At 53.8% G+C, this 57,671-nt stretch carries 48 protein-coding genes (1 of these 48 running past the window's edge); 15 read left to right on the forward strand and 33 right to left on the reverse strand.

Going from position 1 to position 57,671, the window contains the following annotated elements:
• The first annotated feature begins 115 nt into the window (after positions 1-115).
• The gene (locus tag ACUHMQ_RS06555) at positions 116-358 is read left to right on the forward strand and encodes a hypothetical protein (RefSeq protein WP_445294651.1); all 243 of its coding nucleotides are present in this window, start codon (positions 116-118) and stop codon (positions 356-358) included.
• 255 nt (positions 359-613) lie between these two features.
• Here the strand turns inward: ACUHMQ_RS06555 and ACUHMQ_RS06560 are convergent, their stop codons facing one another.
• Complete coding sequence (locus tag ACUHMQ_RS06560; protein ID WP_445294652.1) at positions 614-13,489, reverse strand: PLxRFG domain-containing protein; 12,876 nt, start codon at positions 13,487-13,489, stop codon at positions 614-616.
• A 423-nt stretch (positions 13,490-13,912) separates the two neighbouring features.
• On the opposite strand from ACUHMQ_RS06560, the gene ACUHMQ_RS06565 reads away from it, so the two are divergent.
• Together ACUHMQ_RS06565 and ACUHMQ_RS06570 are read left to right on the forward strand one after the other, a co-directional pair.
• The gene (locus tag ACUHMQ_RS06565) at positions 13,913-14,764 is read left to right on the forward strand and encodes a hypothetical protein (RefSeq protein ID WP_445294653.1); all 852 of its coding nucleotides are present in this window, start codon (positions 13,913-13,915) and stop codon (positions 14,762-14,764) included.
• A 2-nt stretch (positions 14,765-14,766) separates the two neighbouring features.
• Positions 14,767-21,594 carry a calcium-binding protein gene (locus ACUHMQ_RS06570; RefSeq protein WP_445294654.1) on the forward strand — a complete coding sequence of 2,276 codons (6,828 nt, stop codon included), beginning with the start codon at positions 14,767-14,769 and terminating at the stop codon, positions 21,592-21,594.
• A gap of 43 nt (positions 21,595-21,637) precedes the next feature.
• On the opposite strand, the gene ACUHMQ_RS06575 is transcribed toward ACUHMQ_RS06570, so the two are convergent.
• The 17 genes from ACUHMQ_RS06575 to ACUHMQ_RS06655 form a co-directional block, all read right to left on the reverse strand.
• On the reverse strand, positions 21,638-22,072 hold the full coding sequence (locus tag ACUHMQ_RS06575) for a hypothetical protein (protein WP_445294655.1): 435 nt from the start codon (positions 22,070-22,072) through the stop codon (positions 21,638-21,640).
• Positions 22,073-22,140: 68 nt separating this feature from the next.
• Positions 22,141-23,511, reverse strand: a complete 1,371-nt coding sequence (locus tag ACUHMQ_RS06580; protein WP_445294656.1) for a hypothetical protein — start codon at positions 23,509-23,511, stop codon at positions 22,141-22,143.
• A 14-nt stretch (positions 23,512-23,525) separates the two neighbouring features.
• Positions 23,526-24,113 carry a hypothetical protein gene (locus tag ACUHMQ_RS06585; RefSeq protein ID WP_445294657.1) on the reverse strand — a complete coding sequence of 196 codons (588 nt, stop codon included), beginning with the start codon at positions 24,111-24,113 and terminating at the stop codon, positions 23,526-23,528.
• Entirely contained in the window at positions 24,113-25,036 is a 924-nt protein-coding gene (locus ACUHMQ_RS06590; RefSeq protein WP_445294658.1) for a hypothetical protein, read from the reverse strand. The genes ACUHMQ_RS06585 and ACUHMQ_RS06590 overlap by 1 nt, the downstream gene beginning before the upstream one ends.
• Positions 25,012-25,461: a GNAT family protein gene (locus ACUHMQ_RS06595; RefSeq protein ID WP_445294659.1), complete on the reverse strand. Its 450-nt coding sequence runs from the start codon at positions 25,459-25,461 to the stop codon at positions 25,012-25,014. Before ACUHMQ_RS06595 ends, ACUHMQ_RS06590 begins: the two co-directional genes overlap by 25 nt.
• Positions 25,462-25,606: 145 nt before the next feature.
• Positions 25,607-26,347 carry a DUF4376 domain-containing protein gene (locus ACUHMQ_RS06600; protein WP_445294660.1) on the reverse strand — a complete coding sequence of 247 codons (741 nt, stop codon included), beginning with the start codon at positions 26,345-26,347 and terminating at the stop codon, positions 25,607-25,609.
• 2 nt (positions 26,348-26,349) lie between these two features.
• Positions 26,350-29,793 (reverse strand): phage tail protein, encoded by a 3,444-nt coding sequence (locus ACUHMQ_RS06605; protein ID WP_445294661.1) that lies wholly within the window; start codon positions 29,791-29,793, stop codon positions 26,350-26,352.
• Positions 29,783-31,396, reverse strand: a complete 1,614-nt coding sequence (locus ACUHMQ_RS06610) for a hypothetical protein (protein ID WP_445294662.1) — start codon at positions 31,394-31,396, stop codon at positions 29,783-29,785. The genes ACUHMQ_RS06605 and ACUHMQ_RS06610 overlap by 11 nt, the downstream gene beginning before the upstream one ends.
• Complete coding sequence (locus ACUHMQ_RS06615; protein WP_445294663.1) at positions 31,396-32,016, reverse strand: phage adaptor protein; 621 nt, start codon at positions 32,014-32,016, stop codon at positions 31,396-31,398. The genes ACUHMQ_RS06610 and ACUHMQ_RS06615 overlap by 1 nt, the downstream gene beginning before the upstream one ends.
• Positions 32,003-32,665, reverse strand: coding sequence for a phage adaptor protein (locus ACUHMQ_RS06620; RefSeq protein WP_445294664.1), 663 nt, complete (start codon positions 32,663-32,665; stop codon positions 32,003-32,005). Before ACUHMQ_RS06620 ends, ACUHMQ_RS06615 begins: the two co-directional genes overlap by 14 nt.
• A 2-nt stretch (positions 32,666-32,667) precedes the next feature.
• Positions 32,668-33,036, reverse strand: coding sequence for a hypothetical protein (locus tag ACUHMQ_RS06625; protein WP_445294665.1), 369 nt, complete (start codon positions 33,034-33,036; stop codon positions 32,668-32,670).
• 12 nt (positions 33,037-33,048) lie between these two features.
• The gene (locus tag ACUHMQ_RS06630; RefSeq protein ID WP_445294666.1) at positions 33,049-33,501 is read right to left on the reverse strand and encodes a hypothetical protein; all 453 of its coding nucleotides are present in this window, start codon (positions 33,499-33,501) and stop codon (positions 33,049-33,051) included.
• 55 nt (positions 33,502-33,556) lie between these two features.
• On the reverse strand, positions 33,557-34,660 hold the full coding sequence (locus ACUHMQ_RS06635) for a N4-gp56 family major capsid protein (protein WP_445294667.1): 1,104 nt from the start codon (positions 34,658-34,660) through the stop codon (positions 33,557-33,559).
• 56 nt (positions 34,661-34,716) lie between these two features.
• Complete coding sequence (locus ACUHMQ_RS06640) at positions 34,717-34,884, reverse strand: hypothetical protein (protein WP_445294668.1); 168 nt, start codon at positions 34,882-34,884, stop codon at positions 34,717-34,719.
• A gap of 2 nt (positions 34,885-34,886) precedes the next feature.
• Positions 34,887-35,882 (reverse strand): hypothetical protein, encoded by a 996-nt coding sequence (locus ACUHMQ_RS06645; protein WP_445294669.1) that lies wholly within the window; start codon positions 35,880-35,882, stop codon positions 34,887-34,889.
• A complete protein-coding gene (locus tag ACUHMQ_RS06650; protein ID WP_445294670.1) occupies positions 35,879-38,041 on the reverse strand; it encodes a portal protein in 2,163 nt (720 codons plus the stop codon). Before ACUHMQ_RS06650 ends, ACUHMQ_RS06645 begins: the two co-directional genes overlap by 4 nt.
• Positions 38,038-38,439 (reverse strand): hypothetical protein, encoded by a 402-nt coding sequence (locus tag ACUHMQ_RS06655; RefSeq protein WP_445294671.1) that lies wholly within the window; start codon positions 38,437-38,439, stop codon positions 38,038-38,040. The genes ACUHMQ_RS06650 and ACUHMQ_RS06655 overlap by 4 nt, the downstream gene beginning before the upstream one ends.
• Before the next feature lie 138 nt (positions 38,440-38,577).
• Between ACUHMQ_RS06655 and ACUHMQ_RS06660 the strand changes: the two genes are divergently transcribed.
• The 5 genes from ACUHMQ_RS06660 to ACUHMQ_RS06680 all read left to right on the forward strand — a co-directional run bounded on the left by ACUHMQ_RS06660 (position 38,578) and on the right by ACUHMQ_RS06680 (position 41,373).
• Complete coding sequence (locus ACUHMQ_RS06660) at positions 38,578-39,192, forward strand: SOS response-associated peptidase (protein ID WP_510182273.1); 615 nt, start codon at positions 38,578-38,580, stop codon at positions 39,190-39,192.
• A gap of 165 nt (positions 39,193-39,357) precedes the next feature.
• A complete protein-coding gene (locus tag ACUHMQ_RS06665) occupies positions 39,358-39,735 on the forward strand; it encodes a PAAR domain-containing protein (protein ID WP_445294672.1) in 378 nt (125 codons plus the stop codon).
• The gene (locus ACUHMQ_RS06670; protein ID WP_445294673.1) at positions 39,720-40,286 is read left to right on the forward strand and encodes a PAAR domain-containing protein; all 567 of its coding nucleotides are present in this window, start codon (positions 39,720-39,722) and stop codon (positions 40,284-40,286) included. Before ACUHMQ_RS06665 ends, ACUHMQ_RS06670 begins: the two co-directional genes overlap by 16 nt.
• A 2-nt stretch (positions 40,287-40,288) precedes the next feature.
• Positions 40,289-40,981, forward strand: coding sequence for an alpha/beta hydrolase (locus ACUHMQ_RS06675; protein WP_445294674.1), 693 nt, complete (start codon positions 40,289-40,291; stop codon positions 40,979-40,981).
• Positions 40,982-41,004: 23 nt separating this feature from the next.
• Positions 41,005-41,373, forward strand: coding sequence for a hypothetical protein (locus ACUHMQ_RS06680; RefSeq protein WP_445294675.1), 369 nt, complete (start codon positions 41,005-41,007; stop codon positions 41,371-41,373).
• A gap of 50 nt (positions 41,374-41,423) precedes the next feature.
• On the opposite strand, the gene ACUHMQ_RS06685 is transcribed toward ACUHMQ_RS06680, so the two are convergent.
• The 8 genes from ACUHMQ_RS06685 to ACUHMQ_RS06720 form a co-directional block, all read right to left on the reverse strand.
• Positions 41,424-42,014, reverse strand: a complete 591-nt coding sequence (locus ACUHMQ_RS06685) for a hypothetical protein (protein WP_445294676.1) — start codon at positions 42,012-42,014, stop codon at positions 41,424-41,426.
• A 533-nt stretch (positions 42,015-42,547) separates the two neighbouring features.
• Complete coding sequence (locus tag ACUHMQ_RS06690; protein WP_445294677.1) at positions 42,548-44,068, reverse strand: terminase large subunit domain-containing protein; 1,521 nt, start codon at positions 44,066-44,068, stop codon at positions 42,548-42,550.
• Positions 44,065-44,739, reverse strand: coding sequence for a hypothetical protein (locus ACUHMQ_RS06695; RefSeq protein ID WP_445294678.1), 675 nt, complete (start codon positions 44,737-44,739; stop codon positions 44,065-44,067). The genes ACUHMQ_RS06690 and ACUHMQ_RS06695 overlap by 4 nt, the downstream gene beginning before the upstream one ends.
• Entirely contained in the window at positions 44,740-45,351 is a 612-nt protein-coding gene (locus ACUHMQ_RS06700; RefSeq protein ID WP_445294679.1) for a hypothetical protein, read from the reverse strand. It abuts the gene before it with no gap.
• Positions 45,351-45,866, reverse strand: a complete 516-nt coding sequence (locus tag ACUHMQ_RS06705; protein ID WP_445294680.1) for a lysozyme — start codon at positions 45,864-45,866, stop codon at positions 45,351-45,353. The genes ACUHMQ_RS06700 and ACUHMQ_RS06705 overlap by 1 nt, the downstream gene beginning before the upstream one ends.
• Positions 45,863-46,075 carry a phage holin family protein gene (locus ACUHMQ_RS06710; RefSeq protein ID WP_445294681.1) on the reverse strand — a complete coding sequence of 71 codons (213 nt, stop codon included), beginning with the start codon at positions 46,073-46,075 and terminating at the stop codon, positions 45,863-45,865. The genes ACUHMQ_RS06705 and ACUHMQ_RS06710 overlap by 4 nt, the downstream gene beginning before the upstream one ends.
• Positions 46,076-46,271: 196 nt before the next feature.
• The gene (locus tag ACUHMQ_RS06715; protein WP_445294682.1) at positions 46,272-46,736 is read right to left on the reverse strand and encodes a hypothetical protein; all 465 of its coding nucleotides are present in this window, start codon (positions 46,734-46,736) and stop codon (positions 46,272-46,274) included.
• Positions 46,737-46,779: 43 nt separating this feature from the next.
• Positions 46,780-47,238, reverse strand: coding sequence for a hypothetical protein (locus tag ACUHMQ_RS06720; RefSeq protein ID WP_445294683.1), 459 nt, complete (start codon positions 47,236-47,238; stop codon positions 46,780-46,782).
• A 52-nt stretch (positions 47,239-47,290) separates the two neighbouring features.
• Here ACUHMQ_RS06720 and ACUHMQ_RS06725 point away from each other — a divergent pair, with 52 nt between their 5' ends.
• A complete protein-coding gene (locus tag ACUHMQ_RS06725; RefSeq protein WP_445294684.1) occupies positions 47,291-47,998 on the forward strand; it encodes an AbiV family abortive infection protein in 708 nt (235 codons plus the stop codon).
• Between the two features lie 79 nt (positions 47,999-48,077).
• Here the strand turns inward: ACUHMQ_RS06725 and ACUHMQ_RS06730 are convergent, their stop codons facing one another.
• From ACUHMQ_RS06730 to ACUHMQ_RS06760, 7 genes are read right to left on the reverse strand one after another with little or no spacing between them, the layout of a single operon-like run.
• Positions 48,078-48,494, reverse strand: coding sequence for a hypothetical protein (locus ACUHMQ_RS06730; protein WP_445294685.1), 417 nt, complete (start codon positions 48,492-48,494; stop codon positions 48,078-48,080).
• On the reverse strand, positions 48,491-48,904 hold the full coding sequence (locus ACUHMQ_RS06735; protein ID WP_445294686.1) for a hypothetical protein: 414 nt from the start codon (positions 48,902-48,904) through the stop codon (positions 48,491-48,493). The genes ACUHMQ_RS06730 and ACUHMQ_RS06735 overlap by 4 nt, the downstream gene beginning before the upstream one ends.
• A complete protein-coding gene (locus ACUHMQ_RS06740; RefSeq protein WP_445294687.1) occupies positions 48,905-49,345 on the reverse strand; it encodes a recombination protein NinB in 441 nt (146 codons plus the stop codon).
• Positions 49,346-49,359: 14 nt separating this feature from the next.
• The gene (locus ACUHMQ_RS06745) at positions 49,360-50,784 is read right to left on the reverse strand and encodes a replicative DNA helicase (RefSeq protein WP_445294688.1); all 1,425 of its coding nucleotides are present in this window, start codon (positions 50,782-50,784) and stop codon (positions 49,360-49,362) included.
• Entirely contained in the window at positions 50,781-51,722 is a 942-nt protein-coding gene (locus ACUHMQ_RS06750; protein ID WP_445294689.1) for a replication protein, read from the reverse strand. The genes ACUHMQ_RS06745 and ACUHMQ_RS06750 overlap by 4 nt, the downstream gene beginning before the upstream one ends.
• Entirely contained in the window at positions 51,719-51,994 is a 276-nt protein-coding gene (locus ACUHMQ_RS06755; RefSeq protein WP_445294690.1) for a hypothetical protein, read from the reverse strand. Before ACUHMQ_RS06755 ends, ACUHMQ_RS06750 begins: the two co-directional genes overlap by 4 nt.
• Before the next feature lie 42 nt (positions 51,995-52,036).
• Positions 52,037-52,414 (reverse strand): YlcI/YnfO family protein, encoded by a 378-nt coding sequence (locus tag ACUHMQ_RS06760; RefSeq protein ID WP_445294691.1) that lies wholly within the window; start codon positions 52,412-52,414, stop codon positions 52,037-52,039.
• A gap of 377 nt (positions 52,415-52,791) precedes the next feature.
• Between ACUHMQ_RS06760 and ACUHMQ_RS06765 the strand changes: the two genes are divergently transcribed.
• The 6 genes from ACUHMQ_RS06765 to ACUHMQ_RS06790 all read left to right on the forward strand — a co-directional run.
• Entirely contained in the window at positions 52,792-53,544 is a 753-nt protein-coding gene (locus ACUHMQ_RS06765; protein ID WP_445294692.1) for a S24 family peptidase, read from the forward strand.
• Between the two features lie 705 nt (positions 53,545-54,249).
• Positions 54,250-54,624, forward strand: a complete 375-nt coding sequence (locus tag ACUHMQ_RS06770; RefSeq protein ID WP_445294693.1) for a Gp49 family protein — start codon at positions 54,250-54,252, stop codon at positions 54,622-54,624.
• 331 nt (positions 54,625-54,955) lie between these two features.
• Positions 54,956-55,303 (forward strand): hypothetical protein, encoded by a 348-nt coding sequence (locus ACUHMQ_RS06775; RefSeq protein WP_445294694.1) that lies wholly within the window; start codon positions 54,956-54,958, stop codon positions 55,301-55,303.
• A gap of 319 nt (positions 55,304-55,622) precedes the next feature.
• Entirely contained in the window at positions 55,623-56,291 is a 669-nt protein-coding gene (locus ACUHMQ_RS06780) for a P-loop NTPase family protein (RefSeq protein WP_445294695.1), read from the forward strand.
• Positions 56,292-56,307: 16 nt separating this feature from the next.
• A complete protein-coding gene (locus tag ACUHMQ_RS06785; protein ID WP_445294696.1) occupies positions 56,308-56,964 on the forward strand; it encodes a hypothetical protein in 657 nt (218 codons plus the stop codon).
• A 73-nt stretch (positions 56,965-57,037) separates the two neighbouring features.
• A protein-coding gene (locus ACUHMQ_RS06790) for a 3'-5' exonuclease family protein (RefSeq protein WP_445294697.1) crosses the window boundary here: on the forward strand, positions 57,038-57,671 show its 5' portion. It continues 59 nt past the right edge of the window; 634 of the gene's 693 nt are visible here — the first part of the coding sequence; the start codon lies at positions 57,038-57,040; the stop codon falls past the right edge of the window.

A 57,671-nucleotide genomic window follows, 5' to 3' on the forward strand; every position in this document is an offset into this window, starting at 1 on the left:
TCTGGCTGGCGCTGCGCAATATCACCGCTGATTGGGGCTATGCCGCCAAGGATTGGAAGACGGCCATGAACCAATTCGCTATTCTTTACGCGGATCGGTTTATTCGATCATCCGTGTGAATCTCAAACCCGCCTTGAACACGGAAATCCTGACACCCCCGTCATTTATTACTCAACGCGATCAACGTCCAACCTTCGACTTATGGGGTGTACGCTATTCCGCCACAGCAGCAACCCAGGTAGCAAGCTTCGGTTTTGCTGTGGAGCCCGCACTGTTCTACGCCAATAGCGTTACCAATCGGCACAGCTCCGTTAAGAAGATTGATATGAACGTAACGAATCCGGCTTGGCCGCTCTAGTAATTATCAAAAAGCCGTAACTCAACAAAAAAATTAGCCCGCAATTAAAGCGGGCTAATTTTTTGGGTTCATCGATGCCAAGCGACAACGTCGAACCTACAACCTTCGCATTACGAATGCGGGACTCTGGAACCTAACTTGTTGATTCACATGTAAATCCAACGTTTGCCGCGTTCCCATTTACAGCCTAAACCAGCCATAATCATGTACACAGGAAACAGTGTTGGTCATAGTTTGGCCATACTTGCAGAGTAGTTACCGCAGTTCTTTAGGAACTCGCTTGGATAAGCGCTCCTGCTTACTCATCCGAATCTCTTTCACTCTTCTGTCGATGGCAGTTCGGGTTATCTGGACTCTTGTGTCTGGATTGCGCGCATTCCAAGCCCTTAGCCGTCGCATTGCAGCTTCTCTTCCTTCACGGTCCCCCAGCGCAATAGCTTGTGCCAATTGATCGGCAATCGACTGTTTGACGCTTCTATGCAGCTCGATGCGGCGCATTTCCTGCCCCATATCCTGCTGTGTCTCCGCTACTTCCCTAGGCTGAAAGCCAATTCCCTTAATGAAGGCTTGTGACAAGTTCGTATCGATCACCTTACGGCCCTTGGTATCACGGTACATACCTGTCATGGCCATATCTGCACCCTTGGCGATGTTTTGGATCGCTACCGGTGCTATTGCGCCGAACGCTGCCTTTACATCGCCACTCGCCAGATTCCCAAACGCTTTACCTGCTTGACCAATCAAACCACCTACAGGCCCTGCAAACTGGGTGATATCGTCCGTCTTGTTGTTTTCGAATGGCGTCAACAGGCGAGTACCGGGTAACAAGTTGCCCAGTCCTAAACGGCCTTGCACATCCAATGGCATACCCGGCATAGCACTGGCACCATCCAGCGCAATACCGCCTATGGTCTTGCCAAAGGTACCGATCACCGCACGCCGCAGCGTCGTTTCACTGTCGGTGTTGTATCCCATGAAGCGGCCAAGCGTATCGATCAAGTCCTGGATATCTTCGGCAAAGGGCAGTCCTTCCAGACCGGCAGCTAACAGCAGCACCGCCAAGGCGATGGCCTGCCCCCGTCTATCCATGCGCTTGAACATTTCCAGGTAGCTGATGCTGTACTGCTTGAAAGTGAATACCGTCGCGCCAATGGCACCGCGTGCCCAGTTGGGACGGTTGCCTCGGTTGTAGAGACCCTGCGTTTCTTGTACTGCACGCTCGGCGAACCCGTAGGGATCTGTGATTTTCTCTTCCGTCGCCGTTTCGAACGCAGCAATAAAGGTCATGCGGCGATTGACCGACTCGGCCAAGGCGAACATGGAACCCCAAATCGCTTTGAACGCGCGTAGTCCCGGCTGGCGGTCCAACATCGTGCCGCCGGCTTCCGCCATCAACTGGTGAATTTCATGTGGCGCCACAATGCCATCCGCTTCAGCCTGCTTCAGTGCCTTGGCCAAGTCAGGGGCATGTCGTTTGGCGTAGATTCGGCTGGCCGCACTGGAAAGTCGTTTTGCTGCCTTGGCTGGGCCACCGAACTGCGACAGATACGGAAAGGTCATGATGGCAGGCTGCGTCAGGTTGACGGCTGCACTGGCTACTGAACCACCCAGGAAGTGCAGGAACATGTAGCCACGCAATGCGGCTGCCTCTTCCTTAGGTTCAGTCAGGTACTGCACTAGGCTGACCGCTTCGTCCTTCACGTCACCCTTGCAGACTTCTGCCGCTTCCAGCATCTCAACCCGATTGAAGTTACCAGAAGCTTGGCGGGCATTGGAGACAATGAAGCTGGCCACCACACGGCTAAGGTCGTCGCTATAACCTTCGACTCCCTTACGATGGATCATGCGCTTCAGGGCGCTGCGATTCGACACAGCAAGCTGCAGGTACTCTTGTGTCGCTTCATCCTTGTCGATACCCAGTTCCTTGGCGAACAAGGCGACGGTTTCGGGCGTCATGCCCTTGAACAGCTTGTAACCCGACTCGGACAGGATGGACTGACGCACTTGGGCTTGCGGGTAAGCCTTGGCCAACTTGAAGGCTGCCCTGTTTGCTTCCAGCTGGCTTTCAAACAGCTGGAAGGCGATACGGTCCCCCTTGCTGTCGGTCACATCGACGGCGTAGTTACCGAACCGCATTAATGGTGCGTAGCCCCGAGCCTTCAGGCTCTCTGCCTTGTCGATTACATCATCCGCCAGCTTGGCCACCTTCAAAATCCGTGCAGCTTGACTGGTATTGCCGCTGCGTTCCTGGTCCTGCGCCGCACGGGTTAGCGCTGCGCCGATGGTCTGTTTCAGGCTCGTGAGACTGGCATCAGTCTCGCGCAGACTTTCCACCAGTAGTGGATTCAGTGCGGATTTGCGCAATAGCTTGAACAGCGTTGAGCGGGTGACATCATCCAGGCTGGTATCAATCGCGGCGCGGCTTTCGCGGTAGATGTCGATGGCTTGCTGGTCGAGCTTGAATAGCTTGCGTAGCTCGTCATCGGTGAATACCACACCCTCAGCAACACCGCCCTCTATCTGATGCAGGTTGCCGTCTTTATCGCGGGTGTATTGCAGCGTACCGGCGAAGACCGCCTGAGAAGCTACCTTGACGGCTTGGCGTCTGGCTTTGGAAAACGCATTCTTGCCGTTCTGGATCAACTCACGAAGATCGCCCACTTTGGGCAATAATCTCGGCGCAGCAGCCTCGGCCCGCATGGACAGGCGGGAAACATCGTGCAGATAGGATTGACCCGCGTCAAAAACACGTTTGAATGCCGGGCTGATTGTAGCTTTGTGGTATTGCGTACCTACGCTGCGGTGCCACCAGCGATTAAAGGTACGGTCTGATTGGAACGCTTTACCAAGCGCATCGGTGATTTCCCGTTGCTTAGCACGGGAGTACAGCAGGTCATCCAGGCCGCCTAGTTGCTGCCCTGATAGGTGCTCGCCAAGTCGAGCCAGTATTGTTCCCCACGCGCTGCCGCCCGCTTCGCGTAGAAGGGAACGCGTGATAACCGTTCTTTTAAGCGTTGCGCTTCCAATAACCGACCGGTCCTGCGTGCGTCCGCTATCTCCTGCGCTTCGCGTGATAAGTTCAGCGAAACCGTTCCGTCGGAGTTCTCGCGCACTGTCAGCGGCGAGGTCGTTGAAGTATTCGTCGTCAACGGGCGTGCCGTCGCGTTCGAATCGACCTTGCGTAAAGTTGAAGCTGACATGGTTTAACTCCTTGGCAACATCCGGGACCAACTGACGAACATTATGATAGGAAGTCTTCAACAGCTCTAGCAGATTATGCGCATCATCACCCGGAACCCAGGTTATCGGCCGAATGGCGTCGTTGATTTTGGCATTCGGCTGGTAACCATCCGGGTCCATCTGTCGGGCATGGGGCATCAGGTGCTGCGTCATACCTTCCTTCAAGGCGGAAGACAGCATCTGTTCAGTACGGCGTACCAAGGCCGCTTCTGACAATCCTGCCGGGTCGCCAATGAAAACCTTGCCGCTTGCAGCGGCATAAGAGGCGACCGCTGCATAAAGCTTGCTGCCCGCACTGACTCCTTTAGCCAGGCTGGATGCGTCAATCCACACTTCACCGCTTTGGTTCTCGATAATCCAAGCTTCACGTTTGTCGGCCATGGTCATTTTCCAGACCTGGGCTATTTTCTGTTCCTCGCGCTCTGCCTTGGAATAGGTTTTGTTGTCTTCCACTACCGATAGGGCTGGATCAATTTCGGTGGCGATGTCAGCCAGTGCAAAGCCTTCGGGGCGTGGATAGCGGAACAACTCATCTGCTTGAGCCAGCAACTTCCAAGCCTTCGCCATGCGCTGGGTAGGGCCGTCCTGCCTGCTGGTAGCGACATGGTTGGAGCCGGTGTTGTTTGCACCCTTGCTAACGGGTGAATCCATCACATAACGACGAGCGCTACCTAACATCGACACAATGTCGTTGTCCGTCCACTGCCTTAAAAAGCCGTACCGGCGCAGCAGGTTGCGGATGATCGTCACCACGCGTGGCCAGAATGCCTGTTTGGTCAGGCTGGCTTTCAACGCCATATCGGCCAGCACTTCCTCTACGGCCAGTAGTTGGCTGTATCCGTAACGCTGCATCAGTCCATCTGCTGCCTCACGTACATTGGCATGACCACGGTAGATGCTCGCCAGCAGGGGATTCAGTTGCTTGCCGAACAGTCCACGCAGGCCAGCATGGCCCAAGACTTCATGGACGAGCACATGTAGCGCACGTCGGTTGTCGGTCAAACGATCCGCCACCAGGTAGACTGCGTTGGCCTTCTGGTCAAAGAAACCTTCGACATCCCCTTCGGCATTCTGTGAACGTAACTTGTCGAGATAGTGAACCGGCAGGTCGGTAACAGACTGGACGATGTTGATCTGTGGTGCGTTATGCCACCGGGCAATCAGCGGGCCAAACTGTTTGCGTAATAGGGCTGCATCGCTGCCTTTACCGTCTTGCAGGACCGCATCACGACGTGAAAAGACAATCGGGCCAGCTTCCGTTGACTGTTCGGTTGTAGCTTCGGGCGCTGTTGGCTGCTTGTCTGTTGTATCTGCCTTGCTGGATAACTGGCTTTCCACTTCGTTCAAGCGGTCTTTTTTCTGCGTCAACTCGTCCATCTTGGCGAAAGGCTTATCCAACTGGCCAGCCAATTGCGTCAGGGTGTCTTGTGCGAGCCTTGCCTCGTCGTCAACTTTTTGAACATTGCTTCCAGTATCCGTCTCCAGTAATTGTTTGGTGACAGCAGAAATCAGGTTTCTGACATAGCTGGTACCGAATTCCGTCCGGCGTTCAAAATCCCCGTTTTTCAGGGCCAGGGTACGGCCATCCACTCCCACAACGGCCAAGGACATCCGAACATGGTTTTCTTCCCATGCACTGCGCAGGAGGTCCAATTCCAATGGAAGCCCCAGCACCTTGCCAATGACTTTGGTGGCACTCGCCCTTAACTCGGGCAGCAAATCATTAGCCGTCTTGGCAAGGTGGCGCGCCGCCTCACCCCGAGCGTGGTAGGTTTGGCCGGCTATTTCCATAACGACCGGGCCATTGTCGCCAATCCACTTATCCAGCAGTTCTTCAAACTTGGCGCGGTTGGTGACCTTCTCACCAGCTACCCTGACCGAGTACCGGGCATTCTCGTCGCCAGCCTGTTGTTTGTTGACGGCCTGCTGAAACGCCTTATCCGCTGCAAATCGGTCGGTATACGACGTCCCTTCCAGGGAAATAGCGCGTTCTGAGGCCCACTTGTCCGCCACTTGCTTCGCTGCTGCATAGCTTTTGCCATCTTCACGGATCTGTGCAATTTTCTGCGGCGCTTGGTCAATGGTGCGCTTGGCTGCATCGCGACTATCTCGCAAGCCGGATTGACGCCGGTTATGCGCTTTGCGCAGGCGTTCCAGCTTGTCGATTTCCGAACTGAGCTGCACCCGTTCGAGCAACATCGGATCACCAGAGGCCACGGCGGCAATTTCAGCCATCCCCAAGGCGTCCGAATCATCGAAATCCATCGAGAAACTACCGTCGTACTTCCGAATACCGTTGATGGCCTTGAGCTTGGTCGCGTTCAATGCCCACATCTTGGCGTCCATGGTCCGCTCGGTCACATAGGCAAGAATCTCCACGGCAAAGTCAGGACCATGCTTGTCATACAGCTTGTTACCCTGCCGGATGATGCGGCCTTCACGTTGTTCGATGTCCGATGGCTTCCACGTCACATCGACATGGTGCAGCGCTACCAGACGATCTTGTACGTTGGTACCGGCACCCATACGCGGGGTAGAACCCAAAAGAACCCGTACTCTGCCAACCTTTACCTCATCAAACAGCGCTTGTTTGTCAGCATCATTGTTGGCTTCCTGGATAAAACGGATTTCCCGTGCAGGCACGCCCAAAGCAACCAGGTTGTCCTTGATTTGCTGGTAAGCATTCCAGCCGCCAGTTTGCGCCCGCCGAATTTCCTCCATTTCTGCTGGGTCATACTTCTCCAGTGCATCGTTGACGGACTGATACGCGCTTTCATCACCCGCAGCGATAGCCCGCTCGCGTCTCGCCACCAGCTCGTCGTATTCCTTGATGTACGCCCCGTCTCCTTTGCCTTTGGGAATGGAACGATCCAGGAATATCAGCTGTGTGCCTTTGTCCTGATTGGAAGCCTGATAGATTCGGTAGGCTTCTTCGCTGACACGCTGCAGCTTGCCGCCTTCCTCCTTGCTTTGAAGGCCGGCATTAACCACCCGTGCATCGAGCGACAGCTTGCGGGCGCGGTCCATCAAGCGCAGACGGTCTGTATTACGCCTGATCGGGTCGGCAATGCGCGATAGCCCATTGAAACCGCTCAACACCTCATTGAGGATGTCCACTTGTGCTGCTGACGGTTGAACCACGATACTTTGGCGTTCTCCGCCTTTCACTTTCGGAACAGGAAAGGCTTGGCCTTTGTTGTCCTCGCTGTACCATTTTTGTACGTCTTCCAGGCTGACGGCATCGGTAAAGCTGTAATACAGCTCCATCAAGCCGCGCATATTGGACCAGCTACGGCCTAGGCGATTGACCTCGACCAACCGGCCAGCTTCATCCGGCTCAAAGGCGCTTGCCGTTTCTACGAACTGATTTCGCCAGGCGTCGAAGTGGGCAATGCCAAACTCATTCAACGCCTGCTCAGCCAGATAACGCATCACGGTATACATCTCGACGACGCTGTTACTGATAGGCGTACCCGTCATAAAGGTAACAGTACCGGTCGGACTTTCGCGCAAGACGCGAACCTTGTTGTACAGGTCGGAAGCCTTACCGCTCCCCGCCTTATTGCCCATGCCCTTCACACCCGTCATACGTGATGAATAAAACAGGTTCTTGAATTCGTGGGCTTCGTCCACGGTCAAATCGTCAATGCCAAGCTGTTCGAACGTCAGCAACTTATCGCGCCGACGATGCATGATGCCTTCCATGCGTGTGGTCAACTTGTCGCGGAGCCGTTCAGCCTCCTTCACGTTGAATGGCTTGCGGTAACCCGTGTAGCCATCTTCCTCGGCTTGAGCCTCTGCCTCCTTAATAGCGGCTTCAGCGTCCTTGAGTTCAGCCTCCAGGTAGCGCTGCTCGGTGTCGGGATCAATGCCGATAAAACCAAACGAACTATGCGCCACAATCACAATGTCCCAGTCGCCGGTTGCAATCTTGGCGAACAAACGGCGTCGGCGTTTTGATTCGAAATCCTTCTTGCTGGCCGCCAGCACCTTGGCGCCCGGATAGAGCCGATAGGTATCGGCAGCGAACTGCTCAATCATGTGGTTAGGCACCACGATCATGGGCTTATTCGACAAGCCCATGCGGCGTCGCTCCATGGCGCGCGCAATCGCGGTGAAGGTCTTGCCTGCACCCACGCAATGGTCCAGCAACATGAAACGCTCGGAAATCCCGCGCCATACCGCATTTTTCTGGTGGCGGCGAAGGGTAATGATGCTGTCCGGTACCTTACCCGGCAGTATCAAGTGGCTACCATCGTGTTGCTTGGCAACGCGGGTGTTGAAGCGCTCATTGAATAGATTCACCAAGCTGCGACGACGCTCAGCATCATGGAAAATCCATTCTTCAAACTCGGCCTTGATTTCATTCGCCTTCGCAATTGCCGCATCAGTCTTTTCCTGATTCAGCTTGCGCCGTTCTTTCTTGTTAATGGGCGGGTCGTAGACCTTGATACTGTTGCCATTCAGCAGCTCGCTGATAATCTGGGGTGCAGATAGACCGTCCGTATTCCACTCACTGGCGGGGTTGATGGATGCGTCCACGCTGAAACTGTTGGTCAACTTGGAATAGCGGACTTTTGCGGCTTGACCGGACAAGTGGGAGACAAACTCACCATAGATATCCGTCGGTACCCAGGTGGAGCCGATGAATGCCACGACGTTTTCAGAACCCCAGGGGTCAGGCTGAACAGCTTCCAGTGCCTTGACGTTAGTCTGCATCCCCACCGCTTGGGCGGCACGCAGCTTGCGTTTCACTTCGCCGGTCAGGTAGGCATCGCGGGTTTCCCATCGCCGCGTTTCCGGGTCCATAAAGACCAACGGGGTCGTGCCTTCCTGTAGCTTTGCAATTGCAGCCTCTTCCGATATCCCAAGCAAAGCTGCTACCCGTGCCATGTCTACCTTGCCCGACTCGGCAAGTGAGACAACCAGGGCATCTGCTGGCGTATCCGCAGATTTGACCGGCTCGTACTTGGGAATAGCCCGTTGCTTGAGAATAGGTGCAGGCTGGGCACTGGCCGCGCGGGGCGATTCCCCCAGTTTTTCTGCGCGGCCTTTGCTCAACGGGGGCTGGTAATGGTGTTCCAACGCCAGTACCAATGCCCCATCGGGCATATCATTGAGGTACTTGGCATTGCTGGGGAGATTGACTAAGCCATGTTGTGCCACGTAGTCGCGATATATCGCGGCCAGTTTCTTGCGGTTGCTTTCCAGTTGCTTGCTGGGTTCATCCTTGGCTTCCATCGACAACTGCTGCTTAAGCGCATCGCGTAAGCCCACGAGCATCTTCAGCCGTTCAATGCCGGTTTCGCCAAGGCGCAACCCGGCGGGAATATCCGCCTCATTGTCGAATACTTCACGGTCATAGACATTGCGCTTGGTGGGCTTACCATCCTTCACTTCCTTGACGGGTTTGCCTGCTTCATCCAACTTGGGCACCGTGCGATACCATTTGCCTTGCTCGTTCATCAGCAATTGTTCGGACCAAGGGGTATCGGCATTCAATGCCAGCTTGGCCAGCTCCCAATCACCACTTGGGGTCTCACGCTCAATGATCCGCTCTAGTTTTCCGTCCAGGTTCATCTCGACATGGCCATACTCATGTCCGGCCAGCGCGATCACCAAGGCATCGGTCATGGTCTTGTGGCGTGCCAGGCTGTTTGCGATGGCATCCGGCTTATGCGCCATCACATCACGCGGCAGTTTGGCTATCCGCTCCTGCAAGAGAGCAGCCATATCCGCCCCCTTGTCTAGCCGCACCGTCACATCGTTTCGGAAGTTTTGTGTGCCAGAGCGGTCCAGTGTGCCGACGATCATGTCGGGACGCTGAGCAAAGTAGCGGTTAACGGTGATGGGTTCGCCACCCAATGGATCGGCAACGGTGGCAGTGTCCACCCACTCCGGTACCAGACCCGCCAACCGTAGCCGTGCATCTTCGGGCGCTTCGCCAGGTAAGCTATTGCCCTGCCATTTACCAGTACGGGTATTACGCGCGGCAAACGCATCGACCATGTCTGTCGCTTCATCCTTGCTCAAGCGCTGCAAGAAAATGATGTCGGTCACAACATCCGTGCGGGCATTCTCTTTGAAGGCGGTTTGCGGCAGACGGATAGCACCCAGCAAGCGCGCCTGCTGTGCCAATGCAGCGCGGGAACTGCCGTCCTGCGCATCCATCAGGTAGCGGGACACCACCATGATTTGCAGGCCGCCAGGGCGAACGGCAGCCATGCTGCCCCTGAAGAACTGATTGTGAATGGTGGCGCCGTTCAAATCAGGACGGAATCGGAAGTTCAGCTTGTCTTTGCCAAAGGGAGGATTGCCAATGGCAAGATCGAACTCGCCATCGGTGAACGGCACCTTCTGAAAACCAGTATGCAGGATGGTTTCGTGCGGATAGAGCGCCTGTGCGATTCGTGCGGTCAGGCTATCAAACTCAACGCCGATAAACTGGGTTGTACCGGCAAGGGCTTCTGGCATTAGGCCGAGAAAGTTACCCGTGCCTACACTTGGCTCCAAAGCCAAGCCGCCCTTGAACCCTAGCTGCTCCGCCGCAGCCCACATAGCACTGACGATGGTTTCCGACGTGTAATGAGCATTCCGGGTAGACGAACGCGCAGCCGCCAATTCATCCTTGGTCAGCAACCCAGCCAGTTCAGCGCCTTTTTGTTCCCATCCGGCTTTGAAGTTACCGTCAGGATCGGCAAAGGCATTGGCTAAACCACCCCAGCCCACGTAACGGGCTAAGGTATGCTGCTCGTCTGGCGTGGCACGGCGTCGATCCTGCTCCAAGGCCCTAACAACGCGGATAGCAGCAAGGTTGTCTCTAAACTTTTCCGCTTCCCCGCCTTTGCCCAGCTTCACCTCATCGGTGATACGGAAATTGCCTAGCGGGATCTGCGGCGCTTCAACGGAAACGGCTAATCGTGATTGCGCATCATGTACTGATACTCGCGCTCTTTTTCCGCCAGTTCGATTTCCTCCCAGTCCAGCAGGTCCGCCCCCGGCTCCGGCGTCAACAGGATGTATTGGGGAAGTGCGACTTCTTCGGCTTCGTGCTTCTGATAGCCTTGTTCCATCAGACTCACGACTTCCTGATGCGCTCGGACTGCTGCGATCTGCAACGACTCCGAGAGCATCCCCTCGGCTCTCAATGTCGCGACTTTCGATGGTAGAAACGCTTCCCAGTGCTCCCTTGCCATCTGCTGGTACTTCATTCGACTCATTGCTGTCCTCCTGCTGTTTTGGCTGTTGCGATTGCTTACGAGCCCGCGTAGTAGGCGCATCTACGGCCTTGGTGGCTGGCTTTTCGGCGGTTTCTGGCAGTGTATCCAGCTGTGCAGCAGGTTCGCTAGCCTCTAACGCTGGCGTTTCTGCCACTTCTGCCTTGGTGGGAGTGGATTCAGCGGTTTTTTTTACTGACTCAGCGGCCTTTGGATGAATCTCATGGACAGTAACGTGCATGCCATTGGGCGCCAGCCGTTCAACGGCTACTGCTTCATGGGTATCCGTCAGCTTCTTCTTGTCGATGTAGGCAGAAGCACGCTCTGCCGTGGTGAACCATTTGACCGTCTTCTCAATTGGCTTTGCCTGTTCAGCTCGTTCAGGCTCAACTTCTGCCACCTTGTCGGCAGCCTTGAACAAGTCATCTTGCCGCGCCGCTTTGGCTCGTTTCGTCTGCTCGTTACGTACTTCACGCATACCAGCGGCAAGCATGGTGTTCCACCCGCCATTTCGCTTGGCTTGATCTGCGATGTAGCCCTCGCGCTCACTCAATGCCTCATCAGATAGTGAGGCAGCTTGTTGAGCTTGCTTACTTGCAGCAGGACTAGGCATTTGCTTTGGTGATGCAAGCTTGGCGGCTTCAGATACTTTGGCTTTAGCCTTTAGTGGGTCGGGCCGAACAGATTGATTATTCGTTAAAGCGGCTGGTACCGGCTTAGAGTCAACGCTTCGCGTAGCGGAGCGACTGCTATCGGTAAGGTGCGCTAAGGCAGCAGCACTTTCTTGCCAGACCTTCTGTGCGCGAGCTAGCGCTGGCGCAGACTTTGTTTGGAATTCAACCAACGCTTTGCCTTGCAGACTGCTTTCACGTGCCTGAATTTTGCCGATTTCACGTAAAGCGCCGTCACGCCTTGCTGTCAGCGTCGCCTTATCAAGGGTACGTTGTTCCTTTGGTGCGACGGCTGCCAGCTGCTCACTAACTTGACCGGTCGGGTTGGTGTAGAGCGTGCCTGATTTATTAGGTAGTGCTAGCATCCCCTCTGTAGCAGCGTCAGTTTTCAAAGGTTGAACAGGATCACTGGCAGGCGAGGCTTGGGATAGTTGTGCTATTGCCGCTTCGCTCTCCTGCCAAGCTTGCTGTGCACGCGCCAGTGCCGGGGCGCTGTTGGTTTGGTATTGGGCTAATGCCTCGCCATCCAACTCACTGGCTCGTTGTTGAATCTTGCCAATGACACGAAGTGCACCGTCACGCCGTCTTGTATGTGCATCTCGTTCTTTGGCCAATTGCTCATTTGGTGCGACATCAGCCAGCTGTTCACTGGCAACACCATACTGATTGGCGTAAAGGGTGCCGGACTTGTCTTGCAGTGCACGGACTTCTGGTGCTACCGGAATGGCAACACCATCGGGTGTCACGTTGTACTTTGCCGCACGGGGTCTGCTGGCTTTTTCTGGTGCAGGTATTGCCTCATCGGCGCTGACGTATTCTCCACTGGGACGATAGATTGCGGGCAGGTTCGTGGTGCCCGTAACGGGTGGTGAGGTAGGAACAGCAGCACGACCCGATTCAAAAGGCTTACCCAAGACATGGGTACCTCCACCCAGCAAGCCACCAACGGCTGCACCAGATAATGCAGCAGGGCCGACACCGCGCCATGCATCCTTACTTGGGTCTAGATGATCGCGTTCCGCTGCATTCTGGATGTACTGTTCAGCTCCGGACTGTAGGAACTCCTGTCCAGCCTCCTTGCCGACATCCTTCGCCGCAGACTTTGCCATGCCAACAAGGCCATCGCCGGCAAGCGAGGCGCCTGCACGGCCTGTTACACGATTGAACACCGAGCCCAGTGCACCGCCACCAGTAAGGACACCGATACCGCCCGTGGAGATCATGGTGTTTCGTAACACTTGGCTGGCGGTCTCATCCGCAACAGCCTTACGCGCCGCCAATGGGTCACGCGTTTGCTGTAGTGTGGCCCGATAGGTCGGGTTTTGCAGCAGAACATCTTCAGGCGTCGCTGCAAGGTCCATCACCTTGGCGTGGGTCTGCTCTGCATTAACCAAGGCAGCTTGCCCGCCTTCTGCGACGCCCATACCAATTGCACCCGGCGCAGCCATCAAGGCTTTTTGTGCAAGCGTCGCCGTGCCTGCTTCGGCTGCTGCTTGTGCACCCTTGGCTACAGCAAACCTGCCCAAGCCAGACTTGGCAGCCAAACCGATCACGCCGCCAACGGGCGCAGTCGCCACCATGCCGGGCACGCTGCGCGATGCAGCCATTAATGTGGATTGCAGTGGGGTATCACCCAGACTGTAGTCATCAGTGACGATGGGGTTGTTGGCGACGGATCGACCACCACCAGACATATCATCCACCCAGTAGCGTTGTGCGGTCTGGCCAGCATCCCGTATTGCGCCACCGACGCGGTCAGCTCCAAGCTTTTCCAAACCGTAACCCGCAGCGGCAACCAGGTCGCCTGCACCGGCAGCGGCCGACTTGACGTAGTCCATGGTAGTTGCCGAAGGCTTATAGCCGGTGGCTTCCATGTACTGCTGGGGTGTCATCTTGTCCGCGAAATCGCGGTTGTAGATACCAACCATGATGGTGTGGTCATCAAGTTGGTCGAGTTGGGGGTTTTGGGTGCGGATTTGGTCGAGGGTGCGGGGCAGCGCCATGAGCGGGTAACCAGTGACAATCAAAGCATCGATTGTCTAGGTCGTTCCCGGTGCCAAGTCGCAGTGAAACAAGCTATTCCAACGACTGGGAGCAGATAGTCTTGGAACTTTGATACAAACTGACAGGAAAAACTATCAAGAAAATGCGAACGTGCCTGAACTACTCGAAATTTGAAGATTTTCGGCGTTATGCAATTGGCAATTTGGTGAGTGAACGTATGCTCTGCGCGGGCATACAACAAACTCAGCCAATAGTTCAGAACAGAAACGCAAAATCAAGTACTTCCGTCTAATTGCCACAAGAAAATATTCCCACTGGCGAAACTCTTGTACGTAAAAGCACAACTAAAATACAATAGTTGGCCCATTTTCTATTAATTCGGCAAACACTGATAGAAGCAGCGAAAATATAGAGGGAATTAAATGCTAACAATAGTGACAGTTCTGTCAATTGTCATAGCGCTTTTTTGCTGGCCATATGCGCTTAATTTTGCCAAATCATTTTCTAAGCAAAGATTTACACCAGCTGGTCCATATTTAATTGCCGCTGGCTTAGTTAGCTTACCGTTCCTGTTGATTGCCACACTTGTTTTTTCTGTAAACAAGATGCTGTTTGCAAGCGTTACGGCTAATTCAAGATATATAGAGTGTGACTATCCCAACATTGGTAGCGAAGGACTTATTCTTCCAACCGCAGACGGCAAGGGGGTATTGCATTTGCCGAGAGCAGCCAATGTAACATTAACCCCATATCCTGAATGCAATAAAGTACACAGTTTCACCCAAACGATTGGGTGGTACAAAGGCAAATTATTAACCAGTAGCGCAGGTGGTATTAATGTTCCCAATACCGAAGTGTCAAAAGTAGAAATTTTCTATGCCGGGCTTGATTCAATATCGAGTCGCAGACGGATGGAAGACTGGCGTTATGAATCGCCAATTCGACATAAAACTTACCCTTTAGAATACTATCCTCGCTTCTCATGGGAGACAGAAGTAGGCCCAGCGTATCCATACCAAAAATATGGAGCATGGGGAATTATAGGCACACGTAATCCACTAAATGGTAAGCCTATTGTAGTGAGTTGTACTATTAGACGTACAGACGCTATCGAGAATAGTGAAGTATCCGGGGATTGCAGAGGTCATGCTTACGGCACAAAGAATGGGAAAGTCTTATCTGCTAGGTTTATTGTCTTCCCTCCAGACATAACAGAAATAGACGCCATAGTTAACTCACTAAATCCACTACTTGAATCATATATTGAAGGTTAGTCATGCCCTACCGGTTTAATGAAGAAGAAATTGCTCTCATTCGTCAAGCTCGTGCCTTATGTCCAGCGGGAGATCAGGATGCAACAGGTACGGGTAATTGGGTTCCATTCTATACAAAGCTTTCTCTTATATTTACTGTTAGGATTGCTGAGGCAACATTGAATAAATCAATGCCGCCTAAAGACTTGCAAGACATGAAGGATGTCAAGTTATGGTTGGACGTTGCTATTAGCGCAAATGGCAATAGCGGCTCTCATGGTGCATTTATTCGTACATATACCGAACGCGAAGGTTTGTTAAGGCGAGGGCAAGGGTTTACTGCCTTTGAAATGCAAAAATCATCGAATGGTGTAGCTCTCAACTTTTTTAATGACTTGATTGGTAAAAATGACATTGAGAAAGCATGGACAGTACCAAGTATTGATATTTTAGCAGAGGCAGATGCCAGTTCAATTGGTAGAAATTTGTATGGCTTGGGACTCGATGATGCCAGCAAGCGACTGGAACTTAATGATACGGCGGTTACAGCCAATACTGGCTGGACAGGTACATTCGGATTTAGCCTGCTAGGAGGTAAACAGCCCTACGAGAGTTGGCGTCTTTTAACAGGTGGAGATCCTGAATATTCTAAAGTTGATAAAGCAAGATATCAACTCAACTCGTTAGATGATTTAAAGAACATTCTATTTGCTGTAGATTCGTATGAATTGGCGCTTAAATCATCACTAGGTGTTGGTGCATTAGACTGGATCACTGGCTCTGATGCATTTCTTGCACAACTCAATATTATGGTCGCAAGTGGTCAATGGAATCCCTTTATTAAAGCGGTTGCCAGTCGGACGCCTGCCATTTCAGGCGCTGTAAATCTCATTGCAGGAAATCAGTATAAATTCCTTGACTCACTGCGACGTGCCTATACCGGAGCCCCTGTATCGAAAACTACTAAAGACAACTTTGTTGAGAATGCATATGCATTCTTCAGTCAGATGAGCGCATCTGAACAGCAGAATCTCATTGTCTTGCCATTTACAAGCGCTGAAGACTGGGCAAACAAAGCGAAAGAAGATACGCCAGATGGTTGGGCAATTCGAAATGCATTGATGAACTTTAGCCCTTATGCGTTAAAGCTCAATTTGGACACGTTGAAAACTAGAGGTCTGTCACTCTATGACGAGTCAACGGGTACTGGTGAAATCACGGAACAATTCCTTAAAGACCGTGCAGCTTTCTTAACCTGGGTCAATAAGTCAAATCAATACGGGTCAGACTACTTCCCAAGTCCTGATGGTCGTCTTTGGATATTCGACGACAAATATACCAACACAAGTATTGGTGCCACGCCCGCAGATGGATCAACACCGACACCTAATCATGTAACGTTTGGTTCTGCACTGGGTGAAGAAATCGTTGGTGAAGGAGAAACGGACTACCTCTACGGCATGGGCGGTAATGACACGTTGAAGGGGGAAGCAGGTGCGGATTATCTGGAAGGCGGGCTAGGTAACGACGACCTTCAGGGCGGTGCTGGCAATGACACCCTTATGGGCATGGCGGACAACGACACGTTGAACGGCGGCGCTGGTAATGACCTGCTTGAAGGTGGTCAGGGTGTCGATACCTACATTTACAAGTCCGGCGAAGGCAATGACATCATTGTTGACCTGGACGGCCAAGGTCAGATTCAGTTTGATGGTGCCCTCCTTACCTCTGGTACCGAGAAATTTAAAGGTTTTTATACAGATGATTCCAAGAATCTGGTGTTCATCTGGTCTCCCGTTAATGGAGTCGGTGATCTTCATATCTCCAAAAAAGGCACTGCGGGTGGCATTACTGTCAGGAATTTCCGCGAAGGTCAGTTGGGTATTACCTGGAAGCAGGGTGAACAACCGACAACTCAGGACGGGACTATCGTTGGCGATAAGAATCCCTTACTGGAGAACGACAACTACAAGCTGGATGGATTAGGCAACCTGGTAACAAATGGCGCTAAGGCCGGCTTCGAAGATGTGCTTCACGGCAGTAGTGGTCAGGACTTCATATATGGTCTAGGCGGAAATGACTATCTCGCTGGAATGAACGGCAATGATGTCATAGACGGCGGAGACGGTCGGGATGTTATAGCCGGTGGCATGGGCTCAGACACGCTCTATGGTGGTGATGGCGGCGATTATCTCTTTGGGGCAACAGGCGGCGTGCTTCGTCAAACTAAGGAAGGCGAGCCCGTCCCCCTCAAAGATGGCTTCGTGCGTGATTTTGGCGGCCGTGGCTGGGAGGTACAAACCAAGGGAGCGGTCCTGTACTTCCAAGGCACACGTACCGCAGAACTGGATAAGCTTACAGCCGATGAAGGTAATCTAATCTTCGGCGGTAATGGTGATGATACTGTCTATGCCGGTGGAGGAAATGACACCGTTTACGGCGAGCGTGACGACGACAAGCTTATCGGCATGGATGGTGATGACATTATTTCCGGTGGACTTGGAAACGATGCTATTTACGGGGATGGTATCGTCTCTATCAACACTGATAGTGAAGCTGAAAGTATCTATTGGGGCCGTGCACTTGCTAGCGCCGGTGGCTCAGATTTGTTATCTGGCGATGAAGGCAACGACACCTTGGTCGGCGGTAGCCTCAACGATACCTTGATCGGTGGTGAGGGCAATGACCTGCTTATTGGCGGGGCAAAGGGATTCACACCGGACGCAGTAGAGAAAGTAGCGCTGAATGATGGCAACGACCTGCTTGATGGTGGAGTAGGCAACGATCAACTTATTGGTGGCTTTGGCTCGGATACGCTATTTGGCGGCGCAGGCGATGACATACTCTATGGTGATCAATTCCACGGCTCGATAGATGAGCAATTCACTTCCTATGCTCATCTGCAAGGCGCTGACTCGCTGTATGGCGGCGATGGTAACGACAAGATGGCAGGTGATCTTGGAAACGACTATCTGCAAGGTGATGATGGCAACGATACGCTGTGGGGTGATATTGGCTCCGAGCAAGAAAATCCCTTGGGCGGTAATGACACGTTGCTTGGTGGGAAGGGTAACGACTTCCTTGCGGGTGATGCAGGAAATGACCTGCTAGATGGTGGAGCCGACAATGATCACCTGCGCGGAGGGAGCGGCAATGACACGCTGAAGGGCGGAAGCGGCGCTGACACCTTACTGGGCGACGATGGTGACGACTATCTGGATGGCGGTGAGGGCGAAAACCTCCTGGAAGGCGGGAACGGCAATGACACGCTGGTTGGAAATGGCTTGAGCGTTCTGAAAGGTGGTGCCGGTGACGATACCTACCTACTGGCTTCTGAAAACATTGGTCCTGCACCGACAATCGTACCTACGATCCTCGATATCGACGGGAACAATACGATCCGAATTAATACTGCCCTGTCAGACCTTTCAGTTCACCAAGTGAAGAAAGACCTCGTCATCGCCAGAAACGGAAGAGCCATCTTTGCACTTAACAATGCACGAGGTCTTGCGAATCTTAAGCTGGAACAAGTAGACAGGAATGGGGACGGCCCGAAAGATGCTGGCAAGGTACTTGATACCTTGACCGTAAAACAGTTGATGGCGTCTAACTGCAATGATCGCCTTAGCCTGGACTATTCAACCGAAACAGTAGGTGTAGTTGCCTTTGGCGGTAACAAGAACGACGAAATCATTGGCTCTTACCAGAATGACCAACTGGAAGGGAACGCCTCGAACGACAAACTGTTCGGGGGTTTGGGTAACGATACCCTCCTCGGTGGTACAGGCCACGACACCTTAAATGGAGGTGACGGTGACGACGAACTGGTTGGAGGCGAAGGAAACGATTGGTTAGAGGGCGGCAAAGGTAACAACAGGTACGTGTTTGAGGGTAACTGGGGTAAGGACATTGTAGAAATTGACCCCCACGGCAAACATGTTCTGGCATTCGCAGGGCTAACAGCTGACCAGTTGTATTTCAGGGTGCAAAAAGAAAACCTGATTATTACTACTCGGGATGGGTCCGGCCAAACGGTAACTGTTAAGAGCTACACGCATCCGGCTATCAAACCAAAGCTATTACTAGAGCTGCAGGGTTCTGTCGTTCTTGAGCCTGATGCAATCGCAGCGCTACTTTCACGTGATCGCTCCCAAGTAGATGACCTGGACAACATCATGGTAGGGAGCGACGCTGCAGATACCTTAGATGGCAAAGGTGGCAATGACTTGATCCAAGGTGGTGCGGGTAACGATACACTGATTGGCGGTACGGGCAACGATACGCTTGAAGGACAAGCAGGAAGCGATACCTACCGATTCTCAGCTGGTCATGGCTTCGACACCATTATTAATGCGACGTCGGATGCTGACGCAGTGGATCGTATTCAATTCGATGGAACGATTGATAAGTCAAAGATAGAGATCAGACGTGAGCTACGAGATTTGCTTGTCTACACATCCAAATCCGACAGCATTCGCGTTGAAAACTATTTTGCTGATTACTTTGGAACAAAGACCCTATCCAGCACGCCCATCAAGGAAATTGTTTTTGACGATGGCACTGTGTGGGGCGCGACTGATATTCAAACCAAACTGGGAACTGTCAGAGGTGGCTCAGACCCACAAAGCTACGCTGCATTGACTGGATGGGGAAGCTTAAATCCAATCTCAGGTAGCGACGCTGACGAGTCCCTGGTTGGTACGGTAGATGATGACATCATTCATGGAATGGGTGGTGACGACACCATAACGGGCGGATATGGTAACGACTATTTACTCGGGGGACGTGGCGAAAGTTCCTACATGTTTTCTGCTGGCCACGGCAATGACGTCATCGACAACATTACTATGCACGTTGGCGAGCGGTATGAAGAACTGAAAAATACACAGTTCCGCATATATTTTGACTCATCCATTGATAAAGATAAGGTCTTTGTCGAGCCAGTGTGGAATGGATATCTGGTTTACACATCCGCAACCGACTCCATACGGATTTTCGACAGAAAACAGCCCAACGTAAAAAACGAAATTGTCTTTGCTGATGGAACTGTCTGGAATCTGTTATGGGTTCCTGATAGCAACATCAGATCAGGGCAGTTTGTCCAGACTGTGCCGCTCTTCGGTACTGAAGGGAATGACTTCATACAGCTGGAATGGAATCAACGACGGATTGTTGATGCTAAGGGGGGTGATGACACTATCGTTGGTGCGATAGGGGATGACATCCTGTCTGGTGGTGATGGAGATGACGTGCTTGTTGGCGGTGTTGACCACGGACAGGACAAGTTAAACGGCGGAAATGGGAATGACAGCCTCTTTGGCGGTGGCGGAGCCGATACGCTAACTGGCGGTGCGGGCGATGACTATATCGAAGGTGGCGCCGGAGTTGATGATATTAGAGGCGGAGACGGTAACGACGTTCTTATCGGTGGTGACGACATAGACGTGATTAATGGTGACAACGGAGATGATGTAATCACTGGTGGTCGTGGCAATGATGAGTTAGTCGGCGGCAAAGGCAAGAACCGGTACAACTTTGCTAGGGGTGATGGCCAGGACAAAGTGATCGATCAGTGGGAGTCAAATCCAACCATCGTATTGCAGGGCTATGCAGCGGATGATTTGGAATTCAGCACTATCGAGAACACTCCCACAAGTCTTTTGCTGACCTTTAAGAATAATCCGCAAGACCGTATCGAACTATTCTCGTTCTTTGACCAACATGCCAATCCCACAGTACTACATATCGTTGACGGCAATGGCGTCACTAAAGACTTCGATTTTGAGACTGTTCGTCTCAAGTGCTTAGATAAAGCTACTGAAGGCAATGACACCATTACTGGTTTCTATACCGACGACAAGATCATGGCCCTAGGCGGTGACGATAAGATTCTAGGCTTCGCTGGTAACGATTCCATTGATGGCGGGTCAGGTAATGACTCTATCCAAGGTGGTGATGGCAATGATTCCCTCATTGGTGGTGAAGGAAATGACGAGATAGACGGTGGTGAGGGAGACAATCAGCTGTTTGGTGGTCAGGGTAATGACGGTCTTATTATCGGTGGCTATAACACCGCAAATAGTAAGAACCAGCTATTTGGTGGTGAAGGTAATGACACCCTAACTGGGGGAAGAGGCAATGATTTGCTTGATGGTGGGGCAGACAATGACTCTCTTGATGGTGATCAAGGCAACGATACGCTGATCGGTGGAGCTGGAAATGACACCTTAAATGGTGGAAATGGATTGGACCGACTTGAAGGCCAAGCGGGCGATGACGAATATTACATCTTCCCTGGAAATGGTAATGATGTAATTCTCGACTTCGATACCACGGCAAATAACAGCGACACTGTGTACCTATTTACCGACCCGGCAAATATCACGGCTGTACAGAAAGTAGGCGCAGACTTGGTTCTGAAGTACAACGACACTGACCAGCTAACGGTTGAGAAGTACTTTGACGCAGACAATGCTTTAGCTTACCGAGTTGAACGATTCAAATTTAACGACAATCTCGGCCAGGAAGTAGTTTGGACACATGCTGACATTGAATCTAGGGTTAACCAGGGAGCCAGCGCCGCCAATGAGCCTATAACTGACGCTACACGAAACAAACGTTCAGTTGATACGCCATATGTCGCAGTTTGCGAACGTGGTAGCTGGCAAATGCCTTCTGATGTTGTTCCCGAGGTTGCCGTATGTTCAATGGGAACAGACGCTGACCGCCAGGTCAATGCACTGATTAGTGCTATGGCAGGCTTTGCACCACAAGATGCAGCCTCGCTTAACTTCAGCAAATACATGCAGGACAACCAAGTACCGGTACTCGCGTCCAATGTATTGATGTAGTAGTCAGGGCGGGTTTATCCCGCCCTTTTTCATTGGATAAAAGCTAGGAGTCCTTACCATTCACATCCCCCCACCGACGTTTCCAGGCAGCGGTGGGCTCTTGGATACTGGGTATTCGTCGACCATCCGGTCCAATTTCAAGCACAACGTACACGTTGGTAAAGCAGAAGTACCCGACGAGGCACCCCAGAATAAAGCCGGTTGGGATTTCAATCTCGCGTGTTCCGATATGGTCAGTGATCGTCAACGTGTTTGCAGGGAAGCGAAGACCCAATTGCGAAAACTTTAGGGGCAGTTTCCCTTCACGTAGGTATTCCCTTGCCAACCAAGGCCCCGGCGGAAAGTTGCAAATGTCGCTGGTGCCACCCCAAATGGTATGACGTTGGAAAAGGCTGATAGACCAATGCCTTGGCAGGTGTACAAACTGCTCCTGCTCCCAGGGTGTTCCGTTGCGTGCGATATGAATGATTTCTTCCATATCGCAAGCTTAGCGTTAAGAGAACGATCGTTCACCTCCTTGTGTCGGATAGACTGCAAGGTGCTTCGTTATTGCTGTGACTGATATCGCTGTAGCGGTAGGACGGGTAGCTGCTGACGGTACCCGGGCAAGCCTGTCGAGGCTGCACGCTGTACCGGTACTTGAGCAAAGTCGCCCCTGCCTGCGAGTGCAGCTAGTTGTTGAGGGTCTTCGCCTGTAGCAGACATGCCTCCCGGACCAGTAAGCGGAATCGCCCCCGCTGCGGGGTTCTTCATATTCACCGCTGCCGGGGTCTTCACTACACCCATGCCATCAGGTGTTGGCGTCTCAAAGTTCACGATCTGGTAATCAGCCGCTTTAATGTCCAGGCTACCGTTTAAAGCAAGGTAACTGGCATAAAGCTGTCTGCCTTTCTCACCCGCGCGTTCTTCCGGGCTAAGTCGGTTGTATTGACCAGCCAGGTCACGTTGCTTCTGGATCGCTTGGCGACGGTCGTTGAATTCGGTCTGCGACATGCTCAAGCGAGCACCATCAAGTGCCAGGGCTTTGCGCTTGATGTCTTTCTCAAAGTCGAACGACTTGCGCTGTAGGTCCATTTGTTGGTTGGCGCGGTGGTTGGACTGCCAGGCGCTATAAGCCATGGCAGCCGCTTCCGGTCCCTGCATCTGACCGAATAGGTACATCACTTGATCAGCAGGCAATTGGTGCTCATCGATGAGCTTACCGTCTCGCATGCGTTTAACCACAGCGCCGCCGTCCTGCTGTCGCGTGACTTGATACTTCAGGTTGTCGTGGATGTCGTTGTCGAGGAAGTTGGACAACACCGACGTATCGCCCTGCTGGTAGGCATCATACGCCTTACGGGCACGTAGGCTGTGCTCGGTTACATAGCGTTGTCCTGCCATATCGCGGATTTTCTCGGCCTCTTCGATCTTGCCATGGGTCTCAAACACCATGGCGCGGTCTTCCAGTGCGGCGAGCTGGTCATCTAGGTTTACCGTTACCTTGCGTGGCTTGGCATCAGGGATGCGGGCTTTGGCGCTGCCGTCGGCGTTCTGCCAGCCTGCCAACCCCTTGCTGGCTGCTTGAATGTTGCCCGGTGCGGGTTCTTTCGCCCCTAGACGAACAGCTTCCGCGTCCCAGTCGGTACCAGCACCCAAGTCCAAGCCATTGGCAGCCACTTGGACAGGTTGCGGCATAGTCAAACCCGCAGCGACACGGCTCGCACTGGAAGCCTGGTTGGCTTGGTCTATCGGCTGCTGTTCGGCGAATTGTTCCTGCTGCGCCCGTACTTCTGCCCGTTGTCTGGCGGTCTGGGTGGCTTTCAGGTCTTCTTGCAGCGCATCCGCTTCCCGATCACGTTTGATCTGGCGTCCCATCTGGTAGCCATTCATCAAGCCATTGCTGAAGGCCGACAGGCCATTGATTCCGATATGCATGGTTTGCTTTGCTCCTAAAACAGTTTCTTGATGGCTTGGAATGGCGCTTTGACAAGCTTGGCAGCGGTACTGTCGTCGAATGCTCTACCCGCATTGGTAAAGTCGCCGGTCAAAAGCTCGCCACCGACCCGCATCGTGCTGCCAATACCGAACTTGTCATCAGCACCGCCAACCTTGGGTGCCCAGCGCTGATTGATATCCTGCTCAAGGTTCTTCCCCGTCAACAGGTCTTTGACATACTGCGTACCTTCACGCCGGTAACCACCGCGCTTGGCTTCACGTTCATTGATCACGGCTGCTGCGGCCAATGCGGTCCAGGGATTGAGCAAAGCAGAACTGCCCGTAGTCGCGGTACCAGCTCCGGTACCAACTTCTGCGGTCCCAGCAGCGCTACTCTCCGCGCCGCCCATGAAGTGCTGCAAGACTTGGGGGTTGATACCTTGTTGCTGTTGGTTCTGTTGCTGCGCTATCGCAGCACGGTTACGGGCTGCCTGTAGTTGGGCAAGATCGTCGCTTTGCTGTTGCAAGCCCAGGCTGGCCAGGTCTTGCAGGCTGTTAGGTTGACTGCCCGGTAAGGCCAACCCTTGGGAGAAAGGTGACATCACTTTCCCCCGACCTTGAAGCCGCTGCCCGCCCAAGCGCCTGCGATATTGCCCGCCAAACCCAGTAGGCCGTTGTTACCGGCTTGACTTGATTGCCATGCAGCCAGTTGGTTCTGGTACTGCTGGCTCAAGCCATTCATGGCGCTGCTATTGCCTGCAATCGCACCGCTGAAGCCATTACCCATGATGGCGTTGTTACTGGCAACTTGGCCTGCTGCCCCTTGTAATGCGCCTTGCCCGGAAGTGCCCATGCCGGTACCGGTGCTGAATGTTTGACTTGCGGTACCGGGCAGCCCACGACCCAGGCTGGCGGCGTCCTTGCGCAGCATCAGGCCGGTTTTCATGAGATCACGCCGGGTATTGGTCTCGGCAGCCGATGTCGCCAAGGCGCGATTCAGCAGCATGTCATTCATGACCGCGCCAGCACGACCACTGTTGGGATTGACACCCATACGGCCATTCAGGCGGGCTTGGGCAGCCATGGCGTTGTCGAACTGCTTGCCCACCGAAGCGACAGATGCAGCGGATTCGCTGGCTTGACGGCCTTCGCTGTCGTACTGCATCGCCTCCTTGGCTACTTGCTGCTCAATGGGCCTGAACGTTGTCGTGTAATCTGACCAAAGCTCGCGAGCACGTTCGCTGTTGAACTTGGAATCAGCCAGTTGCTGGTCGGCAAACTGCCGGCTGTATTGGTCGATTTCTGCCTGGCGTGGCTGCTGGGCTTCCCACTGTTGGCGACTGAAAGCCAGCCAGTCTTTACCAAGCTTGGCGTTCTCTATTGCTGCCTGCCCGATAGCGGGGTCGGGACTGGGTGCCTTACCGCCTTTTTTGCACTCAGCAACGGGGCCGTCGTAGTCATAACCGGTTTGTTCGAGTACAGCCCCGCTGGCCATGTCGATTACGGCGTAAGTAGTGATGAACATGGGTGGAATCCTTGTATTAATCGACATTCTTCGCGCAGCATCCCCAGGAGGATCAGATCCTCACCGCCAGGGAGCGCGCACCGGATCAAGCCTTCGCGCTTGAAACCGAGCTTCAAATCAAACGCCAGTGCCTGCTGATTGCTGGCCGGTACCAGGCCTGTTACGCGTCGTTTGTTGGCGGTGATGAAGGGGTAATAGAAGCTGGCCACAAGAAACTGCCGTGTCATGGCATAGGGACTACTGGCAGCGACATGCATGTTTACATCGCAGTCGCTGAAGCGTTCATAGACGGTACCGGCTATCAGGGTGTCACCCTGCATGAGGCCAATGGCGCGGCAGTCGTCAAAGCGGGCGATACCAATACGCCCGCACACCCAGTGCATCACGCGGTCATCATCGCCATATAGAAGGGTCTTGGCTAACATGGCATCCTGTTTGTGATTCCAAAATGCCATCATGCAGCGCGTAACCGGTGACCTGATAACCGACTGGACTAGTTCCGACGCTGTCTTTGCCAACTCGTCCAAATCCGCGCTAGCGCATTGAATTGGCGTTGTTTTAATCACGCCACTATTGGACTAGTGGTTCCGGGCTGGGCTCGGGTCGTTCCATCGCACCCGCAGGACGAGTGACCACTGGGCCAGCCGACCGCGTTGGTGGCCACTGGATGGCTTCCAGCGCTTCGAGCGTCGTTGCCCGTTCAATCGCATCTTTCAACGGCCTGGAAATCATGTGCTGCGCCAGCCGGTGCTCGCCCTCAGCCATCGCCCACGCGGTTTCGAGCGCAATCAGCTTGTCTGCCGCCATGGGGACTTCGCTGTTATCCAGCGCTCGCCAACTGAAACCGGCAGGAAATGCATAGCCGTCGCGGGCCATGCCGGCCAAGCGGGCGATATTCTGTGCCGCTTCCGCATCGCCTTCGTATTGCACGCCTTCGAAAGTGAACTGGGTGAACTTGGCAATCGCACTGGTGCGGGCTGCATTGATTTGCGCAGTCTTTCGTTGCTTAGCCACAGCCAGGGCGTCCGCCGGTCCCGGCTCACTGATGTATTCACCCCCCATCAATAACGGGTGATTGACCAGCAATGACTGCTCGAAGCCTTGTGCGAGCAGGGTCGGTGCATCGAGCTGGACAGGTTCGGTTTGCCACGACTCCGAGTCTTCGCCAATCGCGGCTGCCCCCGCACTTTCCCAGCTATACAGTTGCAGCGTGGTCCAGACGACGCCCTCGCGGTAACGCACGGTAAAGCCGCGCACGGTGTGATAGGCGAGCGTTTTGTGTTCGACGGTAAGAGTCTTCTGTATCGGCATGGTCAGTGGTCGTCTACGTTCACGGTGTTATCGACATCAAGCGTGATGGTATGGCTTGACGCCGGTCCACCCGCGAGGCGCAGATTGATGGTTACGGTGGCGCGTGCGCTGCCGTTGGCTTCAATACGTCCAGGCGACGAGGTGGATGCCTGCAACACGCAGGAGCGCGAAGCCCCCAGCGACATCCAGTTGCTTGCATCATTGATGAGATTGGCTGAGGTGTTGCTGGCTTTACCGGTGATGCTGGCAACGAACTGCACTTCGCATCCTGCGCCGACACTTGCGCTCGTCACGTTGTTCCAGTTACCGCTTCTGGGCTGGGTACCCGACAGGCGCCAGGTGCCATCACTGTTGATATAAATCCCAACCACTCCCGTTACCCCACCGACGCGCACAAAATGCTGGTCACTCTGGTAGGTCGGCATTCCCCAAGGCGGTTGCGCGATGCTGGGCGGGAGCGCTTGTGTCTTGCGCAGCTTGGCCAGCTTCATGAAGCTGCCAGACCGTAAGATGCCTGTCCCTACCGTCATGCCTTGCAGTATCTGGAACATCCCACCACGCGCCTGTGTCACCACGGTGATATCAAACACGTGTGGGCAATCCAGCGAGGGGCTGGCAATCGTGCCGTATTGCCAGATCGTATAGAAACGCCCGTCGATCACCGATTGCCAGCTATTGGGAATCTGCGTGTACGTGCTAGCGGTATTCACCGTATGCACCACGGTACGCAGCGCACTGTCCCCGGGTGCCTTGGCCATGATCGTGACACCGCTGTTGGTCGGACTATGAACCCATAGCGAGCCAGTGATGCGGTAGATTGAATACGGTTCCAGCATGAAATTAAACCCCGACGCCGCCGTGACATGCGTCGTCATGGCCAGATCAGCATGCAGCGCTACGTGGTCGATTTCCGCGCCCAAACCGTTGACTTCCACCGCCATCCCATTGCTACTGGTCGATAAATCCACGCTGCCGTTTGCCGACAAAGCGCGGATGAATTGCCGATTATTGGCTTCGTCGTACTCACCGACCAGCAACGCACCATTGGCCGGGGCGGAACTGATGATGTTCTGTATCCAGGGGGCGCTGTTCGAGTTCGCCACGAAGAAGCGCTTATTCGGGTCACCGCGCTTATGAATGACCAGCCCGAGATTCGGGTCCATCGTCATGCCGACGGGGGTAAACGCATTGTCGGCAATCAGCGTAGTGCGGTTGGCATCGGTAATCTGCCCGCTGACATTGGTGCCCAGTGTGGCACCGTAGGTTGCCCCATCGGTACCGACATAGGCGCTCGGCTTGTCCTGTAGCAGACTCGCCTTGCCGAAATACGGCTGCAAGCACCATAGCCAGGAGTCCCCATGTCCAGGCAGGGTATCGTATTTGCGCACAACAGCCAGGACACTGGCAGCTTCCGGTGGCGCAACGGCAAACACGGTCAGACGCTGAAACTCATCGAGTCTCGGGTACTGGCTCTGTGCCATCTGCCCTTCGAAACTCTTGATGGTTTCCGAACCCCGCGCATGATTGTCCCGGCCAACAAACAGGATAAAGATGCCTGCGCCGCAGCGATGCGTTGCCAGACTGGCAGAGAATTCATAGCGCTCGCCCGGCGTGACGGGTACGACATTGAAATAGTCATCGGACAAACCGATGTCAATGACGCCGCCACCATTGGGCGCACCTGTGTTGATCGCCCAACCCCTTACGCCGGGCGGCATCCAGTCGCCAGGTGGCCAGATACGATCGGCCAGATCAAGGCGTTGGATCGGTGTGTTGTTCTGGTTCCAGCGTATCCTGGCGCCACGTAGGCCGGCAGAACGGTATTCGCTGTTGTACAGCAGGTTGCCGCTGTCCGTGGGCTTCTTCTCATTAAGGATCGCGCTCGATGCAAAGTACTCACGCAGGCTCGGCTCAGTACCATCCACCAAGTTAACCATGGGCCGACCAAAGAGCTGAGAGGCATCCTTCTCGGCGTAGTACTGATAGGCGCGGTGGTACACCGAGTTGACACCCGCGATGAAATTCCAGTTCGAACCATCCGCCACCTTTTCGCCGGTAGTGCAGTCCCAGATACCCGCGCTGTCGCTGTTATTACCGATGGCGCCCGCCGGAAAGATGTAGCCGACCATCAGATACCATCGCCCAAGCAACAGACTAGCCGATGACGCAAAATAGGGATTGGGTTGCCCCTCCGTCGTATTGAGTTTGCAGACGTTATCGGTACCCCAATACGCCTGTCCATTGCCACGCACGCGGTAGACCGGCAGCACAAAGCGGTAGGTCTTGGTGTGGTCAAGTACCAGTGGGATATGGCTCCAGCCGCCACCCTGTTCTCCATTTCCGGTGGTTTCCTGGCAATACCACACAAAATCCCCGCCCCCCTTGGGGCCGGGTATCCATGTATCTCCTCCCGTAGCCGAGGTGTAGATAATGCGGTTGTACTCGCCATTACTTGTCCAGGGGATAGGCGCATCACGCCGCCACCAACTGACATCGATCATGTTATTGCGGATGGCATCATCGTTTGGCCGGTTGTTGACCTGTGACCATTCCTGCCTGTCGTTACGTAGGCCAGGATCGGCATAGGCAACCGGGAGCGGTGAGCCCACGCCAAGAATCACATTGCCCGCGTTGTCGCGGATCGTAAGCCCCCGCCCATCGATCATGCTGGCCTTGATGCTGTTGGCGGTCAGCACATTGGCCTGGACCGAGCTGATAAAGGCAGCCTTGGCGGTCAACGCGTTGATATACGCTGTGTTCGCGGTCAATCCATCAACAAAGGCGGTGCTGCTGGTCAGCTTGTTGACGAAGCCGCTGTTGGCCACCAGTTCGCCCGTAATCGCGGTATTGGTCACCAAATCAAGCGTATCCACTTGCAATGCGCGTACAGATTTAGCGGCCATCAGTTCCTGAGTGATATCACCGGGTCGGATGCCATTGACCAGAGGGCGTGAGGTAGCGGGACTGCCCGTCAGGCTGTTGTACGGGCCTTTAATACTCGCCGTAGAGACGAAACGCACCCAGTAATATGCCTGTGTCGGCGTATCAAAGGGATCCATGAATGTCGAGCTGGGTGACATCCCCACCAGCTTGGCTGAGCTGAAATCATCCGATTCCGCACGCCAGATTTCGGTATGGGCGTGATTGCCGTAAGTCGGCCATTGCCAGCGCACCAGGTTGTAGCCAATTGCCCCAATCGGCGAGACATCAGTAGGGGCTGGAGGCGGCACATCGGATAACCAACCTGCTGGTACACCGGCATTGACGAGGTCATCGGGCGTCACCGGGCCGCCATGGTCCTGCACTAAAGGTGGTTTGTCGGCATTGGATATCGCCTTGTTGAATGCACCGCTTTCCAGCGCCTGTTTGATCGGACTCAGTATCTTGTACAACGCCGGGTCCAGGTTACCCGGAATGCTTGGAATTGCTGGGAGCTTAGCCGACATAGAGTTCCTTGACGGTGTAACCGGTCGCCACCACCCGGATACCAGATACAGTGCCGCTTACTTCCATTTCCAAGGTCTGGCCACGCAAGCCGCTCGGTAAGCGGAATGGCTCGACGCTGTTTACGGTACGGGAATGACGTAACAAGCCATCGATATACAGATTGAAAGTCAGCGGATAGGCAGCCGCTTCGACACGAGCCAGTGAAGGCACATAGCCGGTACCGACGGCAAAGCATTTGGAGCGCCAGCGTAGGGATAATGGGGGTCCAGCTTCAAACCGTTGCAGCGTGCGCCCTCCGGTCACGATGTACAGGGCGGCATTCATGGGGTCGATATAGGCAGCCGACGCACCGAACCCTGCCAGCGTGGTGAACCGGCCTTGCTGGTCCAGCAACAACCCACCATTCGGGGTAAACGCCAGATAGCGGCCGTTATGCCAGACCGCAGTCATATTGGCCGGGTCCAATGCCTGCCATTGCTCAGCACGCAGGGTTTCTGCACTAAGTAGTCGGCTGCCGCCTATGCCGACACCCTGTAAACCATTGGCGCTGGCATAGATAGCACCGTCACCCGTGGAGACAACAGAGCGCTTGGCGACGCAGCCCAACAGGCTCGGTTGCGCATCCATACTCATATTGGCGGGGTCGATACCGGTCACGATGTAGGGGTGGCCGGTAGTGGCAACCAACAGGGATTGCCCAAACGCCGCCAGCCCCACAATCGGGTATTCACTGGTCAGCCGGTATTTGTCTGGCCAGGCATAGGGCAGATAAGGCTCGCAGAAGTACAGGTGATGTCCGCTGAACCCGGCCAGAATGCCATTGGGCATGCCGGTCAGTCCTTGCAAATCCGCAGGGGGTGGTAAAAAACCTTTGGTGGCCAGTGCTTCATTGGCTTGTATCTGCTTATCGACGAAGCTATCCGCACCGATGAGGACTTCGCCCACATAGTGGAATTCACCGGCGCCATTACTATCGATCACACTGCGATAGATGCGTTTCTTGGCAAGGACGAAAGCCCCAGCCGGTGCGCCTGGCAATTGGCTGATGGTGACGGTATCGCCGGAAACCACACTCAAGGCAGCCGACGGTGGTGACGGTGCGCCTTCTTCGCCCGTCGCAGACACATAGGTATAGACATACACGCGTCGCTCGCGGCTTTGCGCTTGGTCGGCAGCAGCTTGGGTGATGGCTGTAACTGGGACACCGTTCGGTACCGGAATACCCAGTTCATACGATACCACCGGATAGTCCTGCCCACCCTGGGTCGCCAGCTCGACACTGGTCCAGCCCGGTTTGATACCTGCGCCCGTGAAATACAGGCGTTGGCTGGTATCACCCGCGCCGGTACCGGGCACCACATCGACATCGGTCGTCCAGTGCAGCCAGTATTTGCCCTCTTCAGTGGCATGCCGGAAGCGAAACAGGCTACGCACCGTACCCGCTTTGGGCAGGCTGGGGAATATCGTGACCGGTCCCGGCAGCGCCGACAGGTCCAGACCATCCAGGCGGCAGTTCTCTGCCACCTGTGCGCCGCTGTCATTCAGGTTATGGGTGTTGAGCTTGGGCGCAATGCCACCGAATTGCGTGATAACAATGGCCATCAGAAGAAATGCGGTTTGGTGCGGATCGGTGCATCCTGCTTGCCGTGGGTTGCTTCGTGCCTTGCCTCCCGAACACCTTGTTCGAACAGGCTGGCTTGTGTGCCCGCTGCGCTGGGGTTGCTCCAAGGCTTGTCGGGTTGCAGGTACAGCATCATAAGGGCCCCGGCCTGGATGATCGAACCCCAGTCGTTAATCAGCGAGCCCGGCAGCTCGGTAGCATCCATGGAGGGTTTCAAGGTACAGCGCAGGGTTAACGTGCCGTCAGCCGTCGGAAAAGGTGTAATCGCATTGCTTGCTCCCTCGCCATAGCAAAAGGGTTTGCCTGCCACGCCGGACAACCAGTTCGGATGCGCTTCATCCAGTAGCACATCGGCTTTCGGTTCCAACGGTTCACCGTTGAAGGTAACCGCCTTGATGTTGGCAATGGCTGCACCTGCCGGTACGGCTATCGGTACCGCCACCTGCCCCGCCTTGACCGGCAGGGTGATTAACGCCTTCCAGATACCACTTTCGCTGCATAGGCGGGCAGCACTGTCGCGCAGCCAATGCAGGGCTACTGGCTCAGGGCAATCTGGCACAAAGGGCAACAGACCATTCAACAGGGTCTCAATGGGCTGCATGGTTTCTCATCTTGTTGTTGACCGTGGTTGCGTTCTCCACCTGATTGAGCTGGTCGAGCTGGCTGCTGAACGACTTCAGGTAAGCCAATGCCAATTCCGCATTGGCCGCATGCGCTGCATCCTTGGCATAGGCGCGGTACAAGAGGTAATCGACTAGGGGAGCGAGGTAGAACCGGTCTAGCGATAACCTGTCGGACACCTGCGTGACATCGGGTGGTGTATCGGAAAACGTCAGCTCGACACAGCTACCAGCAATGGCGGGCGGATACACATAAAAAGTCTTGGGATCACCTGCATTATGTGTGGCATGCACAATGCGGGCGGACTGCGGAACAGCGTGCCAGTCCGGCATCTGCTCATCGAGCACACGCCGGTCCACCAAGCGGATTGCTCTACCCGGCGTAGTGCCATCCGTTGCCACATTGCGGATGACATCAAGCAGGGTAATCGCGCCATCGGGTAGCATTTGTCGGCTACCCGTCACCAGCTTTTGCACAACAGTCCGAGCATAGGCACTGGGCCGTGCCATCACGACAGCAATCTGTCCATCGCTGAGCCATTGCAGCAGCTCGGGCTCAGTCCAGCGCACGTGCTCCTGGTCCTGCACCAGATGGCTGAATCGTTGAATCACCGCCGTGACGGTCAGCATGGCTACTGGCCTTCCAGCGTGCTGGCAACCGGTTCAACAACCGGTTCAGCAGCCGGCTCAGCAGCCGGGACGTCCGCTACAGGCTCCTGGGGTGCTTCGGGTTCGTCCTTGGCTGTTTCGGGAACCCGTTTCTTGGTCGCCCTCCGGGGGACGGCTTCCTCGTCCTCGGCAACATCCATTACCCGGCTGGCTCGGGTCGGCACCTCGCGGTACAAGTCGTCATGAGAAAGTAGGCACTCAATCGCATCCTCGTCAAAGACTTCGGCGACACAGCGGCCTTGGGCATCCAGGGTGAAGGCGTAAGTCTCACCAAACACGGTGATATTACGCACCTTGCCATCTTCGGGCTTGATTCGGGATTGGATCTTCATGGTGGTCTCCCCTTAACCAAGCGTGTACCAGACCAACAGGGTGATACGCCCTGTTGCTGCGCCGGTCGCGATAGCGTTGACCTTCACGCCGATAGACCGGTCTGTCTGTGCCTTGGGCACGGTAAAGCCGGATTTGAGGGACATGCGGGAACTGCCACCGGCTTTGCCTGCTAGATCAGCAGCAAAGAATTCCGTACCGATGGAACGATTGTCTGTATCACCGACTGAGCCTGACATCAGTCCGACATCCAGGGCTGCAGTAGGGGTTGCATTGCTATCGAGCTTGTCCGTGACCAAGGTCATATCGAGGATGCGAGCACCGGCAGGCAGAATGCCCAGCTCGATTACATCACCCGTCGCCAATGCGGCCTTCAGGTCATAGTCAAACGCCGTACAGGTCGGACCAGCATTGCTGGGCGTGATGGTTTGTACGCGGCCAAGCGCCGCCAGGGATTGGTAAAGCATATGAAGCTCCTAAGCCACTCAGCCCGTTACCGGGCCAGGGTGGCAGTAACAGGGATTAGTTCGGGTTGGGGGCGTAGGTATCCAGCGCGATCACCGCAAAGTCACGATCAGCGAAGCGGGCTTTCTTGACGCCGAAGATGCACGAGGTATCAATGACTGGTTCGTTACCCAAATCCACGGTTTCCTCGTGCCAGTCGAAGCGCTGGCCACTGCTGGAGCCATAGGCAACGAGACCGGCACCGGCACCCAGGAACAAGGCGCGTGCAGCGGGTTGCTTCATATCGGCGCCATAGTCGTTGAAGGTGATCACGCCCTCGTACTTGTGCAGGATGACGTTGTTGATCATGCCCATATTGCCCTTGAACAACGGGTTGTTCCGTCCTTCCGCTGTGGCTGCGGCCTTCTGAATATCGGCCCAGTCATTGGCTGTCGAGCTGGTACGCATGCTGAATGCCTGGTACTCGCTCATTACACAGACATAGTGGTCCTCGCCCTCGATCTTGAGTGGCTGAAGGCGGATATTGTCGGTATTGATGGCATTGAGCGTGGCGGCACGGGACGCAGCACGTTCCACCAGATTGCGGCTCATCTTGTCATCATTGCCAATGCTGGCTTTACTCTTCGCCTTGCCGCCATACAGGATGTGGTCGGCGTCGGGTTCCTGAACCGGGTTCGTGGCGTGCCCCTTGAAATCACTTTCCCAAATGAAATCGGGGTTATTGCCGCGTGCGCCAGACAGGTAGATGGAGAAAAGCTCATCCTGCAATTGCGACCAGTAGTCACTGGCGCGATCCTTGGCGACCTGCCGCAAGTCATGCAGGGTACGCTTGCGCGTCATGCGTCCACCTGCCGACACAGGCTTACGCAACTGGTCGATATAGATGGTGTCGGTGTAGAAGCGAAGGTTTTCCTGCATACCCTCGGCGCGATCATCACCGCGAATGGGTGCGCCTTTGAGTCGCATCGACAGGTCAAACTGAATCTTGTCGCCAGCGTCCGATTCAAGTTCATCCTTGCGCAGGATCATTGCGCCCGTTGCTCTGTTCTTACCGATGAATTTGCGGCTGTAGTAGGACTTACGTGCCGTATCAGCAGCCAGTCCAACGGAATAGCGCTTGACGGCCTTCGGGTCGTTCAAGCCAACAATGGTTTGTGCCATGGTATGGAATACCTCTTAGGTTTATCGAGGCACTCCTGCGCCATGTGGATGGGAATCTAGGGGTTGTTCCCGGTGTTGGAAGGTGGAATTTTGATGATCCGTACTGTGGGTGGCGCAACAATGGCTATTCGTGTCCGTTGGCCACGTTTCTCCTCCACTACGAGCCGAGTCTCGCCTATCAATACGGACTCACCGGGTTTCAGGTCTACGTGCATACCGCTCATGCTTACTTACCTTTGAAGTAACGTTCTCGTTGGCTCTCGGACATCCGCTCAAACGCTTCTTCCGAAACCGACCCGTTCAGCTTGTCGAGTGCGGCAAATTCATCCCCGGTGTCGATGCTGCCAGCACTCGGTAAGCCGCCAATGGTGGGAGGGAACTCAACCGGCTTGGTCGCCTTGCGCTTGGTGGGGACAGCTTCTTCAGCGGGCTTGGCCACGTCCATGCCAAACAGCTTGGCCATGCGTTCGAATTGCGACTTGGCCTCTGCGCGTGCAATGACGTGGGCTTTTTCCAGGGTCTGCCAGCCATTGAGGCCAGCATTCTCCGGGTCATTGGCGACTTGAATTACCGCCTCATTAAGCAAGGCGGTCATATCTTTGTTGTCAGCGTAGGTCGCCTTGTGCGCCGTCAGGAACGCATCACAGGTTTGTGCCCACGCTGCCTGTTCCGCCGCCTGGGTATTCTGCGCGTTGAATGACTTTGCATTGTCAGCATCACGGATAGCCAGGCGAAGATCGAGCGCCTTCTCGTTCAGTGCCTGAAACTGTGCATGGTAGGAAGCGCCATCAATCTCATAGTTGTCGAGTTGGGTGGCCAGGGCCAACTGTTGCTTGGCGATGTCAGCGAGCTGCTGCTTGGCATCGTCGGGTACTTCCGGTACCGCGTACTGAACCGGTTGCGGCTTGAAATTGGGCTCGGGTGCAGGGGTGATATTGGCAGGCTTGGGTACTTCCTCCTTGGTGGCAGCTTCTGCGTCCTCCACTGTTGCTTCGGCTACTGGCGTTTCCTCCACCGATTCGCCTTCCTCATCCGTCAGCGAGCCATCTTCCTCGTCTTCAACGTCACCGTCTTCGTCGCCATCCGCATCCAAACCGGCATCCATCATCTCGCCGAGGGTGCGTTGGTCGTCATCGACATCGCCGGTCTCGTCCAGGATGGCGCGTTCTTCGTCGGTCAAACCGTCGTTGTCATCATCAAAATCGTCGTGTTGCTTGGTCATGGCTTAGTGGCCCTCCTGGTCGGCCGTTGGGTATTGGTTTGGGATGGGTGGTCGCGCATGGCTGCCTTGAAGCTGTCCAGTTGCGCATTGAACTTGGCTGCGAGTTGATCCACCGCGAGTGCGTATTGCTTGCCCTGGATCTTCATCAATGATTCGAGTTGATCTATTACTGGCTGGAACTGGGCAGCATTGCGTGTCTGTTCGGCCAAGGCTTCTTTCTGTTCCACCTCGGCCATCGCTGCTCGTTTGGCGAGCGCCTGCTGTTCTGCCTGTTCCTGCTGCTGGGCTTGTTGCTCTGCGACTTCGTCCGGTGTCTGCTCGGCATCCGGGTCACGTTGCCCGGTCAACTTGCGCACGCGTTGAACCAGCTCGTCTTTATTTGGGACGTCCATCAGGTCAATAATCAGGTCCAGCATGCCGATAGCGATATCGGGTGGCAGTTTGGCAGCCAATTCGAACAGCATCTGTACCTGCGCCTGCCGGATCGTGGCCTGATAGTCCTGCTCGCTGACAACGAAATCGGCCTTGGTACCGACAATATCGTTCTCGGACCGTCCGTCGTTGATTGACTGGAACTCAAACCCGCCTTTGGCGTTGGTGATACGGATCTGTTTGTTCTGCGGGGCAAACTGCTCAATCAGGCTGAGCTGTATCTCCCCCTGCAATTGCATGGCGAGACGGAAGTTATCGAATAGCTCCGAGGTCGCCACGCCGCCTTGGTCCTGCCGTGCCTCAATAGCTCGTCCGCTGCGGGCATTGGAGTTACGCCCCAGATTCTCGTCGGTGATACCCGAGATATCCTGCACCATGCGGGCATCGATCTCGGCCAGTTTCAGGTGTGCGGCAGCAAGATCACGATCCACATTGAGATCAAAACGCAGGTTGCCGTCTTCCAGCTCGATAATGCCGTCAGGACGGGCCATCTCATCACGCAAGCGTTCGATGTTATTGACGGCCCCTTTCTCCATCACGACCTTGTTGGTCGAGAGGACATAGAGCGCCTTGGACATGCGCTTGTTGAACGCATCTTGTGGGTCGCGCACGCCACGAACGAGACCGTAGAACGTGTTATCCCGGTCTCGGCGGTAGGCAATGAAGGCGGTATAAGGGAAACGATCGTGTTTGTAAGGGCTGCGACCTTCGTACAGCAAGCCTGCAGAGGTAAATACAGCCACACGCATCTGCATTTGCTGCTGCTCGGCGATATGGCATAGCTCGCCATCTACCGCCGCACACATCACGGCATCGTTGGGGTCGTACTCCTTGCCGTGGAATTCTCCACCAAAGACCTTTTTTACCTTGGATAGAACTCGGTACCAGACTTCGAAGACCCGGACACGCTGGCGGGCATAGACGCCATCACCTAGCTTCCCTTGTTCCTCATCCTGGTCGGGGAAATCATCGGTAAACCAACTACTGCTACCCAAGGCATCCGAATCACGGATAGCGTTGTGAACCACCCAGGTACGGCTTGGGTTCAGTTGCTCCGCCACATCGACATCGAGCCATTTCTGGCGGATCAGGTAACGCGCATCGCCCATATCGTGGCGCTTGGCGGCACTGTCGGGCAGCATTTCGCGCCAAGGGACATAGCGTGAATACAGCGGCTCGCCATCCGCATTGTTCTGCCCACCATCCTCTACCCAGCCGATTCCGCCTTTGACGGCATCCGCGAAGGCTTGGGAGCGTTCGAACCCCGCCTTGTTCACGTCGGCGATGTACTTCAGATATTGGGTTTTACGCTCTGCCGCTTTGGCGCCATCGCTGTTGCGCGGCAGTATCTTCCAATCGACGCGGGTACGGCGCTCGGTACCGAGCACCCAGTTAACCGACGTGGCGATCTTGTTGTAGACGGCAGGTAGCTGACCACGCGCCTGAAGCGTTTGGGCATCCTCAACCGTCCATTGAACATGGTCGTAGTAGTCGTGGTCGATGGCGATCTGCACCCGGTTCTCAGTTTGCAGGTCCATTTCACGTCGGGTATAGCCCACCAGACGACGGAACAACGCCTGCATCGCAGCACTGTCGAGCGGGTCATTGGCTTTTTGTGCTTCTTCCTGGCTTCGGCCAAGAAAGGAACGTCCCGCCTCGGCGGCGATAGGGTCAACGCGCTTGCTCACCCGGACGTTGACCAGACGGTCATCTGCCAATTCCTTCACTGGTAGATGTCCTTGGTGAAGCGTCTGCCGTTGGCAATCACCTCAATCTCGCCGACCACTTCGCGTTTCTGCTTGGGCGAAGGCGGCATGGCATGTAGCTCGTCGAGCCCATCCTGAATCACCGTGACAATCTGTTTCCAGGTCTGCGGCGTTGGATCGAGCTGCATGACGTTTGCGCCATGAACAGCCGCCTTGGCCACCATGCGGATATCTTCGCAATCGGTACGCCAACGCCAAAGGTCATCCTGGCGGATGGCAAAGGCATTAGCCCCGAACCTTGGTACAGCAGGCCGAATTAGCAGGCAGGGATCACCGTTGATGTAGGTGTAATGACGGACCAGTCCATATTGCTGCTGGGCCTTGCCGGTATCGATGAGGGTTGCTGCGTCGCCTTGCATGTCTGGCCATTCGGAAATGCGGGAATGGCGAGAATGTAGGGGTTGTTACCGGTGTTACAGCTACCAAAGCCTGAACTTTTGCCTACGCTCAATGCAATGAGAGGGCACAAAGGGGCAACTATGTGTGCGTGCTTTGACTTGGAGAATACGCGCGGCAGACTGAGTTTTGAGCAGCTGTTTAGCGTACCGCAATACAACGAAAGCAATAATGTCCGGCCAACCACCTTTACACCCATTATCCGTCTTGACTCAGCGGGACAACTGGAATGTGTCACTGCGTTTTGGTGGTTTGTGCCCGCGAACAGCAAATCGAAAGCGGAGGCAGTAAAAAACCTCACAACCTTCAACGCTCGATGTGAGCGAATAGCCACGGCGCGTACCTATAAGGATGCATACGCTAAACGACGTTGCCTTGTGCCGGCTGCTGCCGTGTTTGAATGGGAGGAAGAACCTAGTTTGCCCAAGAAGAAAAGAAAATTCCGGGTTTCGCGCATGGATGACGAACTACTCATCATGGCGGGCATTTGGGAACACTGGGAGAGTAAAGAGACGAATGAAGCCTTCGATTCATACAGTATCGTGACGACTGAGGCCAATACCGTGTTTAAAGGCATTCCCCATTCGCGTATGCCCGTGCTGCTTGCGCGAGAACACTGGGACTGGTGGCTCGATACCAGTATGGATGCAACGCCTCTGTTTCAACCTAGCTTCGACGATGCACTTCAGGCCGTAGATTTAACTGGGATCGTATGAAACAAATTTCGGTACGGTTTGCAGCTATGCCCTAAGCCAGACAAGGGCTCTGATGCATTAATACCACACCCTGTAACTTGAAGCCTGTTCACTATTCGCGCAACATCCTGCCCCACCTCTCATAAAGAGACGGTGGCGACATATAGAACAATGGGATGGGGTGCTATGGATAATTTTGATGAACAGACCCAGCAAGTGCTGGCGACATTTCTGACCGCGATGCAATCAAGACCGGTCAAGGCTACCTATCTGGCAGCAACTCTTGGTTCGAAGACGGAAATGGGTGGACAAGTCTTCTCTGCCACTTCAGGTATTACAAGTGAAGGGCACGCCGTAGCACGTGTTGGAGATACCGTTCGCTATCCCGATGGTACGGAAAGCACTATCACCACAGGCAACCATTCTCAACATACCGTGGATGGGAAACTAGTCGCGATAGTCGGAAGCATGACCAGCAACGGGGACATCGTCGTGGATAGTTTGCAAACTGGCATGGCTTACCACGTGTATGCCGAAAAGGCGGATGCATGGGCAGGCCAGTAATCGTACTGGGTGATGCAACGGATCACGGTGGTCAAGTCATCAGCGGCGATATGACTGCTAACGTTGAGGGAAAGCCTATTGCTCGTGTTGGTGACATGGTTTCCTGCCCGAAATGCAACGGCACATTCCCCATTATTGAAGGGGTCATGGATACGATATTTAGTACCCAGCCCGTTGCTGTACATGGTCACAAAACCGCCTGCGGAGCGACGTTAATCGGCTCCCAAACCCTACTGCTGATTCATGTTGAAGCTGGAAATACCTATCAATCTGCACCAGCTGGAACAAAGACATCACCTAGTGCTCGGGCATATACCCCCGCTACAGCTGATAGCTTAGCTGCGAACAATTCAAGCTCCTCTGGCGAATTTGACCAACATTTTCAGCTTCTCGACGAACTGACTGGGGAAGTGTTGGCCAACCGTTTTTATCGGATACATACGCCAAGCGGAATCATTGAAGGCCGCACAGGAGCAGATGGTTTGACCAAGAAAGTCGCCAGTAAGCACGCTGATAAGGTTGAGATTGAGATTTACCCGGAGGGGCATTAATCATGGACGCCACGCCGCTAATTCGCATCCCTTCTACACTGACACCCAAAAGCGATACCGCCCCAGTCAAGGTCTACGTGAAAAAGCCACGAGGCACGCTGTATTGGGGTGGTGCCGGGCTAGATGGCGCATATGTACAGCCACAACTTCAAGCATTCCGTAGTGCAGGTATACAGCACGTTTGGGTAGGACTGACTAATTCAGCGACTCGTTTACTTGGTACGACGCCTGGAACGTTGGTGGATGCTGCACGTGCTGGAACCCTGGTACGGTATCAAGACGATGGCGACTGGACGATTAATGGCGGAATGACGGAACCGGCCCCGCAATTCAACCTTGTTGGCTATTCCTACGGTTCGTTACTGGCTGCTCAAACTGCCAATTTTTATTCGAAAAAGGGGCACATTGTTGACCACCTTGTTTTAGTTGGCAGCCCCATTGACGCTGGCTTTTTGGCGGCGCTTAAAGCGAACAAGAACATAAAGAAAGTGGTTGTTATCAACTTACTTCAGCATGGCGACCCTATCTATGCTGGCATGACTCAAGTAGAGCTACTCTCGGGTGCGCCTACCCTAGGATTACAAATGAACGCCAATAAAGGCGAGGGCCATTTCTATTACGCCCATACAGTGGCTGATAGCCCTAGACGGTGGGCAGAACTAGCACAACGATTAGCTGCGGAAGGGCTCCGATAATGGGCAAAGCTTCGCGGCTTTGTATGGTGCTTAGTATCGCGCAGGTAGCCTTGGCGCTTGGTTATCTGTTGTACATGCTGGTAGGCGAGGTAAATTTCTCGACAGCAACAACCGGTCCAGTAGTGCTGTGGACGGGACTGTTTTTTGTCGCACTGAGCTTACTTTTTCTGCTTAATGCCGCGATTGTCGGTTATGGGTGGCGCAAGGATTGGCCTGGAGTTCGGCAGGTAGCCAAGTATTTCCTGGGTGGTGTAGTGCTGTCGTTCGCAATCACCTTAATCGCCCTTTGGCTCGGGGAACAACGGGTTCAGCAGTCGAAGCAAGTAGTGTCAGCTAATCATGATGGGGAATATTACTTGCTGGCTATACAACCCACTTATACAGAGCTTTGATCCGCCTGACGGAAAAATAAGAAAGTTGTTGGTCTGGGTGGCGGTGTGGTTTAGGAACCGTTTTTAACACAACTGGCAATTATCGGAATAAGTGCCAGTAAAATAGCCACTACCCAGACGATAAACTGATTTTCTCTAAACCATTTTTCCCGCTTGGGAAGTGGTTTCCACATATCAAGCTGGCTCTGATAGTGCTTATCGATGAATTCTGTTAGTTGATGGATTTCCTGCGTGGCTGAACGCGGTGAAACGCTTCTAGGATCACCCCCACCACGTAGGTTTTGATCAACACTAATCATCCGATCGAATACTTTTGACGATGCGGCGATGAGCAATCCTTTCACTTCAGGAAGCAATACTTTTGCATCAAGGTCGCGCTCTTTCGCCTGTTCAACGGCAAAGTTAAACTCGTTTAGGACCAGTTCCTCTAGATATGGATCAATAAACCTCGTCCAAAACACTAAGCTTGGAGTTCCATGGTAAAGAATTCCTTCCCACCTTATTTCTTCTCCGTTGTGCTTTGCCATCCTGAACGGTTTCCCTGAACTTAAAAATGCCCAGGGTGTCACTTTTTCACGGATAAGACTCTCGGTCGCATCACTGATGCGTTTATCAAAAACTGGATAAAGTGGGGAAGCCATTGTTGAGTCTTTAATTTGATTCAGCTCTGATTGCTATCGCCTACGGGTGTGAGGACGCACATATGTTCCGTCTTTTCGGTAATAACCCCGCACATGTACTGGACCACAATAGCTATTAACACAGGGAGCTTTGTTGGATGACAAGCTTGCTCCAGAATTAATCGAAGCGGGAAAGTAATTGGATTGGCAGCGTGTATGGCCAAATACGTAAGTGCCATCCTTCCTCAAATAATCGCTGACCCATGTGCATTGATTCGCAGCGTAGGATGCATCTTCTTTAGGAACGAAGCATACGTATCCGCTTTCGACACCTTTACCATCGAGCCTAGAATGGGCAGGTGAATAGACACAGGTGTCGCTACGGGATTCAGTATTGTTTGCCACCACCGGGGTACTTGTCGCACACGCTGACAGAGTTGCAATCAGGAAACAACAAGCAAGTGAGCACGCCAAGGTCAATAGTGAAAGCTTCTCTTGGGAAGGCACGAAATAGATCATTTTGACCTCCGATGTGCTCACTTATTTCTAGCACATCAGACCACTCTGTAGCTCTGTGAACTTCGCGCCTTGGGCCGATCCTTGCTGGTTTCGTGCGCGGGATTACCCAAGTGACCAAGCGCCACATACTGCAAAGCATCGTGCGGATGCGAAAACCTGTTCTTGTCGGGTGTCTCGGTGTAACGCTCCTCGCCTGGAACCAGCATCTTTCGGTACTGATATCCGCCGTTGAATCCCTTGATGAGCACCTTGCAGGACTTGTCGATCAAGAACGCAGGCTCGCCATCTACCAGACGTATCAGGAAGCTCTCCACCGCTCCAACACGCGCTATAGGTGCATTGGTTCTGGTGGGCTTCGTTTCCAGTCCTGCCTGTCGCAGCGCTTGAAAGCAGGTTCTCTCGTCAGTATCTGCCCTTGCTGAGCCAGCAGGATCACCCCAGCCTTTGATCTGCTTCCACTCAGGCGCATCCTCATCCCATTCAAACGTCCATTCGGGGTAAGACGCCCGGAGCTGAGGTATCACCACATCCTTAGCGAACTGCTGCACACCCATGCCCTCCGCAATGAACTCCTGCAAGACGCGGAACTGTCCACGTGGCGTAAGCTGGGTGACGATACAGGCTGGCGTGAGCCCAAAATCCCAGCCCAAGCGGATCGGTACTCCTGGCATTGCCCGTAATGGCTTCTCGCTGACATGCAGGCGGCTATTGAACTGCGGATAGACCGCCTTGCCGTCCATGATGCTGCCGTATTCCGCCCTGACGTAGACCTTGATCCAGTCTTCGCGCTTGCCCGCGCTCGTAAACGTGTAATACCCGGTACGCAGGTTCGAAATGTTCTCGGCATCGGGAGATAGGCCACTAGGTTGACGGAAGAATTCAAAAAGCGGTTGATCTGACGCAAGTACGCCCGCGACACGTAAAGATTCTACGGCCATCCTGGTACTTTCTGTCAGCTCCTCGTCCTTGCACTCTGCCAGTACCGCCCACCAATGCTCATCATCAGGTGGGTTGGTATCCATTACTACGCCGGTCCAGGTTGGCCAATGCTTCTTGGCAATATGCGCAGGCCGCGTCTTCTGCGAGGGAAAGCGGCCACAACGACCCGTCAGCGCATCCAGAATCGCCTTGGGCAGTTCTCTCGCCTCGTTGATCCAGCCCCCGGTCACTTCCAGCGAAAGCAGCTTCTTGACGTGGTCAGGCCGGTCCAGTGCGAGGAAGATCACTTCCATTTCCACGTCGTTGTTCAAGTAAATCATCTGCGTGATAGGCACATCCCAGCGCACCTTGCCGTAGACGTCCTCGGGAAACCATTCGAGCCAGGTCTTGATGGTGGTGCTCTTCAGTTCCGGGTAGGTGTTACGAATAATCACCCAGCGCGTGCGACGCCTGTCGTTGATGTCTGGCTCCTGCTCGCAGGCCCTACGCATGATTTCCATACAGCAGGTAACGGACTTACCCGAGCCAATCGGCCCCATCAGTCCACGTACAAACGCCTTGCTGTTCATAAACGCGCTGGCAACGGGTCCAGGTGGGTAGTAATGGATTTCGCTCATTCGTTCGGTTCTTCTAATTGCGCCGGAGCGGCAGGGTTGGCGGTGGCATGGATATGCATCATGGGGGTAGCCTTCTTCTTATCGTCGTCACCCTTATCCAAGCCGAATGCTTGGCGCTCAATCGTGACGAGGTTCTTTAGGGCAGTAGACAGGTCACGCACAGTAGCGGCGCGGGTAGGCAGGCTGACGGCCTTCATCATCTGATTGCGACGCAGATTGCCTGCATCGTTTTGGGTCTCGGTAACGATGGTGTCTTCTATCGCCTCTATGTCCTGGCTGGCGTCGTGAAGCTGATTCAGTAGCAAGCCACAAATACCTCGGGCGGCGTGGATGGATTGGCGATGGGCTTGCACCACGGCGATGCCAGTAGCAGCTGCGGCTTGGATGATTTCGCGGTCACGGGCTGGATTAGCTGGTTTGGGTGAACGTTGGTGCGCAGGTGCGCACTGCGTACCTTTCGCGTTGGTAGTGCGCACTTCTGTGCGTACCAGTCCTTCCTCAACAGCCTCACGTACCTTGTCTGCTAAAGCACGCTCCCATCCAAGCGCACCTGCCTTCTTGCGTACCATGGACTCCGATATGTCGTGCTTCCTGGCAATCACACGTACAGACAGCATCCCAGCTCGGTAATCAGCTTCAATGCTCTCCCAATCAACTCCCTTGCTTGCCATCTACCATGCCCATCCAATAGAAATACGTGGCTCTAGCTCTCCACTACGAGCAATCACGTCTAAGCGAGTGCGTACACGTTGAATGTCTCGGGCTATCCAGGCGCCAGCGTGTTTGGATGTCGGTGAATACGATAGGCCAGCACTCCATAGGTGGGGCTTGCTCTCTACCGCGTCGAGGATCAACGGAGCATCCGTAGCGTTCTCGATGTCAGCACCCAACGCAGATTGCACTACGCGCCTTCCTCTCTCTCCGTCATCTAGTAGGGAAGTTGTCAACGTGATGGGCTCACAGCTGCAGGTGGTCTCGCCGTACTGAGTGGTAGCTGCTACTGGGCGAGGATTAAGCTGGGTTGTGATGCGGCGTAGCTCTTTGCTACCGGATGGCAGCTTATGCGGGGCGGGTCCGGCCTCCTTCGCAGTCATGGCAGCACGAGCCGCTACCAGTGAGCCATCATCCTGACGGATAGCGGTAGCCGGGGCCGCCAATTCGGTTTGCGCATCTGCCGATACTTTTTGGGAAATTTCCCGAAAAGTCGGACAACCTACTAGCGTAAAGGCAGCCACCACGCCCATGCCCAACAGCATCGCCTTTGTGGAGTAGGTCAGCTTCATCAGGCAGCCCTCCCTTCACACACCGCACGCTCCTGGTTGCGTCGCTTAACGATGCCACTACAGCGGTTTGCAGGGTCACGGCAGTCCTTACCGGCAACATAGACAACCGTCTCAATGCCTTTGCAGGCTGCGGGGTAGTCTCCCTGCCTAGCTAACTCGGCAATGCGGTAACCACAGACAGAAGAAGCGCCCACGTTGTATGCGAGGCTGGTGAACGCAGCACGCGGTCCAGGCGGCAAACCAGGCATGCAGGCATCTACTTGCTGCAAAACCGTTTGCACCTCACCCACCAACATCTCGGCGCACTGCTCAGCTGAGTAGGTCCGTCCCATACGGATAGGGCTACCCGTCTGGCCAAAGCAGGCAGTAGGGATACCGTGGGGAAAGCTGGCTGTACGAACAAGTGGATCAGCGTAGGTGCGTCGTACCTCACCTTCGAATGGAGCAATCAGAAGCGCAGCAGTCAACACCATGCCCACTGCGCCGGCCCCGATAAAGCGGGCCTTGGTGCTCATTCGCTAACTCCCTCCCGTTGCGTTTTCTTGGCGACACGCCGCCAGCGGTAAAGGAGGAAAGCAAGCTGGAAAACTACGTAGAAGAAGGTAGCAATCGCTACCCATTCATTGAGGGTGAACCCAGCCAGTGTGTAGGCACCTACCGAAATCGGTGGGGCTGCCCTGGCAAGCTCTGTTGCTGCATCTCTCGCAAAGTCTTCTTGTGACATTTTTATCCCTTGTGCGGGGTTAGTTGGTGGCACAAGGGATAGTGGGGGTCGTTACCGGTGTTTCTACGCCTAATATTTAAGCAAACCAGTTCGTTCCTGGATTAATACGGCTTTGAGACAGTCACTGTAGTTAGTTATTCGAGTCTCCTGTGGATTCTTTTCACGTACACAGGGGTATAAGGTGCAGCCAGAATAGTTAACGGATAGTTCTACGTTGTACTACGGTCTCATTCAGTATTCGACGGTTGATTTTTTCTTTCCAAGCAGTCTGTGCAGGACTCAGTTTCCGCTTTCTTGCTGTCGTTCGAAGGAAGGCGGGTTCCTTGTCGTAAAGGAATCCTTTTTCTTCCGCATAGGCAATAAGGGCTAAGTTAGCATTCGCAGTAAGGTCAGCCTTGATGCGCTTCAGCCCATCAAATAGTTGCTCTGTATCAATTCCAATAAACCGATTCACACAAACATTACCCACGTAGGTTTGATGTCCGGTTAAGGTATTTCGGATGTAACAATGCTCTTTAATCTCCTGACCACAAGGACAAGAATCAAATTCCTCACTAATTTCAACAGATTGTAGAACCCATTCAGAACGCGCAGTTTCGAATGTCTGAGCTCTGGACAGTGGAAGAATGTGCTGCTGTAACCTCTCGAAATTATGGCTCATACGTTCCCTCTAGAAATCCTTGCAACGCGATGTGAGGACTGTGTCAGTTACTCAAACTACGACTAAGTGGGCGCGTATCACTGTATGTCCTAATAAATGCCGCTCCTGCGTCCTCTGAGATTCCAATTAAGATGGTTGCGCTACTGTCCCAGCAGACAATCTCGAAAAGCGCCCCCTCAAGCTGAGGTTTGACTTCTTCTCCACTCCAAAAATATGGGTTCCCGTCCGCGTTTGGAGCATGCTGTACTGAAGCACGAAACCCTTTGGGCACCGCACTAAATACGCCCCATATAAATTGAATGTCATGCTGCACAAGGAGTTGCTGAAGAATTTCTCCTTGTATCCATCGATCCTCTAGAGGAAATGCTTCCCTGGAGTAGTTCGTTTCAAGGTCGCTTAAGTGCCAGTCATACTCTGCAGCAGAGACTCCTAGCGCAGAGATAACAGATCGCATATCCGTAAAATAAGCTACCTGATCGGTGTTTTCTAAAATGAGATTCAATGTTTAAGTCCTATCAACGTAAATTACTCTTCATCAAGCAATGAGGCTGCAAATGAAATTATCTAAGCAGAATGAAGATCTCGTTCAAGTCCTTATCGAAGGTGCACAGCAGACATTTCGTAATGCAGAAGAGTTGTTTTCTGAAGCAACGCTCTTAGGTCGCCACGGTGCAACTGCACGTGCCTATTTTCTGCATCAGATATCGCTTGAAGAATGTGGAAAAGTTGAAATGATCGGCACTGGCGTCACACAGCTATTGATGGGCTTAGAGGTAGACATGCATAAATTGATGAATGCGTTTAAACGTCACAAGAGTAAGAACTACATGAATGCATATTTCCTGCCACGATCAGACAAAGAGAACATTGCTATCAAAAATAATGACATCCAGGCTGCATTATTGGCTTTCGAAGATTTACAGAAGAAATTTCACTTCCAATCTAACAACTTAAAGAACGATTCGTTGTATGTAGATTACAAACAAAAGTTCATTGCACCGAGTGACATCATCAATCCCGATGATCTGGACAGAATTTGCAAGTGCAACAGTGAGTTTATGGGGCTTACGCAAGTAAAGGTGGAAATGCTAAGACGTTGGAGCCACGACCTATCGTCTCCTATTGCTGATCTTAACGAGTTTCGTACATTGAGTGAATCTATCAATCCTAATACTGATAATCTAGATACTCACAGGGAGTCAGTCAAAGATGTGATTAGAAAGATGGCACAGTCTCGCATTAAATATCCTAAGTCTGAATAGGTGAACTTGCCCAATCTGAATATTTGATGCCTTGGGCACCACTCACTAAGCCTGTGCAATGTGCTCTTTGCTTCGGTAGTTATGTATTTGCATTTTTGGGATGAGTAGAAGCTACAGATTTGGTACGCCGATTACTTACTTTACGGCTTACAGCAACACGCCTACGAGCCATAGCCACCAATCCTTTCTCAATCGGTCCCGGCCACGAAGGAGTCGTAAGTACCTCTTTCCTTGCTGCTAGTTCCCTTCGCTTCACAGCCAACAAGGCACGATCTACATCCATCGAATAGATGTCCCGTCGGCAGAAGGTGAGTAGCTGTTCACCCGACTTAGCAGCCACGCCCTCCCGACGTAACCAGCGAATTGCCTTATACACGCGTGCCTTTTTGACGCCGAGACGTTCGGCGACATTGTTCATGGTGTCCTGTTTGTCCCATGCCAATATCAGTTGGCGCAGGAATCCACACCATGCCAAATCGTCTGCGGCGTTCATCATCCGTTAAAGGCTCCTAATCCTTGCTGTTGATGTACTTGTTTGGCGAGCTGAGCTACCACCATGGCCAGCAAGTCCAGTTCTGATGCCTTGGCAATCCGTAACAGCGAGCGGTCGCCATGAATACCCTGTGGGCCTTGGTGGCAACCGGAGTGGCACAAAGGGATAGCCAAGTAATCACTGGCTCTTTGCGCCACACCTTGCCCGTCGCGCACGTGGTGTACATCGGTCTTGCTGGACTGGGACATGCCAAGTAGTTCGCACAGTACGCACGGTTGGTTCGCAATCCAGTCTCGGTGCGAACTTGCGCAAACAGTCGTTCTACTTTGGTAGGCGCGTGTATTGCGTGAGGCGGGGAAATGACCTCCTTCCCCACGTCGCGGCACGATCTTGCTTGGGCGGTCGGTGCTCATTCAGTCCTCCCGCATCCAAGCTGGTGCAGTCCATTGCACGCCATGTTCGGTACCGAATGCCTGAATAAGCTCAATCATGTTCGCCATTTCGGCCACGCTCATTCGGCTGGTGCGAACACCCAGTACGACAAAGCCGCCATTGATGCCCGGTACCGCACGCTGATTGCGCAAACCAGCGCTGATAACTTCCTTCCACTCTTCAGCGGTCAGCTTCTGGCCATGCCAGACCACCTGCCTGCTTACATCAGAAAGGTGTGCCCACATACAGGCATTGGCCTGCACGCTGCGGGTATTCTTCTTAGGCTTCCAGGTGAGTTCACCGGACATACCTGCATCCAGCGCCGACGTTGCCGTATCCCATACACGGCGGAATGCTTTCTTTGCCCAATCACTGGCAGGTATCAGCTCCTGGGCTGTTTCGTGAATAGCGAATTGATTCATGGTGTCCTCTCCAATCACAGATCTGTCTCCTGCCAATACTGCTTGGCTGCACTGGTCATTTCTGGTGACCAATCCGGTGGGGTATCGGTAAATCGCGTGCATTCGGGTTGCCACCCAACACGTACCGTCCCGATTTCGCCGTCGCGGTGCTTGGCTACGATCAGTTCCGCTTCGTTGGGGTTGGCTTTCTCGTCGTAGTAGCCTTCGCGATGCACCAGAATGACCACGTCGGCGTCCTGCTCGATGGCGCCAGAATCTCTGAGGTCAGTGAGTGTCGGCCTGCGAGAGGAGCCAGCTTTGGCACTGTCACGATTCAGCTGTGCCAGGAGCACCACTGGGATTCCCAGCTCCATTGCCAGCTCTTTCAAGCCAGCCGACACCCTGCCCAGCGCAACAGCACGGTTATCGCCTTTCACAGGGATTAAATGCAGGTGGTCGATAACCAACAAAGACATACCGCGCTTACGCTTCTGCTTTCTGGCGTTGGCTGCAATGCGCTCCACTGTCTGGCCAGACCTGTCTTCAATCCAGATGGGCGCATCTGAGAGCTTCGTCGAGGCAAATGCGTAGGCGCTGTAATCGGTCTCCTGCATGTTGCCGGTCTTCATTCGGGTAAGGCAGACACCGCTAACGCCTGCAATAGCCCGCTTACACAGCTTGGCGGCTTGCATCTCAAGGCTGTTGTATTGGGCTGAGTTACCGTCCAGGCCATTCTTAAGGGCTATTCCTAGACCCAAGGCAGACTTGCCCATGGAAGGTCGACCACCAATGACAATGAGGTCACCCGGCTTGAGTCCATCCAGCATTGAATCCAGACCTGCAAGGCCAGTGGGTAGACCACCCAAGGCGTCGCCACGGTCCAGTCGATCCATCATCTCCTTGGTCGCAGTCTGCACAGCATCCGCCATCGATACCGGTTCATACTCTGTCGCAGCATCGTCGGTAACACCCGACAGCAGGCGAATGGCTTCTGCTTGGCGTTCTGCCAATGTCCGGCCGCTGCGCTCCACGGCAAGGTCCGAGATTTCAGCGGCAGCGGCAAGGAGGCTCCGCTCCAACGCATGCTCCGTGACGATTTCTGCGTATCGCCGGATATTCGCTGCGCTGGGTACGTTCTGCGCCAAGTGGCACAGATAAGCCATTCCTCCAGCTGCGTTCAACTCAGAATGCGACTCCAGGTCACTCATCACCGAGACCGCATCAGCAGGCTGGTTGGAGGCCACCAAGCGGGCTATCGAGTTGAAAGCCAGTCGGTGCGCTTCATGGTGGAAGTGCTCGGCACGCAGGTCCGGGATGTCGTGCAGGCGTTCCGGTTGGAGCATCAACCCACCAATCACGCTCTGCTCGCTCTCGACATTGCTTGGCGGCAAGTAGCCATCCAGGGCACGTTTGGCCATGGGGTTCCGCAGTACCGCAGGGTTTGCCAAGGGGGCGTTCATGCGTTCACCCCGTTGCGGTAATTGCCTTCGACGACCTTCACGAAGTTGGTCTGCTTCAGCAGCCAGTCAAAGCTGCACTGGCCCCAAGCACCGCTCTTGCCCGACAGGAAGTCACTTTCTCCCACGGCGGTGAAGAACCGGGTCCACCACGCCATACCGGCCTCCACATCGCCAATGCCATAGCGTCCTAGTTCCTTGCCAGCTTGCACCCAGCGATGGCGAAGCGCCTGCTTGCGGCTATCGGTCAGCAGCTTGACCCGTGGCAGGGTTGGGCAGGCAGCGTGGTAAGCCTCCACCAGACGGGCTGGGTCTAGCTGCACCTTGGCAGCCATGCCCCTTACCGGCTCAGCAGCCAGAGTCACCGACGGTTCGACAGCCTGGGTGGTGGCAACCGGGTCAGCATCGACCGTGACCTTCCCTTTGACTTTCCCGGCGATGGGCTCGTCAGCCGTGGCTGACACTTCCGAACGAAGTGAGGAAGGAATACTTGTGTTTTGAGGTTGTTTATTGTGTGTGGCGTTTTGCCACGGTTGAGCGTGGCATTTCGCCACGTTCGTGGTGCTCTCCGTGGTGTTTTGCCACGCCCCTAAATCCCACATTTCCGGTGAGTTTAGCGATACCAAATAGCCATGTTTTCCCTTGCTGGCAGACACAATCTTGGCAGTAATCAGCGCTTGAAGTGCTCTACTGGCATCAGAACGATTAATACCTGCCACCGCAGCCAGCGTTGTAATGGTGCAGTCATCCTGCTGTTTGCCGTAGCCATAGGTTTTACGGGCGATAGCAAGCGCCACCTTGAGCTGGCGAGCAGGAATATCAGCAACCAGTAGCGCATCAAACAGCGCATTGGGTATAGCCATAAAACTCTCCGTCACGAGATAAGGCGCAGGCTGTGTAGTGCGCTCGGACGAATGAACCAGACGCAAGGCGGTACTCATGCTTGCCTCCCTGTCTGCATACGCTGACGCTGCATAGGAGAGCGTTCAGCCAGCTCTGTGCTGAACAGGTATTGCTGCCTACGCGCTTCCCTGTAGTCCCCTGCCTTGAATGCTTCACACATCGCCAGCTTGTAGCGCTCAATGCGCCGTTCACGTCGCCAGTCGTTGATACGCTGGAAAAAATGATCGAGTTGCTTCATACTGCGTCCCACCTCCAAAGTTGTGCCCAATCCCGCTAGGCGCTCGTAACGCCGATTTGGCGGGATTTTCATTTGTGTCCTGTATTGGCCCTGATTCGGGCCGGATATGTGCCTTCAGTTGCGTTCCGTCATGCGTTGTAATGCGGGTATCCCTTTCCCGTGCCCAAACACATGCGCATTCAGCACCTGTTTTTCGTACTCGTCTTTGCTCAATCCGGCTGTGAAGGCCAGTGCCACCAGCGCATCATTGAGTTCGCCGTCCTCGCGTGGCGAGCTAACACCCAATGCAGTACGCAAGCGGTTGGCAGAGCCATAGATATGGTCGATCAAGAGGTCACGCAGGTATTCGCTGCGCTTCTTTCCCTGCTTTATCGCCAGGGATTCGAGTTCGTTGTCTATGGTTTCTGGCAGCCAAGCTTTAACAGGGGTGTCGCACTTCTCACCGTTTCGCGATAGCAACAGTTCTTCGTCCTGATAGTCATCAGATTGCATAGATGTCTCCTATTGGTTTCCCACGTGCTAGTAATGGGATGTTGTTGAAACGGCGCAGCCTAAGGTTTGTCTAGAAGTAGGTCGTCGTAATCAACACTTCCGCCCGTGGCATCGCGAATCGCTCGCGCCATGGGTAGCGAAGGTGTCTTGCGTCCCTTCGCTACGTGTCGGATGTATGCAGGGGTTGTGTTAGCAGCCGCCGCAACTAACTTAGCTCGCCCACGCTCAGCAGTTAGATAGTCAAATAGTCTCATAGGCTATTAATATACCTTAGAGGTGATCATTGGTGAAGCAGGAAAGTAGCTTTTTGGCTTGTTTACCCTTCAGGTACTTAATGTTCGAATTACGCCCTCTGTTAACGGTCGAATGACGCCCCCATGGATATCTACGCAATTCGCCTAAACAACATGCGACTCTTGGTCCAACGTGCTGGTGGGCGCCCAGCGTTTGCCAAGAAAATCAACATGAATTACACGCAGTTAAATCAATACATCGGGAAGAATCCCACGAAGAACATCGGGGACCAGGCAGCCAGAAATACCGAGGAGAAGATGGGCTTACCCCACGGCTGGATGGATACTCTTCAATCAGATACAGAACTACCACCACTGCCGCATGAAGCTGGTAATATCGTCACAAAGCCGCGCCCAGTCAGCCTTTACGACGAAGGCGATGAGCTTGATGAAGATGAAATAGAGGTAGTAGCTTTGCGTTTAAAGATGTCGGCAGGGAATGGAGTGATTCAGTGGGAATCAGATGACGAAGGTAAGCGTCATCGCTACAGCAAGCGATGGGCAGCTTCACTAAACATCCGACACCCTGAAAAGCTCACCACCGTGGTAGTTGAAGGCGACAGTATGGAGCCAAGAATCCCAAGCGGTGCCAGCATCACGATCTACACACACATCACAACGATCCGCTCAGGACAAGTATTCGCCCTTGATTATCTGGGGGAGTTCTTTGTAAAGCGTCTGTTCAAGGAGCCAAACGGTGTCCGGATGGTTAGCGACAGCCCAGACAAGGTGAAGTATCCAGACAGCTTTATTCCAGCAGAACATGCAGATTCGCTCCGCATTCTTGGTGCAGTTGTAGACGTGAAATATCGTCCAATTGATGGGCCATGGTGGTAACAGCCATTTAGCCCTTTCCTACAAACCCGCCACTGGCGGGTTTTTTTACGCCCGCAAGTCTCAGCTCAACCACTTAGTCATGCAAGACGAGCTGTACATCCCCACAAAAATTCATCCTCCTAGCTCGCTCCCCCGATAGCTGCATTCGCAATATTTCTCTCTATCAGCACCCCGAATCCTCCAGTAGATACTCATTGAGTAACTAACCGCCACAACGCGTCTTCCAAAAAGATACCTATGAAGTATTGACCAAAAAGATATCTCACAGGTATATTTCATCCCATCGACGTACCACACAGCGTTAATGAACTACCCCTCGAAGCCGTAGCGCTTAACTGCGTACCACCTCAAACGGCAGGCGTACTGATCACGAAGACAGATGGGGAAGGTGGGAAAGCTGTACCAGGCCAAGCGCCGACTGATCTTTAACAACACATGATGGAAATAACGCCACGGTCCTGAACCGATGCGATGCAAGACCAGTAGCGCCCGAGCGGGCTGGCTTGCAGATGGGCATCACGCCCTTTGCGCAGATGAGGGGATAGACATGTGGGGAGCGCCGGTACCGGGCGCAGATACGGTAACGCGTTACCCAGCCACCGTAAGGCTGAGGGTGCCGCCCTTCACACGATAAGGGCACATGTAAGCCTTCTGTTTCTAGGCCAGAACGCTTACCTGTTCTCAATCAATAACTAAGGTATGCAAATGAATACTGCACCAGATAGCAACTACCAAAACCAAGCCAACCAAGGCTGCAAACCCAAGCAAGCCAATGGACCGCGCATCACAGACAGGGATGTCAACGCTGCGATCATTGGTGAGGACTATCACCACTTTCCTGACTCCACTTTAACCGTCTGCATGTTGCGCTTACGTAATGGCTTCACGGTTCTTGGTCAGTCCGCCTGTGTTAGCCGGGATAACTTTGACCCTGAATTAGGTCGAGAGATTGCCCGTCGTAACGCATGCGAAGAGGTTTGGAAAGTATTGGGTTACGGCTTATGCGAACAGATTCATCAAACAGAAATTAAGAAATCGCGGGTGAGGCAAAGCCTCGCACTTTACCTCGCAGTCTTGTAGAGATGCCCTTATCTCTACGGCAAAGAGCATAGGCGCTGGGGCTTCGTAGCCCATTACGACAGCGGTCCAGGGATTGCATACCTGCGAGTGCAAGCCGATACGCACGGTGACAGCCTGGAGAGACAGGCACACTCAGGAGAGAGCGTGGGCAAGCAAAACTATAGCGGCCACTAGCAAGCAGTTCTGAATCCCAATCGGAGCTAGTAAGAAAACGGGCGCGGCTCGCTCTCTTTCCTGAGTGTCTTTTCATCGTCCTCCCAGCCCGAGCTATCGGGCATTCAACGCCGCCCCAGCGAATAACTGGGTGCGGCGATTTTTTTCGGGAATACCAATGCGCACCTTGTACGACCTTGCTTGCATCTTGAACGACATCTCCGACGATCTTGCCGCCAGTAACGACCATGCAGCTTTGATTCAACGTGCAAGGGAGCAAGAGAAGTCGGCCGAAGCACTACGACAGCTGATTTATGGCGCAGGACCGTTCAACTACTGCCTGCTCAACGAAGGCCAACAGAGAGCGGAACTGGCCACCGTGAACGGTCACGCAAGGTCACTGCGTCAGAAAGCAGGCGAGTTATTCCGAAGCAGGCTTTCACCAGAAGTCTTGAGCAACGCCAATACGTTAGTGCCCGACTACAAGCCACATCTGGCTGGCGGACGAACCTACTACGGCGACTGACATGCAGCGACGTTGCAAACCACAGAACAATCAAACGGGAGTGAAGCTTGACCACACAGACTATGAATTGGGGACTGCATACAGCCCCGACGCTACCGAACCCACCAGCAAGGAAGTGTTTATCTTGGTCATTGCCTTTGCAGGACTCTTCTTCCTGTGCTGCTCCCTTATCGAATGGATACAGCGCTGATCCTTTCTATCGACCAGACATCCCGGAGCAGCCCATTACTGATAAGGCGGCATATGCCCGTGAATACGCTGAACAAGAAGCCCTGAGCGGAGGGAAAAGCTCGCCGCTCGAATATCTGGAGTACCTACCTTGAGTGTCACCACCATCGTTATTGGCGAGTCTGGTACCGGGAAATCCGCATCCATGCGGAACTTTGATCCCAACAATACCTTACTCATTCAATCCGTCAAAAAGCCGCTTCCATTCCGTACAGGAAACTGGCGTCGCATTGAGCGAGACTTACCAGCAGGCGGCAACATCTTCGTCTGTGACCAGAGCGACCGCATTATCAAGTTCATGCAACGCACAAGCCGCAAGATCATTGTGCTCGATGACTTCCAATACATCCTTGCCAATGAGTTTATGCGGCGTAGTGCCGAGACGGGTTTCCAGAAGTTCAGTGATATAGGCAGGCACGCTTGGGACATTCTCACTGCTGCTGCAAACCTGCCTGATGATGTTCGCGTCTACATCTTGGCACATAGCCAATCTGATGAATTCGGTAACACCAAACTCAAGACCATCGGCAAATTATTGGACGAGAAAATTACCGTCGAAGGCATGGTGTCTATCGTGCTGCGCACCATGGTGCGTGATGGTCACTACCAGTTCACGACACGCAATAGCGGCAGTGACACCGTAAAAACCCCCATGGGCCTATTCGAAGACGAAGTAATCGATAACTGCTTGGCGAGCGTCGATGAAGCTATCTGCAAATACTATGGAATGGAAGTCCATTCTCTCAAGGCTGCTGCCTAACCAAAAGGAATCCAATATGTTCAGAAGCTACGAAATTGACGTCCAGGCAGCACGAAAAGCCGACGAGAAATCATCACGTATCAGCAGTACCGGAAATTACATTGGTACCTTCAAACATGCCATTGCGCGTACATCACAGATTAAGGGAACGGAAGGTGTAGAACTCCACTTCGAGACGGCTGATAAGCAGGAAGCCAGGTTCACCTTGTGGACTTTCAAAGGAACAGGCGAACCACTTTCTGGCTTTAATACGCTGCAGGCCATTCTTACTTGTTTGCAGATACGTAATATCAACGCCGTACCCTCGCGTGCAGAACTCTATGACCGTAATACAGGTGGCAAGAGTATGCAGAATGTCCACCAATACACCGACTTGATTGGTAAACCGATTGGACTGCTGCTTCAACTAGCGCCAGAAGAATATGTGAAGCAAGGCACCGTGGCGATTGCGAACAAGATTGAGATATTTGGCGTCTATCAAGCCAACACCAGCCTCGTTGCCTCGGAAATCCTCAGTAAGTCCAGCAAGCCGGACAAGTTAGCAAAGATGATTGCCGCTTTGAAGGATCGTCCATTGAGGAAGCTACCTGCCCAGGTCAATGTCGCGGCGAATGACTACGAATCCGTCAATTCCGGCAATTTCTCTGACTTTGAAGACGATATTCCCTTCTAGAAATACCAGTATCAAAGACCGAATTCCGTCCAAACTCTGCCCCGCCACGTGCGGGGCTTTTACTGAGTACGCCATGAATACCCCAAATCTATTCCTAGATATTGAAACCCTTCCCACTGAAAACCCGGAAATCATTGCGGAGATTGCAGCCAATATCACTGCTCCAGGGAACTACACCAAAGCGGAATCCATTGCTCAATGGGAAGCTGAAAAGAAACCTGCATTAGTAGAAGAAGCCATTCGCAAGACAGCACTTGATCCCTGGTTTGGGCGAATTCTATGTATCGGGGTAGCACGTGAAGACGAAGACCCTTGGGTCATTTCCGGTAAGAACGAATACCAGGTATTGCTCTGTTTCCTAACCAATCTTGAATTATTGTTTAAGGCCGGTGCACCTAGGGTAATTGGCCACAACATTGCCGGGTTTGACCTTAGATATATTTGGGTACGCTGCATTATCAATGGACTCCGCCCACCTAAATGGTGGCCTGTCGATGCAAAACCTTGGGAAAGTCAGCGCGTATTCGACACCATGGTGCAGGCTGCTGGAATAGGTGGCCGAGTATCTATGGACAAGCTCTGTAAAGCACTTGGCATTGAATCACCCAAAGGTGAACTAGATGGCAGCAAGGTATATGACTTCTACAAAGCGGGACGAGCCCTAGAGATCTATCACTACTGCAACCGTGATGTGACGGCACTTCGCG

It is taken from the genome of Chitinimonas violaceus, assembly GCF_052601015.1.

What these genes read in the sequence shown, in the direction of transcription:
- ACUHMQ_RS06765 (WP_445294692.1), top strand. Translation starts at nt 52,792, where the DNA reads ATGGATATCTACGCAATTCGCCTAAACAACATGCGACTCTTGGTCCAA.
- ACUHMQ_RS06710 (WP_445294681.1), bottom strand. Translation starts at nt 46,075, where the DNA reads ATGTCACAAGAAGACTTTGCGAGAGATGCAGCAACAGAGCTTGCCAGG.
- ACUHMQ_RS06675 (WP_445294674.1), top strand. Translation starts at nt 40,289, where the DNA reads ATGGACGCCACGCCGCTAATTCGCATCCCTTCTACACTGACACCCAAA.
- ACUHMQ_RS06730 (WP_445294685.1), bottom strand. Translation starts at nt 48,494, where the DNA reads ATGATGAACGCCGCAGACGATTTGGCATGGTGTGGATTCCTGCGCCAA.
- ACUHMQ_RS06705 (WP_445294680.1), bottom strand. Translation starts at nt 45,866, where the DNA reads ATGAGCACCAAGGCCCGCTTTATCGGGGCCGGCGCAGTGGGCATGGTG.
- ACUHMQ_RS06590 (WP_445294658.1), bottom strand. Translation starts at nt 25,036, where the DNA reads ATGTTCATCACTACTTACGCCGTAATCGACATGGCCAGCGGGGCTGTA.
- ACUHMQ_RS06775 (WP_445294694.1), top strand. Translation starts at nt 54,956, where the DNA reads ATGCGCACCTTGTACGACCTTGCTTGCATCTTGAACGACATCTCCGAC.
- ACUHMQ_RS06745 (WP_445294688.1), bottom strand. Translation starts at nt 50,784, where the DNA reads ATGAACGCCCCCTTGGCAAACCCTGCGGTACTGCGGAACCCCATGGCC.
- ACUHMQ_RS06755 (WP_445294690.1), bottom strand. Translation starts at nt 51,994, where the DNA reads ATGAAAATCCCGCCAAATCGGCGTTACGAGCGCCTAGCGGGATTGGGC.
- ACUHMQ_RS06690 (WP_445294677.1), bottom strand. Translation starts at nt 44,068, where the DNA reads ATGAGCGAAATCCATTACTACCCACCTGGACCCGTTGCCAGCGCGTTT.
- ACUHMQ_RS06630 (WP_445294666.1), bottom strand. Translation starts at nt 33,501, where the DNA reads ATGCTTTACCAATCCCTGGCGGCGCTTGGCCGCGTACAAACCATCACG.
- ACUHMQ_RS06605 (WP_445294661.1), bottom strand. Translation starts at nt 29,793, where the DNA reads ATGTCGGCTAAGCTCCCAGCAATTCCAAGCATTCCGGGTAACCTGGAC.
- ACUHMQ_RS06565 (WP_445294653.1), top strand. Translation starts at nt 13,913, where the DNA reads ATGCTAACAATAGTGACAGTTCTGTCAATTGTCATAGCGCTTTTTTGC.
- ACUHMQ_RS06770 (WP_445294693.1), top strand. Translation starts at nt 54,250, where the DNA reads ATGAATACTGCACCAGATAGCAACTACCAAAACCAAGCCAACCAAGGC.
- ACUHMQ_RS06585 (WP_445294657.1), bottom strand. Translation starts at nt 24,113, where the DNA reads ATGTCACCTTTCTCCCAAGGGTTGGCCTTACCGGGCAGTCAACCTAAC.
- ACUHMQ_RS06575 (WP_445294655.1), bottom strand. Translation starts at nt 22,072, where the DNA reads ATGGAAGAAATCATTCATATCGCACGCAACGGAACACCCTGGGAGCAG.
- ACUHMQ_RS06785 (WP_445294696.1), top strand. Translation starts at nt 56,308, where the DNA reads ATGTTCAGAAGCTACGAAATTGACGTCCAGGCAGCACGAAAAGCCGAC.
- ACUHMQ_RS06680 (WP_445294675.1), top strand. Translation starts at nt 41,005, where the DNA reads ATGGTGCTTAGTATCGCGCAGGTAGCCTTGGCGCTTGGTTATCTGTTG.
- ACUHMQ_RS06625 (WP_445294665.1), bottom strand. Translation starts at nt 33,036, where the DNA reads ATGAAGATCCAATCCCGAATCAAGCCCGAAGATGGCAAGGTGCGTAAT.
- ACUHMQ_RS06620 (WP_445294664.1), bottom strand. Translation starts at nt 32,665, where the DNA reads ATGCTGACCGTCACGGCGGTGATTCAACGATTCAGCCATCTGGTGCAG.
- ACUHMQ_RS06670 (WP_445294673.1), top strand. Translation starts at nt 39,720, where the DNA reads ATGGGCAGGCCAGTAATCGTACTGGGTGATGCAACGGATCACGGTGGT.
- ACUHMQ_RS06560 (WP_445294652.1), bottom strand. Translation starts at nt 13,489, where the DNA reads ATGGCGCTGCCCCGCACCCTCGACCAAATCCGCACCCAAAACCCCCAA.
- ACUHMQ_RS06700 (WP_445294679.1), bottom strand. Translation starts at nt 45,351, where the DNA reads ATGAAGCTGACCTACTCCACAAAGGCGATGCTGTTGGGCATGGGCGTG.
- ACUHMQ_RS06735 (WP_445294686.1), bottom strand. Translation starts at nt 48,904, where the DNA reads ATGAGCACCGACCGCCCAAGCAAGATCGTGCCGCGACGTGGGGAAGGA.
- ACUHMQ_RS06615 (WP_445294663.1), bottom strand. Translation starts at nt 32,016, where the DNA reads ATGCAGCCCATTGAGACCCTGTTGAATGGTCTGTTGCCCTTTGTGCCA.
- ACUHMQ_RS06645 (WP_445294669.1), bottom strand. Translation starts at nt 35,882, where the DNA reads ATGACCAAGCAACACGACGATTTTGATGATGACAACGACGGTTTGACC.
- ACUHMQ_RS06665 (WP_445294672.1), top strand. Translation starts at nt 39,358, where the DNA reads ATGGATAATTTTGATGAACAGACCCAGCAAGTGCTGGCGACATTTCTG.
- ACUHMQ_RS06750 (WP_445294689.1), bottom strand. Translation starts at nt 51,722, where the DNA reads ATGAGTACCGCCTTGCGTCTGGTTCATTCGTCCGAGCGCACTACACAG.
- ACUHMQ_RS06595 (WP_445294659.1), bottom strand. Translation starts at nt 25,461, where the DNA reads ATGTTAGCCAAGACCCTTCTATATGGCGATGATGACCGCGTGATGCAC.
- ACUHMQ_RS06655 (WP_445294671.1), bottom strand. Translation starts at nt 38,439, where the DNA reads ATGCAAGGCGACGCAGCAACCCTCATCGATACCGGCAAGGCCCAGCAG.
- ACUHMQ_RS06760 (WP_445294691.1), bottom strand. Translation starts at nt 52,414, where the DNA reads ATGCAATCTGATGACTATCAGGACGAAGAACTGTTGCTATCGCGAAAC.
- ACUHMQ_RS06685 (WP_445294676.1), bottom strand. Translation starts at nt 42,014, where the DNA reads ATGGCTTCCCCACTTTATCCAGTTTTTGATAAACGCATCAGTGATGCG.
- ACUHMQ_RS06640 (WP_445294668.1), bottom strand. Translation starts at nt 34,884, where the DNA reads ATGAGCGGTATGCACGTAGACCTGAAACCCGGTGAGTCCGTATTGATA.
- ACUHMQ_RS06725 (WP_445294684.1), top strand. Translation starts at nt 47,291, where the DNA reads ATGAAATTATCTAAGCAGAATGAAGATCTCGTTCAAGTCCTTATCGAA.
- ACUHMQ_RS06580 (WP_445294656.1), bottom strand. Translation starts at nt 23,511, where the DNA reads ATGCATATCGGAATCAATGGCCTGTCGGCCTTCAGCAATGGCTTGATG.
- ACUHMQ_RS06600 (WP_445294660.1), bottom strand. Translation starts at nt 26,347, where the DNA reads ATGCCGATACAGAAGACTCTTACCGTCGAACACAAAACGCTCGCCTAT.
- ACUHMQ_RS06570 (WP_445294654.1), top strand. Translation starts at nt 14,767, where the DNA reads ATGCCCTACCGGTTTAATGAAGAAGAAATTGCTCTCATTCGTCAAGCT.
- ACUHMQ_RS06635 (WP_445294667.1), bottom strand. Translation starts at nt 34,660, where the DNA reads ATGGCACAAACCATTGTTGGCTTGAACGACCCGAAGGCCGTCAAGCGC.
- ACUHMQ_RS06695 (WP_445294678.1), bottom strand. Translation starts at nt 44,739, where the DNA reads ATGGCAAGCAAGGGAGTTGATTGGGAGAGCATTGAAGCTGATTACCGA.
- ACUHMQ_RS06740 (WP_445294687.1), bottom strand. Translation starts at nt 49,345, where the DNA reads ATGAATCAATTCGCTATTCACGAAACAGCCCAGGAGCTGATACCTGCC.
- ACUHMQ_RS06715 (WP_445294682.1), bottom strand. Translation starts at nt 46,736, where the DNA reads ATGAGCCATAATTTCGAGAGGTTACAGCAGCACATTCTTCCACTGTCC.
- ACUHMQ_RS06610 (WP_445294662.1), bottom strand. Translation starts at nt 31,396, where the DNA reads ATGGCCATTGTTATCACGCAATTCGGTGGCATTGCGCCCAAGCTCAAC.